Raw genomic sequence first — 43,910 nt, forward strand, 5'->3', positions numbered from 1 at the left:
CAAGCGGTTTGCCGACCTGCGCGATCCGGCCTTTCTCCATCACCACGATTTCGTCGGCCATCGTCATCGCTTCGCGTTGATCGTGCGTGACCATGATCGTCGTGATGCCCAGGCGCTGTTGCAGCAGCCGGATTTCGACCTGCATCGCTTCGCGCAGTTTGGCGTCGAGCGCGGAAAGCGGTTCGTCGAGCAGCAGCAGTTTCGGTTGTGACGCGATCGCGCGGGCAATCGCCACGCGTTGCCGCTGGCCGCCGGAGAGTTGCGTGACCGGCCGGTTCGCCATATGCGGCAACTGGATCAGCTCCAGCAATTCGGTGACGCGGCGCGCTTGCGCGTCTTTCGCGGTCTTGCGCAACCTGAGCGGATAGGCGATGTTTTGCGCGACCGTCATATGCGGAAACAGCGCGAGCGACTGAAACACCATGCCGAAGTCGCGCTGATTGGCGGGCAGATGCGTGATGTCGCGGCCGGCGAAATCGATGCTGCCCGAACTCGGCGTTTCCAGCCCGGCGATCATCCGCAGCAGCGTGGTCTTGCCGCAGCCGGACGGCCCGAGAAAGCACACCAGCTTGCCGTCGGGCACGCTCAGATCGACGCTGTCGACGGCATACGCCGCGTTGAAGCGCTTGGTCACGGCCTGCAAGGTCAGATGGGTCATCGAATGCTCCAGCAAGAAGGCGTCAGCGCAGCGCGAATTGAAACGTGGTCCAGGGTGGTCAAAGGGCCACGCCTTCGTCGCCGATCAGCTTTTCAAGCAGCCAGATCAGCGCGAAATCGATCGCGACGATGAATACGGCAAAACAGAACACGGTCGGATCGAGCGACGACACCGTGCGGCTGTAGAGCCACACCGGCAACGTCATCGTGTCGATGCCGTACAGAAAGAACGTCACCGTGAATTCGTTGAACGAGACGATGAACGCGAACAACATGCCGGCGAGAATGCCGGGGCGCATCAACGGCAGGATCACGTCGATCAGCGCGCGGGTCGGACTCGCGCCCATCACACAGGCGGCTTCCTCGAACTCGGGACCGATCGAGGCCACCGACGCCGCGCAATTTTTCACGGTGAACGGCAGCGCCAGGATCACATGCGCGATGATCAGGCGGAATACACCGAGTTCGACCGGCAGCACGTTGAACACCAGCAGCAGCGACAAGCCGAGCATCACCAGCGGATAGACGAGCGGCAACGCCACCAGCTGTTCGACCGCGGGTTTGCCGCGAAAACGGTAGCGGCTCAGTGCGTAGGCGGCCGGCACCGAGACGAGTGTGGCGATCACCATCGTCGAAAGCGCGACGATCAGGCTCGTGCTGAGCGCGGCGCCCATCGAGAGCGAGTCGCTCGCGTCCGGCGAGACGAAGCTGTGCCACGCCGCGCGATACCAATGCAGGCCGTAGGCGTGCGGTGGGAATTCAAGCGTGTCGGCGGCGCTGAATGACATGGTGATCATCGTCAGGATCGGCAGCGCGGCGAGGAACAGCACGATCGCGGCGAGCAGCGCGGTGGCCTTGCCGAGCTGACCAGGCATGGTCATCGGCAAGCGTGGTGAACGTGGTGAACCCGGTGGACGTGTCAGACGCGGCGTCTGGATTGGCGTGCTCATGCGTGAGGCTCCTCGGCGAGACGTTGCGTGCGGCGCACGAGCCGCTGCGACAGCGCCATCACAGTCAGCGTCGCGATCATCAAGACGACGCCCGATGCGGAAGCGGCGGGCCAGTTGAGCAAGGGCGCGACCTGGTCGTGGACCAGCACGGCGAGCATCGGCACGCGGCGTCCGCCCAGTAACAGGGGCACGGCGAAGGCGCTGGCGTTGTACGCGAACACCAGCAGGGCGCCGGACACGAGCCCCGGCATGGCGAGCGGCAGCAACACGTGACGCAGCGTTTGCCAACGCGTCGCGCCGAGCGTAGCCGCGGCTTCTTCATACGAGCTCGAGACCGCGCGCATGGCACTCGACAACGGCAGCACGGCGAGCGGGAACGCCGTCTGAATCAAACCGAGCAACACGCCGTGTTCGCGGTACAGCCACATCACCGGACGATCGACGAGGCCGCTGCCGAGCAGTGCGTGATTGAGCAGGCCGGCCGGACCGAGAATGATCAGCCAGCCATAACCTTGCAACAGTAGATTGACGAGCAAGGGCAGCAGCACGCCGGCCAGCAACAGCCGTCGCGCGAGCCGCGATTGGGTGCGCGCCATCGCCAGAGCGACGGGAATCGCCAGCAGCACGGCGCAGACCATGCTCTGGAAGGCGAGCTTCAACGTGAGCCACAACGACTTCAGAAAATAGCCGTCGAGGAGATCGGCGTAGTTCTGCAGCGTGAAGCCATGCCATTCGTTGCCTTGCGTGCCGAAGCTCATGCGCAGTACGACGAGCGCTGCCGCGCCGAGGATGGCGAGAAACAGCAGGATCGGCGAGAGCAGCAGCCAGGGACGCGCTTTCGTCATCATGGTGCCGGTGGGATCGGGCCATGCGTCGGCAGAGACGCCGCGCACGGCGGGGGCTGTGTCGGACACCGTTTCCAACGCCACCTCGGGCGCCGCGTCGGACGACGTTTTAGAAGCGGTGACCCGAGCAGCTTCCGCGGTCACTTCCGACGCCGCCGAGGCACGCCGCGAAAAGCGCGCGAGCATCGCGGTCACGCCGCGAAAATTTCGGTGTAGCGCTTGATCCACGCCGGCTGCACGACGGCAAGCGCCTTGTCGTCATGCAGGATCGCTTTCTCGGCGATCTGCTGCGGGCTCGGCACGAACGCGCGGCTCTCTGCCGGAATCACAGCTTTCGAATTGACCGGACCGTTCAACACATCGGCAGCCATGCGGCCTTGCACGCCGGCATCGAGCGAATGGTTGATGAAGGCATGGATCAGATCGCTGTCGGCCGGGTGCGATTTCGGAATCACCGTGAACATCAGTTGTGTGGCGAAGCCTTCCTTCATGCCGTAGGTCACGCCCATTTTGTATTCGGGCTTGCGGATCTGGTCCGGGAAAAAGGCCGGCGAATAGATGCCGCCTATATCGAGCGAACCCGTGCGGAACAGATCCGCGACCTGGTTCGGATTCTCGCCGAGCGTCATCACGTGGTCTTTCAGCTGCATCAGCTTCTTGAAACCTGGCTCGATGTTCTGTTGCGAGCCGCCGTTCATTTTCGCGGCAATGATCGCGAGGTCCACCGCTTCGGCCCATTCGGGCGGCGGCAGGAACAGGCGTCCGGCGTACTTCGGGTCCCATAGCGCTTCGTACGAAGACGGCGCCGACTTGACCGTCGAGGTGTTGTAGATCAACCCGTCCGACCACAGCAGATAGCCGACGCCGAAGCCATTCGCACCGGTGCGGTATTGCGGCGCGACGTCCTTCAGGTTCGGCAGCTTGTCGAGATCGGGCTTCATCAGCAGGCCCGCGTCGCCGAGACCCGCGGCGCCCACGCCGGCTAGCGTGATGACGTCGTAGGTCGGCCGATCGCCCGCGGCCTTGACCTTGGCGACCATGCCGGACGTGCCGTCGGCGCGATCGGCGATCACCTTGGCGCCGGTCTTCGCCGTGAAGGTGGCGGCGATGTTGCGCAACGCGGCAGCGCCGGTGTCGTCGGACCAGGTCAGCAGGCGCAGCGTCTTGCCGGAGAAGTTGTGCTCCTGTGCGCGCAGATTGATGAACGGCATCGGCAACGTGGACGCCGCGAGTGCCGCGCCGATCGTCTTGATGGCCTGCCTTCTACCCCGTTTGATTTCTTGCATGGCGCTCTCCAGTGTTGAACCCAACCTCGCGCTACGCCCGAAGCGTTGCGTGTTGATGCACTCTAGGGTTGTCAAAATCCTCCGCCAAACGAAATATGCGCATGGAGCGCATGAAGGAATCTCATGGGCTGACCGTCGCGGGATGCCAGCGGCGACTTTGCTGCAATCCGTGGGAACGCCGGGGTGGCGGCGTATCGGGGTTAACGTCCATGATTATTCAGCGCGGGCTTGCGTGACGGAGGTATGAGGAAAGCTCGGTTCTGGTGCGGTGCCCGGCGGCATCTGCCCTGAGTCGGTGCAAACAGGCGCTCTCAGCTGCAATTGACGGCGAGCGCATGAGCGAAATGCATGCAAATGGGTTCGCACACAACGCGTGCTGGAATTTCGGATCGCGTATGCTGTGGGCTCAGTGGGCGTTATCGCGCGCAACAGCGCACCCAACAGCGCACGCCCACGCAATGACTTTTCCTGATCCCGGACCGGACTCTTCATGCGACGTCTCCCGCCGCTCAATGCGCTGCAGATTTTCGAAACCGTCGCGCGGCATCGCAGCTTCACGCGCGCGGCCGACCACTTATGCCTGACGCAAGGCGCGGTAAGCCGGCAAATCATCGCGCTCGAGGACTACTACAAGTTTCCGCTCTTTAAACGCCACGCGAAAGGTCTGACGCTGACCGCCGAAGGCGAATTGCTGCTGCCGGCCGTGAAGGAGAGTTTCGCGCGCATCGAAGAGATATCGCTGCGCCTCACGCGTCAACGCACCGATCTCGCACTGAAAGTGCCGACCTGCGTGATGCGCTGGATGTTGCCGAAGATCATGCGCTTCCAGGCGGAGTATCCCGATCTGCACGTGCAGATCACCACGACCTGGCAGCACGACGTCGATTTCCAGCTCGAGCCGTTCGATGCGGCGATCATCTACGCCTCGTCACCGGGCGTGGACGTGCAGGCGGTGCCGTTATTCGAGGAGCGTCTGACGCCGGTGTGCGCGCCCGATCTGCTGAAAGACAAACCGCTGGACGAAATTGCGGATCTGGCGCGTCACACGCTGCTGCATCCCACCCGCGATCATCGCGACTGGAAGATGTGGCTCGCCAAGGTGACCGAAGTGGATGCCGCGAATGCGCAGATGATCGACGCCGAACACGGACCGAGCTTCGACACACTCGACATGGCCACCAACGCCGCGTTGCAGGGCTTCGGTGTTGCCATCAGCGACCTTGCCCTGATCGACGAAGATGTCACCGCCAAGCGCCTCGTGCGGCCGTTCGATACGGTGCTCAAGACCGGTTGGCGCTATTACTTCGTGTATCCGGATTCAGTCGCGCATCAGCAGAAGTTGAATCTGTTTCGCGACTGGATCGCGGAGCATTGGGAAGAGTAGGCGAGGCGCGCGTTATTCCTGCCTCGCTTTAAGGGCGACTCACCCTGACCGATGAACGTCGCATAGAAAAACCTTGGGCTCGCGGCGAGGGCCTTGTCCCCATCCTGTCTGGATAGCGCGCGGGCCTCGCGCCGATCGTCAAGGCGCGAAAGACAGAAACAGATACGCCGCGAACAGCGACAGATGCACGGCGCCTTGCAGGATTGTGGTCCGCCCGGTGCTGAGCGTGAGCGTTGCGACCACCAGCGTGAGCATGAGCAGCACGGTTTCCTTGCCGTCGATACCGAGCACCAGCGGCTGGCCCGTCCACAAGAACACCCCGGCGACGGTTGGAATCGTCAGCCCGATACTGGCGAGCGCCGAGCCGAGTGCGAGATTCATACTGTTTTGCAAGCGATCGGCGCGCGCCGCGCGCACGGCGGCGAGTCCTTCGGGCAGCAGCACCAGCGCGGCGATGATAATGCCGACCACGGCCGGCGGCGCGCCCGCGTTCTTGACGGCAGTTTCCACCACCGGCGACAGCACCTTCGCCAGCAATACTACGGCGACCAGGCACACCAGCAGCAAGGCGCCGGCCGCCAGCGCGAGGCCGTTGGTGGGCGGTGCGGCATGCACGTCTTCGTCAGGCACGTCGGCGAGAAAATAATCGCGATGCCGCACGGTCTGCACGAACACAAACACGCCATACAGCACCAGCGACGAAACCCCCGCGAACGCCAATTGCGACGACGACAGAATCGGGCCGGCTCTCGTGGTGGTGTAGTTCGGCATGACGAGCGTCAGCACGGATAAGGACGCGAGCACCGCCAGCGCGGCGGCCGCGCCTCGGCTCTGAAAGTCCTGCTCGCGATGCCGGATGCCGCCGACCAGCAGGCAGATGCCCACGATGCCGTTGCAGACGATCATCACCGCGGCGAATACCGTGTCGCGCGCGAGACCGGCTTTCTCGGGACCGGACGTCAACATCACCGACACGATCAGCGCGACCTCGATCACGGTGACGGCAATGGCCAGCACCAGCGTGCCGAACGGTTCGCCGACGCGATGCGCGACCACTTCCGCATGGTGCACCGCCGTGAACACCGCCGCGCACAGTGCGACGCCGATCAGTGCGAGTAGCAGCCCGTTGCCCGGCAGGGCATACGCCACCCCTAGCACGATCCAGGCGATGAAGGGCGCGGCGATGGTCCAGCGGGGCAAGACGGTCGCGGGTGAGGTCATTCAGGGCTTCCTTTTATCGCTTGTTCGGGTTGCTTGCATGAGACGGGCGCGGCCCGCGAGGACGGACGCAGACGAGGCTTCGAGCGAGTGCGAATGCTAATCCATCCTGTCAACAATGCGATCTAACACATTAAATTATAAAGGATAGTTCACTGCGAACCAGGTTTGGCCGGTATGCGGTGCAGCGTGTGCCGGATGCCGTGACCAAGCCGATCAGGCAACCGCCTGCTGTTCTGCGTCAGAGGGATCGACCGCGCAGATTGGCGTAGACGATGCGGCGCGTCCAGGCGTGAGTCAATGGCGACTTACGCGTGACTCAAGCGCGACTCAAGCGCGACTTACCATCGGTCGAGAATGCTGGAGCCGGTCGCTTTACGGAAACCAACCGGGGGTTCCAGTCCGGACACACCGCCTGATGGCGAGGCGATGCGTCCGGGGTCAGCTCTACTGGCTAATGCGGTTTACTGTCCGACCGGACGGATCGACAGTGCGTTCTTCACCGATGTCACACCCGCCACACCTTGCGCGGTCTGGGTTGCGAGGTCGATTTGCGGCTGCTCGGGCACCGTGCCGGCCAGCGTCACTGCGCCGCTACGCGCACGCACGGTGATGTTGGCGACGCTCAGGCCCTTGGTCTTCGACAGTGCAGTGCGCACCTTGCGTCCTAACGCACTGTCGGCTTTCTTGGTCGTCGCGGATCTAGGCCCCGCCGAAGTTGCCGTGGGAGCCGTTGCCGGCGCCGCATCGCTGCTCTGCGCGTACGCATTGACGGACGCCAGAACGATTAGCGCGCCGCCGATCATCTTGATTGCCTGGAATGCTTTCATTCAACTCTCTCCTATTGTCATGAATACACCAGTCCCCGGATGGGACCGCTGTACTGCACCAGCGGGTACTTCGGGATCAAATCTGAATGGAACGTTGCTGCGATTTCCTGCAATCTGGCGCTGATCAGGCGGGCCTAAGCACACGCATGCCGGCAAAGGCTGTCCTGCAGGCCGGAAACACACGATACTCCAATTAGTGCCATGGTGAATGCAGAGCTGACCGCAAATGAGGTTTTGGTACAACGCATGGGCCGATGAAAGCAGGCCGAGGGCGCTCCACCGCTTGATGACCAATCCAGACCGCATGCCGAATCAGCCGTTGCCCATCCTCCCATTGCTTCGTGACGATTTACCGCTCGACACAGTCGCGCTCGCGCGTTTCATGGTCGGCAAATACCTCGTGCACGATTTGCCCGAAGGCCGCGTCAACGGCCGAATTGTCGAAACCGAGGCCTATCCGGTCGGCGATTCGACCAGCCACGCATTTCAAGGCCGCCGCCCGTACAACGGTTCGATGTTTCTCGCGCCCGGCTACGCTTATGTGCGCCTCACGTACGGGCTGTCGTACATGCTGAATATGTCCGCGGAAGCGGAGGGGACGGGCGCCGGCATTCTGCTGCGTGCCATCGAGCCGCTGGAAGGCTTGCCCCTGATGGAAGCGCGGCGCCCCGGCGTGCCGCTGCGCGACCTCGCCCGCGGTCCCGGCCGGCTGACCATGGCATTGGGCATCGATCAGTCGTTCGACGGCCGCGATCTGTGCACCGGGCGTGATCTGTGGATCGGCGTGATCGAGACGGGGAACGTTCCGCTGGGCGTGACGACGCGGATTGGCTTGTCGCGCGAGATGCACGGGCCGTTGCGGTTTTTCGAACCCGGCAGCGCATTCGTCAGCGGGCCGCGGAAGCTGTTGCTGGCGCCGCCTTCCGGCAGGTCGTCAAATACGCAAAGTTGACTATCAGCGGTGGGCGCTTTCGGCAAAATCCACGCGAGGCGGGCGTATTTTCGAAACATCAGACACAAACGGTTACGATCCCGACAATTATTACGGTAAAGCTAGCACATCACTATATGCAAGCAGCAACTTTCGCCGCATTTTTGCGATTTGAACAATTATGTATCTCTAAATTAAGGGTTTTCCCTTGGTGATTGGGTGACTACACTGAAATCACTCGCTTCTCACATGGTGTGGCAAGCGAAGCAAAAAAACCAAGTCTGGAGGTTAGTCATGAAATCACTCATCAAGGCAATCGCTATTGCAGCCGTTCTCGCCGCTCCGGTCGCTTCGTTCGCTCAATCGAACGATCAGCCCGTGACCCGCGCCGAAGTCCGCAATCAATTGATTCAGCTGGAACAAGCCGGCTACAACCCGGGTGCGAGCAACGATCCGACCTATCCGGCTGACATTCAAGCCGCCGAAGCCCGTGTGCAGGCGCAAAACCCGGCCGTCGCGCAGACCCAGGAACCGGTCGCGAACACCAGTGGGTACGGTGGCGTGACGAGCGGTTCGTCGCAGTCGGGTGGCGTGGTCCAGCCGATGTCCGGCCCGAAGTCGGTTTATTTCGGTAACTAATTTGCTGGCTGCCGGCTGGTTCGCCGGCAGTCGGTCGAAACGGGGCGTGCGCAATCGCTAGAGCGCATGCCCCACGGCCATCGCGCGTCTAGCATTTGACGTGACGAGTGCGATGCGCGTTTATGCTGCGCGCATCAACAAAATTTGCGCTCTTCCGTCAGCGGTATGCGCAGCGGCATACGCCGTCAGCTAAGCCGGTCCGCTGCGCCGCGCATCGCGGCGGTCCACAATTCAGAACCTCCGCTGCCGCAAGGTAGCTTCGCCCAACCTTTTCAAGGATTGGGCTTTTTTTGCTCCATGTGTTTCGGTCGGCGGCGTGTGATGCGTGGCGTCGTGCTGATTCGGCTGCGACCTCAGGGCCGTTCGCCGTGGATGTAGAACTCCAGCTGCTGAATCGTGAATTGCTGCTCGGCGATGATGTTCTTCACCAGGTCGCCGATCGATACCATGCCCACCAGCCGGTCGTTTTCGATCACCGGCAAGTGACGCATGCGCCGCTCCGTCATCAAGGCCATGCAGTCGTCGGTGGTTTGGTCGGGACGCACGAAGCGCACGGCCTTGCTCATGATGTCGCGCACCGGCGTAGCCTTCGACGAACGGTCCATCAGCACGACTTTGCGCGCATAGTCGCGCTCCGTAATGATCCCGGCGATGCTGTCGCCGTCCGTCACGACCAGTGCGCCGATGCCTTTTTCAGCCATTAGCTTGATCGCTTCGTAGACGGAATCGTCGGCCCTCACTGTAAAGACCGTGGTGTTGTTCGGTTTCGTTTTAAGAAGTTGTGCAACGCTTGTCATGGAGCGGCTCCGTTTCGCAGTGCAGCACGCCGATGCGGCGCGCTGTCGTGAGGGACAGGCCATTCCAGTATAGGCGCGACGCGCGGCTGAAGTACTTCGGGAATACCTGTGGCGCGCCGCACGTTTAGTTTGGGTTAGTTCTGGAACGGGTACGCCGCCGCCATGCTTCCCGGGGTGCTGCGTGGACATCCGGGTGCTTTGCGCCGATTAGCGGTAAACTCGCAGTCCGTACCTCATCCCCGGTTTGATCGGGTTCATGTCAGCACCATTGTCCAACGCCATGCTCACGTCTCACGATCCGTCGCCTTGTGCGGACGGCGCAATCAACGGTGAATGCGTCGTCCTCGACGCTACCGCCACGCTTCCCACGCGCTACGGCACGTTCACTTCTTATGTGTTTCGCGTGGTCGAAAGCGGCGCCGAACATCTCGCGCTCGTGATGGGCGATGTCGCAAACCAGTCGTCCGTGTTGACGCGCCTGCACTCCGAGTGCCTGACCGGTGACGTGCTCGGCTCGTATCGCTGTGATTGCGGCGAACAACTGGATCTGGCGCTGCGCTATATCGCGGCCGAAGGCTGCGGCGTGCTGCTCTATCTGCGCGGCCATGAAGGGCGCGGCATTGGCCTGTCGAACAAGATTCGCGCGTATGCGCTGCAGGAGCAGGGCCGCGACACGGTTGAGGCCAATCTCGACCTTGGCTTGCCTGACGACTCGCGCGAATATGATTCGGCTGCGGGTATTCTGCGTACGCTGAAGGTCACGTCGGTGCGACTGATGAGCAACAATCCGGAGAAGTTCGATACGCTTTCCAAGCACGGCATTCCGGTATGCGAGCGTGTCGCGCTGGCGATTCCGATGCGCGAGGAAAATGAGCGTTATATCCGCACGAAACAATCGAAGTTTGGGCATTACTTCGATGAGAACGAATAATTGATGTGTGCGTGCGTGCCGGCTGCCGTTTGCGAAACGGTGGCTGGCGTTGGAGCGCTGATTTCAACGTTGCATTGGGTGTTGCGCCGCCGACTCGAGCCAACCCGAGCCAGCTTCCAGTGAGTCAGAACAAGCCAAAGTCGTCATTGCTGTCGGGGATCGCATTGAGCAGGTCCCGAAGCGTTCGCCACCCTGTCAGTCCCACAAGACTTGCCAGGATTGCTGCTATCCGGTAGCGGGCGTTCGTCGTCGCGCGCGTTCGCGCGGTGCGATGCGCCGCGATTTGCCGTGCTTCCATCGACGTGCGCAGTAATGGGCAGGTAGACATGCCGTTTCTCCTTTCACGAGTGCCGTTCGGCGCGAAGTTGCAGGCGAAGCTGTGGACGCCGCGGCCGTCGCCATAGCAGTTGCAATTCAACTTGCGGTCGCAGTCGAAGCGACGCTCGCCAGCATTACCGCAAATACATCCGCCAACGCGGTCGCACCGAAGCGCCGCTCGCTAATTTCCGTTTCGACGTCAATGCGGCCCGCGTTGTGCGCGTCGTACAGATCGGTGATGAGACGCGCGTGGTTCTCGCCGAGTCCCGCGCCCTGGAGCATGGCGGCCCACTCGCTACGCGGCACTTCGTGGGCCGTGATCGGTCGGTGCGTCAAGTCACCGAGCGTGCGTGCGACATCTAATGCGCTAACACGCTCTTCACCTTCGATGCTCACTACCCGCGGCGAAACCTTTGCCGGTCTGTCGTCGAGTAATAGTTCGGCGGCCAGCAGGCCGACATCCTGTGCGGCGACCGTCGGAAACAGCTTGCTCAACGGATGATGCAGACTCGGCAACACGCCTCTCGCGAGCGCGAGCGGCAGCACGCGCGCCCAGTTATGCATGTGTTCCGCGGCGCGCAGAAACGTCAACTGCGAGGCGATTGTCGCGAGTTGCGTTTCGAGGGCGTGAAACAGCGTGGTGATGCCGGTGCCGCTTGCGTGTTCCGCGCCGTAATCGGAGAGCGCGAGCAGGCGCTGCGGCGGGTTGGCGCGCAACGCGTTCGAGCTCACGTCGATCATGCGCCGCATCGTGGTTGCGGGGTCGGCATCGGCATGCAGCACCGGGCACAGTATCTGTACCGCGTACGCTCCCTCGATCGCGCGCGCGACCAGGACCGGGTCGAGCAGATTGGCAATGGCGATTTCGCAGCCGAGTTCCGCTAACGCTTCGCCTTGCTTCGCGTCGCGCACGACCGCGCGCACGTGACGACCTGCCCGGCGCAATGCCGCGGCGCTCACTCTGCCTACGTTACCTGCTGCTCCAAAGATGACGAACACGTTGGGCTCCTTGCCGTATCGGTGTGTCATCATCATAGGGACGCCGGGCGCGGGAAACGCGCGGGCACGGATCGTCGTGCGCAGATCTGGATGATTGTTTTCGTGTGCAATGCCTCGGCATGCATGTCGAGGCGGGGCGAACCAGGCAAAGTCACAAAAAACGCAGCACAATGCACCCACATTGGCCGCGATCCAGAGGAGAAAGCGATGAATGCCGTGACACCGATACCGCAACCGCACAGTGGTTCCCGCATCGCGTTGCGCTCCAGCAAGGCACTCGGCTGGCAGGGCTTTGGCGCGGAGCTGGTCACGGTGTCAGCCGGCCTGCACCGGATTCCGGCACTCGAGCATCATCGCGTGGGTGTGCATGTGGGGGCGCCGGTCAAGGCGCGTTGCATGTGCAACGAGCGTCGCTACTCGCGGATTCAGGCACATGGCGACGCCGATGTGATTCCGGCGGGTGTCGATGGGCAGTGGACCGATGAATCCGCCTGCACGATCTTCAGCGTGTGGATCGGCAAAGACTTCGCGCAAAGGACCATCGAACAGTTGGAGCTGAAGACGAGCGAAGCGCAGCTTCGTCCGCAGTTCCAGATGCGCGACCCGCGCTTTCAGCATCTGGCCTGGGCGTTACGCGCCGAACTCGAAGCAGATGATGCGTCGGATCCGCTCTACGCCGAGAGCCTATGTACGGCTATGATGGTGCGCCTGATCGGCAGCGCGCCAATGCTCGACAAACTCGAGAATAAACGCCGCATGCTTGCGCCGAAGGCCGCCGCTCGCGTGATCGAGTTTATCGAAGCGCACCTGGATCAGCGCCTCACGCTTGACGAACTTGCCGCGCATGCCGGATTGAGCGTGCCGCATTTCAAGGTGCTGTTTCGCGAGACGCTCGGTATGCCGGTACATCAGTATGTCGTGCAGCGGCGAGTGGAGCGGGCGAGAACACTTTTGCTTCAAGGCAGGTTGAGCGCGAGTCAGATCGCGCTGGAGACGGGCTTTGCGCATCAGAGTCATATGGCGCATTGGATGGCGCGCTTGCTTGGCGTTACGCCGCGGGAGTTAGTCAAGTCCGGCGCGAATCCCGGCCGCATTGTCGAACTCGATACCTTCAACGCGCGCCGCATTGCCCCACCGCGATAAACCTCAATAACGGGCCGTACTCGACTTCACCCATTCAAACGACGCGATGCGCGCCGCCTCGCGCGATCGCGGCAGCGGTTCGGCAAACTGAATCATCCCTCGCGGTGCGGCCTGGCGTGGCCTCTCAACCCGGAGCCGCGCCCGTCAACTGCGAATACACGTCATGCGACAGTTGCAGCAGCACCTTGCGATCGATCCCACCCGACACCGCATAGCCAAAGTCGCCGTCGACCCAGTAGAACACGTTCACCGGCCCGTCCTGATACAGCTTGAACGCGGTGGTATTCGAGTTCACCTTACGACGCGAAATGCACAGCGTCACACGTTCCCCATTCGGTCCGCGATACATGAACTGCGCGGTCGGTCCATCGGCGCCTGGCAACAGACGGCCGCCCGAAAGGTTAAAGCCGCTCTTCGAGAGCATCGGCGGATGCACATTGGTGCCGAGCCGGTCGGACAGCCATTGCACGAAATCCTGTTCGTGATCCGCGGTCATTGCAGCCGGACGGTCGACGGCGGGCATGTAGACGACATGCGCCACCGCAGCCTGCCGCGCAAACATTTCCGAACTGTCCGCACTGACCGGGCGCGTGTCCGAGTGACCGGCGACCGGCGCCACGACGTCCTGCCCCATGTGCGTGCCCACGCCGATGCCCACGCCCAGCACCAGCGCCGCCGCCATCCCGGCGAACTGCGGCCAGTTGGCGGCAACGCGCCAGCGGGGCTTACTCGCCAGAGGCGTCTGCAGACGTTTGGGCACAGGCTCGCTCAGCACGCGGTCATAGCGGTCATGGAACATGTTGTTCAGCGAGAAATAATCGCTGACACGGGTGGCCAACTCGGGGTTCTGTTCGAGCGCACGCTCCACCTCGACGCGTCGTTCGTCGGACAGCGTGCCGTCCACGTATGCGTGCAGATCTTCTTCGCCGATCGGCGTGTGTTGGTCGCTCATCGCACCACCTGTAATTTTGCACCGGGCTGCGTGCCCGCCATCAATGCCCGAAGCCGCTCGCGTCCGCGCGAAAGGCGCGACATCACGGTGCCGATCGGAATGTTCAGCGCGAGGGCGACGTCGGCGTAACTCATTTCCTCGAGGCCCACCAGCAGCACGACTTCGCGCTGCTCCATCGGCAGGCGTTGCAACGCGTAGTCGAGGTCGCGCATTTCCAGCGAACGGACCTGGTCGGACGGCACGGCAAATTCGCTTTCGTGGACGCTGTCGTCGTCGACCGCCACGTGGACGGCGCGCGCCGAAGCCTTGCGCGCCTGATTGGCGAATACGTTATGCATGATCGTGAACAGCCACGCTCGCAGGTCGGTGCCTGGCTGGAACAGGCCGGTGCGGCCCAGCGCGCGTTCGAGCGTGTCCTGCACCAGATCGTCGGCGAGATCGCGATTGTTGATCAGCGCTCGCGCATAGCGCCGCAAGCGCGGCACATGCTCCATCAACTCGTCACGGACATCCATTTTGTATCCCAATCGTGGGGCTTCTCGTGAGGCGCCGCGTGGGCGGTCGTCGATTGAACCACCACGCGCATTCGATATGCAAACACGCGTGGGCGCATTTTATTCCGTTGTTTTTTGGCGTGTTGCGAAAACCGGAACAAGGCTTACCGCATGGTCATGACGTCGGCGGCACGCATCAGACCGTGGGTGCGGGCGTCGCCGGCGACCACGAAGCGCTGCCGCTGCGCCGTCCACGTGAGCAGGCGAATCTCGCCGATGCGGCGGGCGGCCCACTGCGGCTGGGACGGCGCGAGCAATGCCAGGGTGGAAATCAGCACGACGGGCCGATTGTCCCCGTTCAGATAAACGAACTCGCTCGCGCGTTGGAACGGGCCGAGCGATAGAACCCTTTGATCGACGAGCCGTAGCCCAATCGCCGCGAGCTTGGGCGCGGATAGGTCGGTTCGCGTCGGCGACGCAGCGGAATACTGCGCGGTGTTGGTTTCTGCCAGGGCCATCACGGCGGCATTGTTGAGTGCCTGACGGGATACCTGGGTGGCGGCGAGCCAGCCACTCGCCGCGGCCAGCGCCATAACGAATATCGCCACGGTATTCAGTACCTTGCGCGGACGCCTCGCGGTCTTCAGCCGATTGAGCGCGCCGCGCCATCCTTGGGCACGGCTCGAAACGGGTTCGTCGGTGGTCTGAAACGCCTGCTGCATCTGCGTGTTCAACCTGCCGTAAAAGGCCACGCGACGCGCTTCCGCCGGATCCTTGCCGAGGTAGTCACGCAGGAATGTGGCGCGTTCCGGCGTCAGCGTGCCGTCCGCATAGGCCTGGATGTCGGCTTCGGAAAGTGGCGAGTCGGAGGGGGCGTCGGTTGAGGTCATGGTGTGAGCGTTTGTCGGATTTCAGCTATCGAGTGGCGAACACGTGCAGGTGCGGTTTATTCCGCGTCGAAATATGTTTTTTCGCACGCAGGAAAGCAGGAATAAAAGCCGCAAACCCCTGGTTTTGCCTCATGCGAACCCGCACAAAACTCACTGGAGTTCATCATGAAGAAGACCGCTTTTGCCGCATTGTCCGCTGTTGCTTTCGTCGCTTTAGCCGCTTCGTCGAGCGCTTTTTCTGAAGGCAAGACACGTGCTCAGGTGTACCAGGAATTGATCGAGGCGCAACAGAACGGCCTTAACTATGTGACCGATACGTCATACCCGGAGGTGAATCCGATCTTCGCACGCCAGGTCGAGCAGCACAAGGAAGCGCTTGCCGTTCAGGCGGCCGCCGCGAGCCGTGTCGCGAGTGGCAGCACGACAGGCAGCAGCAATTGAAGGGTTCGATAGCCGGCGCGCACGCGGAACGGACGCGCCGGATCTAGCATGGAATAGATCGCTGAATGGGGTGTTCGCGCAGCGGTGTTTCAGTCCGTTCGCGCGCATCCAGCATTGGACGATGGCGCCGCTGATCATCGTGATGCTGTTCATCGGCGTGGGCATGGTCGCAACGGTATCGCACGCGCATGACGCGCTGATCGCGATTCACAAGCCGCTCGGCATTGCGTTGCTGCTGTTGGTCCTCGTGCGGGCGAGCGTGCGCATCAAACGCGGCAGTCCGCCGTTACCCGGCGATATGCCAGCGTCGCAGCGCATCGCCGCCAAGGTCTCGCATTGGGTCCTTTATGCGTTGATGGCGGCGATGCCTTTGATCGGTTGGGCGATGCTGCCCGCAGCGGGATATCCGATCACGCTCTATGGGCCCCTGCATTTGCGGCCGATCGTCCCGCATGACAACGAACTCTTCGCGGTGCTGCGCGCACTGCACAGCTGGCTCGCGTTTGCGCTATTCGCCACGGTGCTGCTGCATCTCGCGGCGGCGCTGTTTCATGGCCTGATCCGCCGCGACGGCGTGTTTTCGAATATGGCGCGTGGCGGCCGTTAGCTCTTGACCCGTTCCGAACGCGGGTCATAAGGCGCCTTCAGATGCACGGTCGCCGGCAGCAGCTCGCCGGCGACGTCGATCATGTATTGACCGCTGGTCAGATACGCCACATCGGCAACGCCGTCCGGGTTGTTGATATAGCCCATCGCCACCGGACACCCTAGCGTGTGTCCGAACGCCGCCGAACTCACGAAGCCGACCGGTTTGCCGTCGCGCAGAATCGCTTCGCCGCCCCACAGCATGCGATCGGCGGCGCCGTCGGCGGTGAGCACGACCATCCGGCGGCGCGGCGGTTGGGCGCGCAGCTTCAGCAACGCATCACGGCCGCGGAACGGGATGTCCTTGTCGAGCTTGCAGGCAAATGACAGACCCGCTTCGAACGGATTCGTGTCCGGCGTCAGTTCGCGGCCCCATGCGCGATAGCCTTTCTCGATGCGCAGGGAGTCGATCGCGTAGTAGCCCGCGTTGACGAGGCCAAACGCCGTGCCCGCGGCGTGCAGCGTTTCGTATACGCCCACCGCGAATTCCACCGGCACGTACAGTTCCCAGCCGAGTTCGCCGACGTAGGTCAGGCGGGTGGCGCGCACCGTCGCGTAGCCGAGATCGACCTCGCGGCTTTGGCCGAACGCAAACGCCGCATTGCTCCAGTCCGCTTTCGACACGCTTTGCAGCAGCTCGCGTGAACGGGGGCCCATCACGGCGAGTACCGCGTATTGGCCGGTGACGTCGACCAGCGTGCAGTGTTTGTCGTGCGGAATCGCTTTTTCTATCGTGTCGAAATCGCGCGTGGTTTGTGCGGTGCCGGTGACGATCAGGTATTGATCGTCAGCGAGGCGCGTGAGCGTGAAATCCGATTCGTAGGTGCCGCGCTCGTTGAGCATGCCCGTATATACCGTAGTACCTGGCGGCACGGCTACGTCATTGGCGACGATGTCTTGCAGCACGCTTTGCGCATCGCGTCCCTTGACGAGGAATTTGGAGAACGACGTCATGTCGAATAGCGCGACGCCTTCGCGGCACGCGCGATGTTCAGCGCCGCTCCACGGCAGCCAGTTCTGCTGTCCGAACGCGTAGTCGATCTGAGCCTGTGCAGGCGTCGGCGCGAAAAAGTTGGCGCGCTCCCAGCCCATTTTGCTGCCGAAACACGCACCCTCGTCACGCAGCAGCGCATACAGCGGCGAGCGGCGAAACGGCCGTGCGCTGTCGAGTTCGCGATTCGGCCAGGGCATCGCATAGTGCAGCCCGAGCGTTTCCTTGACGCGATCGTGCAGCCACGTGTCGTTGCCGTTGAAGCGTGCAAAGCGGCGGATGTCGACCGGCCACAGGTCCATCGTGGGTTCGCCCGCGACGATCCACTCGGCGAGGGCCATGCCCGCGCCGCCCGCCGACGCGATCCCCATCGAATTGAAACCCGCGCCGATAAAAAAGCGCCGCAGCTCCGGCGCTTCGCCGAGCATGAAGTTGTTGTCCGGTGTGAACGATTCCGGCCCGTTATAGAACTGCTTGACCTGCGCTGTCTCGAGCGCGGGCACGCGTTGCAGTGCATTTTCCATCAGGATTTCGAACTGATCCCAATCGTCGGGCAGCAACTGGAATTCGAAATTGTCCGGGATGCCGTTCATGCCCCACGGCTTCGCGTTCGGCTCGAAGCCGCCCATCACGAGGCCGCCCACTTCTTCCTTGAAGTAAATGAAGCCGTCCGGATCGCGCATCACCGGCAGGTCCGGATGCACGCCGGCGATCCGCTCGGTGACGATGTAGTAGTGCTCGGCCGAGTGCAAGGGCACGGTCACGCCGCACAGGCGGCCGACCGCTTTGGCCCACTGACCCGCACAGTTGACGACGATCTCCGCGCCGATCGTGCCTTCTTCACCGTCCTTATTGCGCCATGCGAGGCCGCTGACTTCGCGTGCGCCGGTCGTGCCGTTTGTCTTGTCTTCGAGGGCGGTGCGCGTGTGAATCGCCGTGACGCGCGTGTTCTCGACGATACGTGCGCCGCGCGTGCGTGCGCCGCGAGCGAGGGCCTGGGTCAGATCGGTGGGATTTGCCTTGCCGTCGCCGGGCAGCCATACGGCGCCGAGCAGGTCGTCGGTGCGCATGACCGGCCATAGATCGCCGGCTTCCCGCGAACTGACCACGTCGCACGCCACGCCGTAGGCGCGCGCGACGGCGGCGGTGCGCTTGAGTTGCGTCATCCGCTCGGCCGTGCGAGCCACCGAGAGCGAACCGCATTGCTTCCAGCCGGTCGCGAGGCCGGTGTCGGCTTCGAGTTCGGCATAAAGCGCGGTGGAGTAGCGGATCAGCCTGGTCATGCTTTCCTGCGCGCGCAGTTGGCCGACGAGGCCGGCCGCGTGCCACGTCGTGCCGCAGGACAGTTGGCCCTGTTCGAGGAGCACCACATCGGTCCAACCCAGTTTGGTGAGGTGGTAGGCGACCGAACAGCCAATGATGCCGCCCCCAATGATGACGACGCGGGCGTGGGTGGGGATGTGTGTGGACATGTGTGGAAATTGGTTGAATTGGCGTCAGTAGATTGCAACAAAATTTGTCAAAAAGCAACGGTCGGGATTTCTTGGGACAAGTCGAAAGACGTGGTAGCCACGTGGCCAGTAAAGATGTGTGGATATGTGGGTTTGTATGGAAATGCGTTGAGATTTCTTGGCGAACTATGAGGGGTTTGCTAAACTGGGCGCCACCACCCCGGTTCCCGCCCTATGTTCTCCACTCAACGCCAAGCCGAAATCCTGCGGCTCGTGCGCAAGCAGCGCACCTGCACGATCACTGATCTGGCCGGTCGCTTCGAGGTTTCCGACGAGACCATCCGCCGCAACATCAAGCCGTTGATCGCCGATGGTCTGCTCATCAAGGTCCACGGCGGCATCATGCTGCCCGAGCGCCTCGACGAGCCGCCGTTCCAGCGGCGCATGGTGGCAAGCCGCGCGGGCAAGCAGGCGATCGGCGCGCGCATCGGCGAACTCGTGCGGGACGGCGATTCGCTGATCCTCGAGGGCGGCACAACCTGTCTGCATATCGCGCAGGCGCTTACGGCGCGTTCGCGGCTCACGGTGGTGACCAATTCCATCGAAGTGGCTCGCGTGCTGGCGCCGCGCAACGGCAATCGGGTGTTTATCGCCGGCGGCGAACTACGTGCCGACGACTCCGCCGCCTTCGGCGACAGCGTGCAGGCCTTTCTGCGCCAGTTCCACGTGCGCTACGCGATCGTCTCGGTCACCGCCGTCGACATGCAGGGCCGCTTCATGGACGCGTTGCCGGCCGACGTGGCGTTTTCGCTCGCCGCCTTCGCGCAGGCTGAGCGGCGAGTGGTCGCGGCGGATCATGCGAAATTCGGTCATAGCGCGCTGGTACACGCTTTCGGCCCAGACGCAGTCGATCTGCTGGTGACCGACGAGGCGCCGGCTCCCGCGCTGGCTCAAGTGTTTGCGGCGGCGGGGTTGGAAGTCAGTGTTGGAGCGCCTGTACGTGGCGATGCTGAAGCGGTTGACGCAAACGGTGCCGCCGACAATTCAGCGACTGGCTCTTCGCGGTAGGCTGTCCGGCCTCGGATAGCGTGTGGGGCTATCGGGCTTTGGGCCGGCCAAACCCAGCCAAACCCAGCCAAACCGAGCCAAACCAATCCAGCCATCAACTCCCCACCACCTCCAAACCCATCTCCACAGCCAATTGCGTCCAACGCGTAAAATGGCGGGTTACCACGGCAATCCACGTTGGACCGGAACTGCGCGGACAGGCGTCATTCGTCGCCCGGCGCGCTGCCTCTGGGTCCTCGGATAGCAGCCTCGCCGGCTTGAAAAGGAATGGACCCTGATGTCGTCAGTTTTCTTCGATCGGGAACGGATTACGGAATGGCTGGGTGAGCACACCCTCGCCAAGGCGCGCTCGGTTGGCGCAGTCACGAAGGTGGAGTGGCGCGGCGACACGCTCAGCGGCGATGTACAAGGTACGCAACGCCAACCCTACCGCACGCGAGTGCGATTTCGTACCGATGGCGGTTCACCTTGGGCGCAGGGCGACTGCAGTTGCCCTGTCGGCCGCAACTGCAAGCATGTTGCCGCGTTGCTGCTCGCCGAGCTCGCCTATCACGACGAGATGGACCACATCACCAACGTCGACATCGAGTCCGATGGGCATCCGTCTGTCAGTTACCCACAGACACGGTCGGCAAACACAGTGCAGTCGCCGTCCAGCGTGCGCCCCGAACTGGTCAGCTGGCTCGAGCGGTTTCGCGCGCGCGCCGAGGCCGCCGATGCGCTCGCCCAGAAGGCAGCCGCCGCGCGTACCCAAACGTTGGCCTACCTGCTGAACTGGTCCAACTTCCACATGCGTCATGAGGTCGTGTTGTACCGGGCGCGTTGCAAGCCGGACAGTACGATTGTCGAAGTCGACGAGCCGTGGGGCAATGTGGAAGCGGCCCTGCTCAAGCAACCCAAATTCGTCTCCGACGAAGACCTGTCGATCCTGCGCGGCCTGTGGCTGGGCCGTTCCCGCGAGGACTTCGGTCAGTTCATTCTGCGCGGGACGGGCGGCGCGGAAATGCTGCAAAAGCTGATCGCCACGGGACGCCTGTTCTTCGAGCTCAAACCGGCGCCCGGTCACGAGGGGCCGACTCCGCTATCGCGCGGCGCCGACCGGCCAGGGCGGATCGAATGGGAGCCGCTGGCGGACGAGCGCCTGCGGCCCGTGCTGTGCACCGAGCCGCGCGCCACCATGGTGCTGCCCACCGAGCCGATCTGGTACGTGGATGGCGTCGCGAATGAAGCGGGCATCGTCGAGTCGTCGTTGCCGTTCCAGCAGTTGCCCGATTACCTCGCCATGCCGCCGATCTCGCTCGCCGAAGCGCCGCTGGTCGCCTCGGTGCTGCGCGAGATCGCGCCCGATCTGCCCCTGCCGCCCACCCACGACACCTCCTCGATCCGCGTGATCGATGTCGATCCCGTGCCGGTGCTCACGCTCAACAGCCATGCGCTGCCGTCCGCCGTCAAGGCGGGGCAGCGCAAATCGGAGGCGGTTGAACTGGCCGGCGTCAGCTTCGACTACGACGGCGTCAGCATCAATGTCGACAGCAGCGTCACACTCGTGCCCGTGCCCGGCGGCGACGTCATCCATATCCGCCGACGCTACGAAGCCGAAAAGAAGCGCTTGCTCGAACTGCGCAAGACCGGGCTGCAGAAAGTCCCGACTAGCCGTGTGTACGCGTCGCGTCTTCTGCCTGACACGATGCTCGGCCTGCCCGATGCCGAATCCTGGTCCGCCTTCGTCAACGACGCCGTGCCTGAGCTCGTCAGCAAGGGCTGGCGCGTGACGATGGCGCCGGAGTTCCGCTACAACGTCATCGAGATCGACGCGATCGACGGCACCGCGCAGCAGGCGAGCGACGGCTGGTTCGATCTGGAGATGGGCATCCGCATCGGCGAACGCAATGTGCGGCTCGAGCCGCTGCTCGCCGACCTGTTCCGGCGCGACCGGCGCTGGCTTGGCGGCGCGCTCGAAGCCATCGCCGATCACGAGCCGATCGAACTGAAGACCGAGGAAAACAAGCGTCTGCGTCTGCGCGCCGACCGCCTGAAGCCGGTGGTGCGCGTGCTGGTCGACCTGTTCGACGCACTCGGCGGGGCGTTGGCCGACGGCGCGCCGCTGCGCGTGCCTTCCGTCGACGCGGGCCGGCTCGAAGCATTGAACAGCACGGGTCGCTGGCAATTCCAGGGCGACGATTCGATCCGCCAGTTGGCGCGACGTCTGCAGGCCGGTCCCGGTTTGCATGAGGTGCCGGTGCCGCGCGGCCTGAAGGCGGAGCTGCGCGCGTATCAGCAGCAGGGTCTGAACTGGATGCAGTTTCTGCGCGAGCACGATCTGGCCGGCGTGCTCGCCGACGACATGGGTCTCGGCAAGACCGTGCAGACGCTCGCGCACATTCTCGCGGAGAAAGAAGCCGGACGGCTCGACCGTCCTGCGCTGATCGTCGTGCCGACCACGCTCGTGCACAACTGGCGCGAGGAAGCACGGCGCTTCGCGCCCGAGCTGAAAGTCCTGGTATTGAACGGCCCGCAGCGCAAGGAGCGGTTCGAGCAGATCCGCGAGCACGAACTGATTCTCACGACTTATGCGCTGTTGTGGCGCGATCAGAAGGTGCTCGCCGAGCACGACTATCACCTGCTGATCCTCGACGAGGCGCAGTACGTCAAGAACGCCACCACCAAAGCCGCGCAGGCGATTCGCGGCTTGCGCGCACGGCATCGGCTGTGTTTGACGGGGACGCCGCTCGAGAATCACCTCGGCGAACTGTGGTCGCAGTTCGACTTTCTGTTGCCGGGCTTTCTCGGCAGCCAGAAAGATTTCACCAAACGCTGGCGTAATCCTATCGAGAAGAACGGCGACGGCGTGCGCCGCGCGCTGCTGGCGCGCCGCATCCGGCCGTTCATGCTGCGCCGTCGGAAGGACGAGGTGGCGAAGGAGTTGCCGGCCAAGACCACGATCGTCTGTTCGGTCGATCTGGAAGGCGCGCAACGCGATCTCTACGAAACGGTGCGTACGGCAATGCAGGAGCGGGTGCGTGCGGCGGTCAGTGCGCAGGGCCTCGCGCGCAGCCACATTATCGTGCTCGATGCGTTGCTGAAGCTGCGTCAGGTTTGCTGCGATCCGCGTCTCGTGCGGAAAATCAAGGTCGACGAGAACCCGGACGAGCCGGGCGAGAAACCAGCCGAAAAACGCGGCAAAGCGGGAAAAGCGGAGAAAGCGGAGAAAGCCGACAAAGCCGACAAAGCAGAGAAGAGCGTGCGCATCACACGTTCGGCCAAGCTCGATTTGCTGCTGTCCATGCTGCCGGAACTGATCGAGGAAGGACGGCGCGTGCTGCTGTTCTCGCAGTTCACCGGCATGTTGGCGCTGATTGCAGAGGCACTCGAAGAAGCCGCGATTCCCTATGTGATCCTGACCGGCGACACGGCGGACCGCGTCACGCCGGTCGAACGCTTCCAGCAAGGCGAGGTGCCATTGTTCCTGATCAGCCTGAAGGCTGGCGGCGTGGGCTTGAACCTGACCGCCGCCGACACGGTGATTCACTACGACCCGTGGTGGAATCCGGCCGCCGAGAATCAGGCGACCGACCGCGCGCATCGGCTGGGGCAGGACAAGCCGGTGTTCGTCTACAAGCTGATTGCCGCGGGCAGCATCGAGGAAAAGATTGTGGCGTTGCAGGAGCAGAAGGCGGGACTCGCCGACAGCATTCTCTCCGAAGACGCCGCCGGCGCCACCAAGTTCTCGGACGACGATCTCGACGCACTATTCGCGCCGATGCCCGAGATTGAAAGCGGGCGATAAGGGGCGAGGGCGACAGCTTCTCTGGAGCGTGGGTGACGCATCGTTGACGTCCCACGTCCCACGTGACGAATATACGGCGTGGATGTATGACGCTGTTTCAGGCGTGCGCTGCACGCGCCAGCACTTCGTCGACCCATTGGTTGATGCTCTTGCCGGCAGCGGCCGCTGCGATCCCGACCGCCGCGTGCACTTCGGGCCGAATGCGCAGCATTAACTTGCCGGATGCGGGCTTTTGCGGATCGCGTCCGGTTTTCGCGCAGTCTTCCAGGTAGTGATCGACCGCCTGATGAAAATCATCGGTTAGTTCAGTCACAGTTTCACCGTGGAAGCTGATCCGTTCTGAAACGCCGAGCACACGCCCGACAAAAATGTTCTCGCGCGCATCGAATTCAACTCGCGCGAAATAGCCTTTGTACGTCATCGAATTCATCACGGTTCGACTCCAAGTTCGGTCAACCACGCACGCAACTCTTCCACCTGATATTTCCGGGCCTTTTTGCCCGGATGCGGGCGATGCAGATATCTGCGGGTGCCGTGCAACTCGAACACCACCCGCGATCCGGCACCTTCTCGCACCTCTCCCTCGAGCGCCAGGACCAACGCTTCTATGTCCACGAATACGATGTCACCCAGAGTGGGCTTCTTAAATAAGGCGTGTAGCGTGCCAAGGTGTTTTGATTTCGTTGTTATGATAGCAAAAATTGATAGCATTGGTGGGGCACGTTGCGATCCGAACCTGTCGTGGGCTGCTCAAGCCTTCGCCGCGTTACGGGCGGTGGATCACTTCGCTCATCGTCAGCCCCCTCCGACACGCCCCCAAAAGCGCCGAGTTCCCTGATACCCCCGCTAATCTTCTGATTTCACCCAAACGATCTAACAATCCTTAAAGGATTTATTTTGAGACAGTTCCTATACTGACTCGCAAATTGTCAAATCGCCGTTACCCAAATGCGGGGCACGGCCACCTATGACAAAGGCAGACGGGGCCAATCACCGTGCGGGCGAGACCAACCGACCCGAATAGCGACCCACGAAGGTCGATTTCAATAGCCGGCGGAGTCAAAGAGAGTGGGGAAGTCCCATGAAATGACTCACAAAAGCCGAGCTGAACCGGAGAGCGGCATAATCGCGTCCGGGAAAAAGCAGGGCCGTTTTCGATTATGATGTTCTGCCCCCTCTGTAATCAGCGCGCTAAAGCAAAAAATACGCGCCAATTTAGAGACAGTGTGGCGGCAGGGCTGAACGGGGCGCGAGGCGAAGGACCATTAATCGAAAAAGAGTGCAGCCGAAGTTGAAAGCAGGAAGCTGGATCGCCGGTGCTAATGCCGTCATCCCAGCCATCCGCCGGCTCGCCGGCCTCCAGTTACGTAGAATGATGTCGCGTTGCGGGGTTTTATGAGAATTGCAGTCCTGGATGACGATTCGGCTCAAGCCGATCTTGTTTGCCAAACGCTGTCGGCGGCGGGTCACGTCTGCCATGCTTACGGCGCGGGCCGCGAACTGGTGCGGCAATTGCGTCGCCAGACCTTTGACCTGCTCGTGCTCGACTGGAACGTCCCCGACATGTCGGGTGAAGAGGTGCTGCGCTGGGTGCGCGAAAGCCTTTCCGAGCGCCTGCCGGTCCTGTTCATGACGAGCCGCGGCCGCGAAACCGATATCACCTCGATCCTCAACACCGGCGCGGACGATTATGTCGTCAAGCCGGTTTCCGCGGCGGTTCTGCTGGCGCGCGTCGGCTCGTTGCTGCGCCGGGCGTATCACCTGAAGCCGCCCGCGGCGAAAGAAGTGTTCGGCGAATTCGAATTCGATCTGGGTGCGAAGCACGTGGTGGTGCGTGGCGCGACCGTCGCCGTGACGCAGAAAGAGTTCGAGCTTGCGTTGCTGCTGTTCCAGCACCTGAGCCGGCCGTTATCGCGCGCGCATATTCTCGATGTGATCTGGAAGCAGGCGACCGATATCCCATCGCGCACGATGGACACGCACGTGTCGATGCTGCGCAGCAAGCTCGGCTTGCGTCCGGAGCAGGGTTATCGTCTGACGCCGATCTACGGCTATGGGTACCGGCTCGAGCGGATCGAGTCCGGCACGCCGCAGGTCGAGGCCCAAGAGCGCCCCGAAGCGGGGGATGCGTGACGGTTTTTTTCGATGCAGTAGCGCCTGACCGCGCAGGTTCGCCAGCTCGTCGCGCCGGTGCCGTGCTGGCGGCAGCCGGTCTGCTTGCGATGACGTGCTTCGCGCCGGTATCGGCGGAAGCGCAATCGTCCCGCGCGCCGAAGCCGCGCACCAGAACGTCGGCGCCCGCTTACGTTTCCTATGTGACCCACGAAGGCGACACGTTGTACGAAATCGCCGGTCGCTATCTGCGCGATGCCGGCGATTGGGCCGTGCTGAGCCGCCTGAATCATGTGCCCGCGCCGCGGCGCATGCCGGCTGGAATCGCGCTGCGTCTGCCGGCCGACAAACTCAGACAGGATCCCGAGTCGGCCCGCGTGATCGCGACCAGCGGTCCGGCCGAGCAGGCTTTTGGCGCGAATCCTTATACGCCCCTCGCGGCGGGCACGACGCTCGGCGAGGGCGACCGCATCCGCACCGGTCATAACGGCTTCGTCACGCTGGAGTTGCCCGACGGCTCGCATGTCACGATGTCGCAGGACGGCATGCTCGACATCGGCAAGCTGCGGCGCACCGCGCTGACCGGCGCGGGCGATCGCGTGCTCGATCTGCAGCATGGCGAAGTCGAGAGCCAGGTCACGCATGCCACCAGAAGGGACGACCGCTTCCAGATCCACTCGCCGTCGGTGGTAGCGGGGGTGCGCGGGACGCGCTTCAAGGTCGCCTACGACGGCGACGCGCGCACCACGGCCGTGGAAGTGCTGGACGGCGCGGTCGGCGTCGACCCGGCCGCGGCCGACGGCCACGCCGCTGCGCCGCCGCCGGGCGTGCCGCTGCAGGCGTCCGCGCAACTCGTCAAGGCACGCTTTGGTAATGTCACGCGGGCGGGCGGTGAAATTGGCGGCCCGGTGGCGTTGCTGGCCGCGCCGTCGCTCACTGAGCCGGCAAAAGTCCAGGACGGCAAGACGGTCGCTTTCGACCTCGTCCCCGCCGGGCGCGCCGTGGCCTACCGCGTGCAAATTGCGCGCGATGCCGATCAGCTCGACCTGATCCGCGATCTGCGGGTGAGTGCGCCGCATGCGGATTTCGGCGATCTGGCCGACGGCACGTACTTCGTGCGTATCGCCGCGATCGACGCGAACGGACTCGAAGGCCTGCCTCAGGTGTACGGTTTCGAGCGGCGCCAAGTTGGACTGACAGCGTCGGCGGGGCCGCGTGCCGGCAGCCGCGACTACGAGTTCCGCTGGTTCGTCAGCCGCTCCACGGTCGAGACGCGCTTTCGCTTCGTGCTGGCCACGACCGCCGACCTGCGCCATCCGCTGGTCGACCGGACCGATCTGACGGGCGGCCAACTCGTGGTGAGCGAGCTGCCGGCCGGCGTCTACTATTGGACGATCGTCGCCGAACAGTTCGAAAACGGCCGTTTCTATGCGACGAGCAGCGCGATCCGCTCGTTTACGTTGGCCCGCTGACGCTGGTAGGCTTGCCCGCGAACGCTGCCAGATTCACGGGCCGCACCAGCCAGCCGCCCGCTCCTTAGCTCTCAACCACGCCACGCTTTGCCGAACCCACACACGCGCCTGAGCCTCGATCCGCGCGCCCGCCTTGGACGGCGCGCCGGCCATCGCTTTCTGCTCGAATGGGTGGGCATCGGCTGCCTCGGCATCGTGGTGATTCTGCTCAGTTCGCTCGGCCGCCTGAGCGCAGGCGTCGACCATCTGGTCTACGACCGTTTTCTGAGTCTGCGCGCGCAACCGTTGCTGCACGACATCGTCGTGCTCGAAATCGACAACGCCAGCGTTGCGCAGCTAGGCCGCTGGCCGTGGCCGCGCAGCGTGCACGCGAAGTTGCTCGAGCAGATCGCGAAGGCGAAACCCGCCGCGGTGATCTACGACGTGCTGTTTACCGAGGCCAATCCGGAAGACGCGCAGCTCGCCCGCGCGATCGCGCTGAGTCCCACCTATCTGCCGCTGCTGCTGAGCGCACCGGACAGCACCGGCCAGCGTGCCGTGGTCGAACCCGTGGCGCTGCTCGCGCAGGCCGCGGCCGGGCTTGGGCATATCAACCTTGAAGTCGACAGCGACGGCATCGTGCGCAGCGTCGCGCGCTTCGAGGGCGACGCCGATTCGCGCTGGCCGCAGTTGATGGTGCCGGTCGCACAGGCCGTCGAGCGTGGCGCGTTGCAATTGAATGAGCGGCCGCACCGGCAGTCCTCCGGCGAGGCGGCGACGCAAGCCAGCACCGATGGCGAAGGCCGCTTCCTGATCCCCTTCGGGCTGAATGCGCAGGACTACACGAAGCTGAGTTTCGCCAGCGTGCTCGCGGGCGATGTCCCGGCCGACAAGCTGCGCGGACGCATCGTGCTGATCGGCGTGACCGCGTCCGGCTTGTACGACCGCTTTGCAACGCCGGTGTCCGGTGAGCTGGGGCCGCTGCCCGGCATCTATATTCACGCGAACGTGCTGGATACGCTGCTGACCGGTCGCGAGCTCGAGCCCGCCGAGCCATGGGTGCTGTTCGCGGCGTCCCTGTCGCCGCTCGCCGCGCTGCTCGCCGGCTTTCTGGTGCTGTCGCCGCGCCGCTCGCTGCTCCTGACCGTCGCGCTGGGCGTGCTCGCCGCGCTCGGCAGCGCGGTCTTGCTGTACGGCGCGCGACTATGGATGTCGCCGGTGCCGGCGATCTTCGGTCTGATCGTGGTGTATCCGATCTGGAACTGGCGGCGCCTCGAAATGACGATGGCCTATCTGCGCGAAGAGTTGCAGCGCCTCGCCGACGAACCGCATCTCCTGCCGGAGACACCGCAACGCCGCCGCGAGTTCGGCGGCGACGTGCTGGAGCAGCATATGGCGCTGATGGCGCAGGCCGCGCAGCGTGTGCAGGACATGAAGCGTTTCGTGTGGGACAGCCTCGACAGCATGCCCGAGCCGATCCTGGTCAGCGATGTCGAAGGTATCGTGCTGATCGCGAACCATGCCGCCAAGGCGCATTTCGCGCGCCTCGGGGCGTCGCTGCCGGAAGGCCGGCCGATGCGGGAGGTGCTGGGCGGACTGACGCTGGTGAAGACCATCGACAGCGGCACGGCGTCGGACGCTGAAAACAATCTGCTCGCGCATGCCCAGTGGCCGGCGCTGCTCGATCCCGCGCGCCGCGAGTTTGCCGCGCTGATGGCACAAGGCGTCGAGGTGCGCGACGCCCGCGCGCGCGATCATCTGCTGCGCTATGCGAATTGCACGAATGAGCAAGGCGAGACGACGGGCTGGATCGCGGGCCTCGTCGACGTATCCGCGTTGCACGCGGCCGAGCGTCAACGGGAAGATGCGTTGCGGCTGCTGTCGCACGACATGCGCTCGCCGCAGGCTTCGATTCTGGCGCTGGTGGAGATCGAGCGGGCGCGCAGCGAGCCGGTGCTCGCGCGTGGTTTGCTGGAGCGCATCGAGCGCTATGCGCAACGTGCGCTGACGCTCGCCGACGATTTCGTGCAACTCGCGCGCGCCGAATCGCAAACCTATGTGCTCGAACCGGTGAGCATGACCGAGCTGATGATCGATGCAAGCGACGAGGTCTGGCCGCAGGCCCACGCCAAGCGCATCACGCTGCAAACCGGGACGCACGCCACGGCCGCACCCGACGAGGGTCATTGGATCTGCGCCGACCGCTCGCTGATGACGCGCGCGCTCGTCAACATTCTGAACAACGCGGTCAAGTACAGCCCGCCGGACACGCGGATCACGTGCAGCCTGAAGAGTTCCGGCACGCCAGGCGGCGTTGTGCCGGCGGCCACGTCCGGCGCGGCGAAACGCGTATCGTGCACGATTCGCGATGAAGGCTACGGTATTCCCAAGGAGCAACAGGCGGGCCTGTTCGAACGCTTCCGGCGCTTTCACGAGACGGAGCGGCCCGAAGTGGGCGGCGCGGGATTGGGCATGGCATTCGTCAAGACTGTCGTGACGCGCCATGGCGGCGATGTCGAGGTGGTCAGCGCGCCGGGCGAGGGGACGGCTTTTACGATTTCCCTGCCGGCGCTCGACGAAGCGCAATCCGATGCCGCCACAACGGCCCGCTCATGATGGATGAACACACACCTTATCGAAGCGAGAAGCTGGTGAAAACAATCTTGATCTGTGCCGCGCTGGCTGCGGCGAGTCTGAGCGGATGCGCGGGCTTGAGCGCCGACGTGCACACGGCGAATCCTTCGGCCGCGCTGGGCGGGGAGCACACCTATGCGATTGCGCGCATGCCGTCGCAGGATGCCAGCGCGGATCATCCACAATTCGAGACCTTGTTGCGTGATGAGCTGGCGAGGGACGGCTTCATCGATAGCGCGGACAAGCCCACGCACTATTTACTTTCGGTTGCGTACGACACGCGGCCGGGCGGGGTTGGCGTCAACGTGAAGGACTGCGTGCCGGGTACGTGTGAACGCTCGCCCGAAGCGCCGTTTTCGCTGTTCGGCGGCCGCGTTTATCAGCACACACTGACGCTGCGATTTTTCGAGCGGTCGAGCGGACAGGAAGTCTACAAAGTGAGCGCGGCCAGCAGCGATCGCGATGCCGATCCGCTGCACGCGATGCCGGCGCTCGTGAAAAGCGCGCTGGCAAAGTTTCCGTTCGATGCACCACCCGACTGGCGCGTGAAACTGCGCAACGAGAAGACGGGCGGCTTGCCGGAAGTGGTGTCGATCAAGCCTCTGCAGCAATAAGCGCCCGCGTTATTCCGGCTATTCCGGCGCTTTGCCGTCTTCCGGCCAGCGGTTTTCGAACACGCACTCGGCGAGCGGCATGCGGCTTGCCCAGCGCTCGGTTTCCAGCATCGGCTCGCTGTAGAACTGATCGACATGGCCGAGACACAGAATCGCCACCGGCCGCGCGCCCTCGGGCATATGCAGTAGTGTACGAACCGCCTCGACGCCGAATAGCGACACCCAGCCCATTCCCAAACCCTCCGCGCGCGCGGCCAGCCACATGTTCTGGATCGCGCATGCCACCGAAGCCAGGTCCATCTCGGGCAAGGTGCGGCGCCCGAAGATATGCCGCTCGCGGCCGTCCATCAGCGCGATCACCAGCAGTTCGCCGCATTCCAGCATGCCTTCCACTTTCAGCTTCATGAATTCTTCGCGACGTTTGCCGAGTGCGTCGGCGGTCGCGAGGCGTTCGCTTTCGACGCTCGCATGCAAGGCCGTGCGCAAAGCCGGGTCGGTGATACGCGCGATGCGCCACGGTTGCATGAAGCCGACGCTCGGTGCGTGATGCGCCGCGTCGAGCAGGCGTTGCAACACGGCGGGATCGACCGGCTCGCGCACGAAATGGCGCATGTCGCGCCGTTCGTAAATCGCGCGGTAGACGGCTTCGCGCTCGGAATCGTTAAAAGGCTTCGCCATGGAACAGGGCGGCCGTGAAGGCCGGGTTGGAGGGCCAATAAGCATGCATATAGGTTGCCACGATCGAGCCGGCGCGGAATACGGCCTCGCCGGGGGCATCGCTATGTGGCCGGGTGGCTGAACGCAGCGGCGTGAGCGGCGTTGTCAGCTTCGAATAATGGAAGGTGTGGCCAGTCATGGGACCGTGCAGACTGTCGATCTGTTGCATGCCGAGCGAGGTAAAGCGCGGTTGCATCGTCGCATGGCCGGGTAGTAGGCCGAGCATCGGCGTGGTGGTGCCGTGCGTGTCGGTGAGCTGGTCGAGCAGGTAGAGCATGCCGCCGCATTCGGCAACGAGCGGTTTGCCCGCTGCGGCGTGCGCACGGATTGTCGCGGCACTGCGGGTGCTGGTTGCCAGCGCTGCCGCGTGTAGTTCGGGGTAGCCGCCCGGGAGATACAGCGCGTCCGCGTGCTCCGGCAGTGCTTCATCGGCGAGCGGTGAGAAATAGTCGACGTGCGCGCCAAGTGCCTCTAACAACGTGACATTGGCCGGATAGATGAACGAGAACGCGGCATCGCGTGCAACGGCGATGCGCTTGCCCTCCAGAAGATGCGGCAGCGCTTCGGGCATCGGCGCGCCGAATTCGACCGGCGGCGGCAATTCAGCCAGCGCGGTTTGCGCGAGCGCATCGGCGGCGCGCTCGAGGCGCGTGTCCAGATCGTCAATCTCGTCGGCCTGATGCAAGCCTAGATGGCGATCGGGCAACTCGATCTCGTCGGTGCCGGTGATGTAGCCGCACCAGCGAAGGTCCGGCGGCAACGCTTCTTCGAGCATTTGCGCGTGCCTTGACGAGCCGACGCGATTGGCGAGCACGCCGTAAAACGGCACTTGCGGCTTGAATTGCGCAAGGCCAAAGGCGACCGCGCCGAAGGTCTGCGCCATCGCTTTCGCCGAAATCACCGCGAGGACCGGCACCCCGAACGTGGTTGCCAGGTCGGCGCTGCTCGGCGTGCCGTCGAACAGACCCATCACGCCTTCGATCAGGATCAGGTCCGCTTCGGCCGCCGCTTGTGCGAGCAGGTTCCGGCAGGCCGACTCGCCCACCATCCACAGATCGAGCGACAGGACCGGCGCGCCGCTGGCACGCGCCAGAATCATCGGGTCGAGAAAGTCGGGGCCGGTCTTGAATACGCGCACGCGTCGCCCCAGCCGCCGGTGATAGCGCGCGAGACCCGCGGTGATCGTGGTCTTGCCTTGACCCGACGCCGGCGCGCTAATGAACAGGGCGGGGCACGTTCCGGCGGAAGTGCCTTGGGCAGGAGCCCCGCAGGCAGTTCCCTGGGGCGACTTCCCGTCGGACGTACGCTGGGGGGACGTGGACATCGCTCAGAACTCCACGCCGCGTTGCGCTTTCACGCCTTGCTCGCGATACGGGTGTTTGACGATGCGCATTTCGGTGACGAGGTCGGCGGCTTCGATCAGCGCGTCCGGCGCATGGCGGCCGGTCACCACCACGTGCAGCATCCGCGCCCGCGCATTCAGGACCGACAGTACTTCATCGAGCGGCAGGTATTCGTATTTCAACACCGTGTTCAGTTCGTCGAGAATCACCATCTGATAGTCGCCGCTTTCGATCATGCGGCGCGCCTCGTTCCAGCCTTTGCGCGCGGTGGCGATGTCGGCGTCGCGATTCTGCGTGTTCCAGGTGTAGCCGTCGCCCATCGTGACGAAGTCGCAATTGGCGATCGCCCCGAGGAAGTCGCGCTCTGAAGTATGCAGTGCGCCTTTGATGAATTGCACGACGCCTAGGCGCATGCCGTGCCCCAGCACGCGCACGGCCATGCCGAACGCGGCCGTGGTCTTGCCTTTACCGGTGCCGGTGTTGACGATCAGCAGACCTTTTTCGACGGTGGCGCTGGCCTGCTTTTTCTCGTGGCCTTCGCGCCGGCGCTCGGTCATGCGCTGATGCGATTCGGGATCGGTCTTCATGGAAGGTCCTGTGCGTGAGTGTCGGGGTTTGTCTGTTCGCGGGCGGGGTGGGCGGTGGTTGATGCTATCGCCATGGTGACGCCGTTGTGCGTGGTTTTGCGCGTGAGAAGGCGCGCCTGGACGGTGTTGGATGTAATCGGTGCATGGGGTGCGCCAGAGGTGCCGGCTGTACTGGACGCGTTGGCTGCATCAAATTCGGCCGCTGCAGCGAGTAACGCGCACGGCTCGCAGACGCCGTCCACGCCGAGATGCTCGCGTGCGGCCGCCGACGGATTGTCCACGGACATCGCCGCAATCTGCTCGCGGCTAAACAATTTCAGCGGCAACGTATGACGTGCGCAGAATTCGAGCAAACCGGCTTCGTGAGCTTTGATGTCGACCGAAGCGATTGCGCTGATTTCATCGAACGCATGCAAGCCGAGGGCGGCACGCACGGCCGCTTCGATCTGCTCAGCGGAGCTGTGCAAGCGACAACCGATGCCGACGGTGAGCGTTTTCATTGCGCGTCCGAAGGGTCCGAAGGGTCCGAAGCGTCCGTCGCTCCGGCAGCGTTCGCCATGTTTGCAGCGCCCGCCGCTTTCACCGCGTCCGCTTTCACAGCACCTGCATCCACAGCATCCGAATCCACCGCGTCCGCTTTCGCCGCACCCGCGTCCACCGCGTCCGCGTCCACCGCACCCGCATTCCCAGCATCCCGCGCCAAAGCCAGCGACGCCACCCCACCAATCACCACGACCGCCGGCGACCCTATCCCGGCGCGCGACACCGTCTCCGCGAACTCGCCGAGCCGTGCGAGCACGTGCCGTTGCTCGGGACGCGTGGCCGACTCGATCGCCGCACACGCCATATCGGCGCTCATGCCGGCCGCGAGCAACGCGCCGACGATCTCGTTCAGCCGCCGCATGCCCATGTAAATCACCAGCGTCATCCGTGTGGCGGCGAGCGCCGCCCAGTCCGGCTCACCGCTGCCGGCGCCGTGCCCGGTGACGAACACCACGCCTTGCGCGTGGTCGCGATGCGTGACCGGAATCCCGATCGCCGCGGGCGCCGCAATCCCGGCAGTGATGCCGTTGATCACGTCCACTTCGATACCCGCCGCATGCAACGCCTGCTGCTCCTCGCCGCCACGGCCGAACACAAACGGGTCGCCGCCTTTCAAACGCGCGACGCTGCGCCCGGCCTGCAGGTGCTCGAGCATCTGCGCGACGATGTCGGCCTGCGGCGTCGACGGATGCCCGCCACGTTTGCCGACATACACGACCAGCGCGTCGGCGCGCGCGAATTGCAGCACGTCGGGATTCACCAGATCGTCGACCAGGATCACATCGGCTTGCGCGAGAGCGCGGGTTGCCTTGAGCGTCATCAGTTCGACGTCGCCGGGCCCAGCGCCGATCAGCCAGGCGCGGCTCATCGCCGCGCGCATGGCGTACGCCACGTCGTGACAGGCGGGAACGGTCGAGGCTCGATGAGGCCGCAGGCGGCGGAAATTGAGGTCATGCGGTGCTACGGATTACGCGCGACGAAAAACGCCACTCGCCGCGTTTCCCGCAGGAAACGCCGACGACCGCGCCACATCGTGCTTCTGCGCCTTCACGTCCGTCCCTCGCGGATTCCGGCGGCCGGCAGCGTGAGATTCACTGCCTCCGCGTCTGGCCGGTATCCGGGCTGACGGCCTCATGCGTTTTGCCTTCCCGTCCGGATTCGTCAGACAGTGGCATCAAAAACGCATGCGCGATGCGAACGCACCGCAGGTCGCTTACCGTTGCGGGGACAGCACAGGTTGAGCGCGGCAAGCGCGGCCTGTTTCCCGTTTAACTGCACATGCGAACGCATGTGCGGGCACCAAACGCGCGCATACGATAGCACACGGCAGGCCGCGCCGGCACTGCGCAAAGGCCCTGCCAGCGCCCGCGTTTCCTTGACTGCACGGAGCTGCGCGCCTAAACTCGCACGCACTTTGGTGCTCGCATGCGCGCTCACGCGCATGCAGTTAAACGGGAAACAGGGTGCCCACCTGCAACGGATCGGGTCAACCTGTGCTGCCCCCGCAACGGTAAGCGAAAAGCGGTTCCAGGTTGTTGCCTGGCGCCGCGGAGCCGGCTTCAATGTCCACGCGCAAGGCCGCGTCGGCAGATGACCACTGGGCGAGAAACCACTCGCCCGGGAAGGTGAAGCGGCGCTTTCGCCAGCCCGGATACCGGCCAGACTACGAAGAACGTTCACCGCGGGGATGCGGTGGCGCGTTCATGACCTCTGCAGACAAAAACGCGTAGACGCGCCGGCGTGCACGTGCAACTCCTACGGATAGACCTCACGATGCAAACTCAAATGCGCAAGATCCCCGTTACGATCGTCACGGGCTTTCTCGGCAGCGGCAAAACCACGCTGCTGCGGCACATTCTTCAGCATGCGGGCGGCAAGCGCATCGCGGTGATCGTCAACGAGTTCGGCGAACTCGGCATCGACGGGGAAATCCTCAAGGGATGCGGGATCGGTTGCGATGAAAACGGCGTCGAGACCGAAGGGCAACTGTATGAACTCGCGAATGGCTGCCTGTGCTGCACCGTGCAGGAAGAGTTTTTCCCGGTGATGGAAAAGCTGGTGGAGCGCCGCGAGCAGATCGATCACGTGCTGATCGAAACCTCCGGTCTCGCGTTGCCGAAGCCACTGGTGCAGGCGTTCAACTGGCCGCAGATCAAGAATAGCTTTACTGTCGACGCGGTCGTCACCGTGGTTGACGGCCCGGCCGCGGCGAGCGGCCAGTTCGCCGACAATCCGGTCGCGGTGGATGCACAACGCAAGGCCGATCCAAATCTCGATCACGAATCGCCGCTGCACGAACTGTTCGAAGATCAATTGTCGGCGGCTGATCTGGTGATTCTGAACAAAACCGATCTGCTCGACGAATCGCATCAAGCTTCGGTCGAAGCGATCATCCGCGAAGAAATTCCGCCGCAAGTGAAGATCGTGCGCGCACAGATGGGCCAGCTCGATCTGCATACGTTGCTGGGCCTCGAAGCGGCCTCGGAGCAGACGATCCACCTGCGCCACGATCACCATGGTTCGGCGGATGACGCCGATCATCACCATGACGAATTCGATTCGGTGGTCGTCCACGCGAATGTTTCATCGCGCGAGGCAGTGATCGCGGCGTTGCAGGGTCTCGTCGAAAGCAACACGATCTACCGCGTGAAAGGATTCGCGGCATTGCCGGGGGCGGCAATGCGTCTGGTGATCCAAGGCGTGGGCCGTCGTTTCGATAGTTACTTCGACCGGCGCTGGCAGGCCGGAGAAGCGGGCGAGGGCCAGCAAAGCCGCTTCGTGCTGATTGGTGAAGACCTCGACCAGGCCGCGCTGCAACAGGCGTTCGACGCCGCCCTGGGCGCCGTGGCGAGCACCCAGCCGCAACAGGCGTAACTGCTCATGCATCTGCTGCGCACCACGCCGGGCGGTTTTGTCGACGATACGCAAGGCGTGATCCGTATCGATCAACAGCCCGCCGAGATCGTGGTGCTCAGTTCCGCCGATACCACGCTGTCGTTGCTCGCCAGCGTGGTGCCTCGTCTGGGCGAGGGCTTTCCGAGCATAAGGCTCGCGAACGTCACCTATTTGCGCCAGCCGGCTTCAGTCGATTTCTATGTCGAAGACGTGCTTCAGCACGCGCGTGTCGTGGTGGTCGATCATCTCGGCGGTGAGGCCTATTGGCCGTATGGCATCGAACAGGTGGTCGCGCTCGCCGAACGCAACCAGCAGACACTCGCGATGTTCTCCGGCGATTTGCAGGAAGATCCGAACCTGCTCGCGCGCAGCACTGCCGACGCCGAACTGTGTCATCAGCTATGGCGCTATCTGCGTGAAGGCGGCCCGCAGAATGCCGAGGCGTTCCTGCGTTTTATCGCCTACCGCTCGTTTGGTTGGGGGCGCGAACCTGCGCCGCCGCGCGCGTTGCCTGCCGCGACGCTCTACCATCCCGAACGCGATACGCCGACGACCTCCGACTGGCAGGCGCGCTGGCGTGAGAACGCGCCCGTTGCTGCGATTCTGTTCTACAAGGCGCATCTACAGGCGGCCAATACAGCAGTGTTCGACGCGCTGATCGAGGCGCTCGAAGCACAAGGCCTGAATCCGCTGCCAATCGCGATTACTTCGCTGAAAGATGCGATGAGCCGCGACGTCGTGCAGCAGTTGTGCGCGCAACATGATGTCGCACTGGTTTTGAATACGACGGCGTTCGCCGCCTCGGCCATCGACGATCCCGAGCCGCTTGCGCTCGCCGGCGACGCGCCGGTGCTGCAGGTGATCCTAAGCGGCGGCAATCGCGAGGATTGGGTCAAGGACAATCAGGGCCTCAACTCGCGCGATATCGCCATGCATATCGCGCTGCCGGAAATGGACGGCCGCATCATCACGCGGGCGATCAGCTTCAAGGGGCTCGCCTATCGTTGTCCGCACACCGAGGTCGATGTGGTCCGCTATCAACCGGACCTCGAGCGCGTCGGCTTTCTGGCCGAACTGAGCCGCCGCTGGTGCCGTCTGCGCAGGCTCGACAACGCGGACAAGAAGCTCGCGCTGATTCTCGCCAACTATCCGATGAGCGAAGGGCGCATCGGCAACGGAGTGGGGCTCGATACGCCGGCATCGGTCGTCGGCATTCTGTCGAGGTTGCGCGACGAAGGATATCGCCTGGCGGAGTTGCCCGCCGACGGCGACGCACTGTTGAAAAAGCTGACCGAAGGTGTGACCAACGATCCGGTCGTGCGTGATTTACGGCCCGCGTTGCAAAGCCTCGCGCTCGACGATTATCTCGTGTACTTCAACGCGTTGCCCGCTGAAGCGCGCCATGCGCTGACCGCACGCTGGGGTCCGCCTGAACAGGATCCCACGTTGCGGCGTGGCCGTTTCATGATTGCGGGCTGGCGCTGCGGGCATGCATTCGTTGGGATTCAACCGTCGCGTTCACGGCAGCAGGGCGATTACGCGAGCTATCACGATGCCGAACTCGTGCCGCCGCACGCGTATCTGGCTTTCTACTTCTGGCTGCGTCATCAGTTCTGTATCGACGCGGTCGTGCATGTGGGCAAGCACGGCAATCTCGAGTGGTTGCCGGGCAAGAGCGTTGCGTTGAGCGATGCCTGCTGGCCCGATCTGATCCTCGGGCCGATGCCGCATCTGTATCCGTTCATCGTCAACGATCCGGGCGAGGGTAGTCAGGCGAAGCGTCGAACGCAGGCCGTCATCATCGATCATCTGATGCCGCCGCTCACGCGCGCCGAAAGCTATGGGCCATTGCAGGACCTCGAACGCCAGGTCGACGAATACTATGAAGCGCTGATGGTCGATCCACGCCGTTCGAAGCTGTTGAGGCGCACGATTCTCGCGACCATCGTCGAGCATAAGCTGCATGAAGAACTGAGTCTCGCTGAACCGACCGGTCAGGACGATGAGGACGTGCTGCTGACGCGCGTCGATGCCTGGCTGTGCGAGTTGAAGGAGGCGCAGATTCGCGATGGTTTGCACACGTTCGGACAATCGCCGGAGGGTGTGCAGCGGCGCGATACGTTGCTTGCGCTGGGCCGCTTTCCGGTCGGCGATGGCCAGGGCGGCAAGGCCGGTTTGATCGATGCATTGGCGCGCGATCTGCGGATGGATCATCTGTTCGATCCGCTATCGGTGGATTGGTCGGCTGTGTGGGACGGTCCTCGTCCGGCGGTATTGCAGCGTGTGAGCGATGCGCCCTGGCGGCACTGTGGCGATGCGCGCGAGCGTCTGGAACTATTGGCGGCCTCGATGTTGCGCGATGTATGCGGCGATGAAACGCACAGCGCAGCGCTTCCTCCTGCCGGAGCCCTACCCCAGGCCGAACGTGTTATCGAACGCCTGCGCAATGATGTGCTGCCGCGGCTCGACGCCTGCGGTCCGCAGGAAATGTTGCATCTGAAGCGCGGTCTCGAAGGGCGTTTCGTGCCGCCGGGGCCGAGCGGTTCGCCGTCGCGTGGACGTCCCGACGTGCTGCCTACCGGCCGCAACTTCTATTCGGTCGATACGCGCGCAGTGCCGACTCAAGCGGCGTGGTCGCTCGGTTTGAAATCCGCGCAGCAGTTGATCGAACGGCATTTGCAGGAAAAAGGCGACTATCCGCGAGCAATTGGCCTCTCGGTATGGGGCACGGCGACCATGCGCACTGGCGGCGACGACATCGCTCAGGCACTCGCCTTACTCGGCGTGCGGCCGAAGTGGGCGCCGGGCAGTCACCGTGTGACCGACTTCGAAATCATGCCGATCGAAGCGTTCGACCGGCCACGTATCGACGTCACCTTGCGGGTGTCCGGCTTTTTCCGCGATGCCTTCGCCAACGTGATGCATTTGTTCGATGCCGCCGTGCAGGCCGTGGCCGAACTCGACGAGCCTGAAGATCTGAACCCGATCCGCGCGCGCGTGCTGCGTGAACGCGACGCACTGATAGCACGCGGCATGGACGCCTCCGAAGCGCGCAAGCGCGCCGGCTGGCGCGTATTCAGCGCGCGGCCCGGCGCTTATGGCGCGGGTCTGCAGGACATGATCGACTCGCAACAATGGGATACCGACGCCGATCTCGCGAATGCCTATCAGGCGTGGGGCGGTTATGCCTACACGCAGAAAAGCGCCGGCGAAGAAGCGCGCCACGCATTCGGCACGCGTCTCGCCGCGATGGATGTGGTGCTGCAGAACCAGGATAACCGCGAGCACGACCTGCTCGATTCGAACGACTACTATCAGTTCCAGGGCGGTATGGTCGCGGCGGTGCGGCATCTGGCGGGCCATCAGCCGCAGGTCTATCACGCGGACCACAGTAATCCGGCGGCACCGCGCGTGCGCACGTTGCATGAAGAAATCGCACGTGTGATCCGGTCTCGCGTGGTCAATCCGAAATGGATCGATGGCGTCAAGCGGCACGGCTATAAAGGCGCCGCTGAAATCGCCGCGACGGTCGACTATCTGTATGGCTACGATGCGACCGCGCGCGTGATCGCCGATCATCAGTACGCGCTCGTCACCGACGCCTATCTGAACGACGCCGATACGCGCGAATTCTTGCAGCGGCACAATCCGCACGCCATGCATTCGATCTGCGAGCGCCTGCTCGAGGCGATGCAGCGCGGTTTGTGGCAAGCGCCCGGCGATTATCGCGCGCAGGTCGAACAGCATCTGCTCGCGAGTGAACAGCAGATCGAAGGAAGGCAAACATGAACGCAGCGATTCAAACTCAGCGGCCGGCTTTTCCCTTTGCTGCGCTGATCGGGCAAGCGCCTTTGCAGCAGGCACTATTGCTGGCCGCGATCGATCCGGGGCTGGGTGGCGTACTGGTGAGTGGGCCGCGTGGCACCGCGAAATCGACCGCGGCGCGCGCGCTCGCCGAGTTGTTGCCGGAAGGGCAATTGGTGAATTTGCCGCTCGGCGCGAGTGAAGACCGCTTGATCGGCACGCTCGATATCGAAACCGTGTTGCGCGATGGCGCCGTGCGTTTTTCGCCGGGCCTGCTCGCGAAAGCGCATCGTGGCGTGCTGTATGTCGATGAAGTGAATCTGCTGCCCGATGCGCTCGTCGATGCGTTACTCGATGCGGCTGCCAGTGGCGTGAATACAGTCGAGCGCGATGGGGTCTCGCACAGTCACGACGCGAGCTTCGTGCTGATCGGCACGATGAATCCGGAAGAGGGTGAATTGCGGCCGCAACTGATCGACCGTTTTGGTTTGATGGTCGAGTTGCAGAACTGTTTCGAGCCGCGGGTGCGTCAGCAGATCGTCAAGGGACGTCTTGCGTTCGATCTTGATCCGCAGGGTTTTCGGGCGGGATATGCGCAGCAACAGGAAGCGTATGTCCAGCGGATTCGTGCTGCGCGTGAAGCGCTACCGCAACTCGACTTCGACGATGCCGTGCATGCGCATGTCAGTGCACTGTGCATCGATGCAGCGGTCGATGGGTTGCGCGCCGATCTCGTGATGTTGCGTGCAGCGCGGGCATTGGCGGCGCTGGAGCAGGCGGCTGTGGTGACGACCGGGCACGTCGAGCGAGTCGCTGAGGCGGCGCTGATGCATCGGCGCCACGATCGCGAGATGCGTGCAGAGGATGACGCACGTGAGCGCGAAGTGCCGCGGCAGACACCTGACGACGCGGATGCAAGCGCTTCGCAAGCTTCTCAGGATGCAGCGCCAGGCGCCGCTGCCGACGACAGCGATTGGGGTTATTTGCCACCGCAGCCCGCGGGCGTCGCGCAGGTCAAAGGCGTCATTGCGCTCAACGCAAAAAAACGCTGAGCCATCGGAAGGGTGCCGCCGCTGACTCGCGCAGCGGTTTTCGATGGCGGCAAGGTGCCGCGCCAGGTTCGCGCAGCCGTTTGCAAGGCGCCCGTGGCAGGCGCATTGCATGGCTGCCGACGCTCACGGCGATGCGTCAGGACACGCTGCGCGCCGAGCATTTGCGCTTCGTGCGCGAGGCGCCGCAAGGCGGTGTACTGCATTGCTTCGTGCTCGATTGTTCCGGTTCCATGCTTGGCGGGCAGCGGCTCGCACTTGCCAAGGGTTTGCTGATTGCGCTGTTCGATCGCGCAAGCGCCGCGCGTGCCGAGGCGGCGCTGGTGTGTTTTGGCGGCGCTGGCGCCGATCTGCGTTTCGGTCCCGCCGTGCCGCGCTGGTGGAACGAGCGGTGGCTCAGGCCGGTGGGTGGGGGCGGTGGGACGCCGCTAGCGTCCGGCGTGCGTCACGCCGCGCAGGTGCTGGAGCGCAGCGCCCGGCGCAAGCCCGCGCAGCAGCGTTGGCTGTGGATCTTGACGGACGGCCGCAGTGGCGATCAACCGGTGCGGCCGCTCCACGCGGACGAGGTGGTATTTGTCGACTTCGAGCGGGAGACGGTGCGGCTGGGCCGTTGCAGGACGCTTGCCGATGCATGGGGCGCGACGCTTTTGACGCCGGAAGAACTGATCGCCTGAGCGGCACGCGCGCCATGCGGCGCGGTGTCGTGCGCGTTTTTTGTGCGTGTATTTTTCGTGCGCTTATTTCAAACCGTTGGACCAGTACTGCACGTCGTCCTGGCGGTCGAATACGAAGACTTTCATCGCCATCTGTTGCGAAGCATCGAGTTGATCGAGTTCGAGGCCATGGATCGACGGCTCGTCGGGCCCACTGCCTTTTTGCACATTGCGGATGACCGCGGTGGTTTGGACCTCGGTTTGCAAGTTCGCCGATTTGACGCAGAAAGCGATGCGCAATCGTTCGCCGACTGCGCCCAGCGTCCACGAGGCGGTCAGCGACATGCCGAGTGCGCTGATGCTTTTGGCGAGACCCAGACCTTCATATGAATCGCCGGTTTCGCCGATGCCGAAGCGTACCGCAAGGTGTGCATGCACGCGAATCGACTTGCGTTCGCGCAGGCGGCGGATTGCGCCGGGTTTCGATAGCACGATGTAGTCGAGTGGGGCGCGGCAAACCGCTTCGACCGTGCAGACGAAGCGAAACACGGCATGGCTCGCGATGGCGACGATCTCGATGTTTTCGCCGAGGCGTAGCGGGAGGATGCGGCCGTCTTCCAGTGGCGGCGTCACGAAGAGCGCGTGGTTGGGCGCGAAGCCGATGATGCGGCATGGATGCATCGGGGCGCCGCTGCCTAGCTGGGAACGGATGCCTATTAGTGCACCTATTGTGAGGTGCATGTCCTTTAGGGTGAGTTTGCCGGAGGTGTCGGCGCGGTGGTCGGGTTCTGGCTGCGTGGCCGTGTCTAGCAAGTCGCCGCGGTGCGGGTGGAAATGGTCGAACAGGAATTGGCGCTCGGCCGGAGTCGCCAGGATAGCGCCGCGGGCGAAGAGAAGCGTGCCGTCGGCGTCTGCGATTGGCCACGGGAGGGGCGTGGCGACGGGGACTGCGCCCAGAGTCAGGGAGGATGATGGAGGGGGAGACGCCGCGGTTTGGGCGTCTGCTTTGGTTTCTGCTTTGGCTTCGGCTCGGTTTTCCATGGTCGACGGCTTAAATATGTGGCGGGATTACTTGTTTACGGCTGCGGGGGGAGGGGCTTTAGCGGTTTTTGGTTTTCTGTCTGTCTGTCTGTCTGTCTGTCTGTTTGTCTGTTTGTCTGTTTGTCTGTTTGTCTGTTTGTCTGTTTGTTTGGTGGTCTGTTGGTCTGTTGGTCTGCGGTGGTGGGTTGGCCATCGTTTTTTTTGTCTGCCCGATCGGCGCTTGTTCTCTAGGTCCGCCTACGGCGTTGGCCTTTCCTTGATCTGGATTTTTGGCCTCTCCTTGAATTGATATTGGTCTATTAGCGTCGCCCCTGTGCGGGGCAGCACTTACTTTCTTTGCCGCCGCAAAGAAAGATAAGCAAAGAAAGCGGCTCAACCCGCCAGCTCATAAGCGGGTCCCCCGCACAGTTACGGTAGTGGTGCATCTGGAATCAGTGCCCTCGCACATTCGACGTGAGTGACAAGGCCGTCATTCTTCCGGCGGCGCTTCGCGCGCCGAAAAGTACTTCATAAAACCCACGCCCTCGCGCACGCTTCTTCTCTGTCTCTGTCTCTGTCTCTATCCCCGTTCCCGTTCGCGTGACTTGCGGGCAGTTTTTACTATTCGCCTTCTATTCTTTCGTTTCATGCTTCCTTTGTCCTTTCCTGGCCTTCTGTGTATCGCCGCGTGAGATCGCTCGATCGTGGCTCTCGCTTGCAAAAAATTGCAATCGCTGTTATTGGCCGAAATTAACTCGGATGCCTAAGTATTTTTTCGATGCCATGAGCAAGCGCCGTTTCGGTGCCTCTCAACTTTTTGAAAATAATTGCACATGGGGGA

The 43,910-nt window shown here is 63.3% G+C and carries 37 protein-coding genes, 1 pseudogene and 2 riboswitches (1 of these 40 running past the window's edge); of the genes and pseudogenes, 17 read left to right on the forward strand and 21 right to left on the reverse strand.

Going from position 1 to position 43,910, the window contains the following annotated elements; translation table 11 throughout:
* The 4 genes in view from PQR53_RS20115 to PQR53_RS20130 are tightly spaced (at most 58 nt apart) and all read right to left on the reverse strand, a layout consistent with a single transcriptional unit that may run on beyond the window.
* Positions 1-658: the 5' portion of an ABC transporter ATP-binding protein gene (locus tag PQR53_RS20115; protein ID WP_408457426.1), read on the reverse strand. Its footprint begins 416 nt before the window's first position; only the first 658 of its 1,074 coding nucleotides appear in the window; its start codon is at positions 656-658; its stop codon lies beyond the left edge, outside the window.
* A gap of 58 nt (positions 659-716) precedes the next feature.
* Positions 717-1,607 carry an ABC transporter permease gene (locus PQR53_RS20120; RefSeq protein WP_408457428.1) on the reverse strand — a complete coding sequence of 297 codons (891 nt, stop codon included), beginning with the start codon at positions 1,605-1,607 and terminating at the stop codon, positions 717-719.
* Entirely contained in the window at positions 1,604-2,638 is a 1,035-nt protein-coding gene (locus PQR53_RS20125; RefSeq protein ID WP_408457528.1) for an ABC transporter permease, read from the reverse strand. The genes PQR53_RS20120 and PQR53_RS20125 overlap by 4 nt, the downstream gene beginning before the upstream one ends.
* A gap of 5 nt (positions 2,639-2,643) precedes the next feature.
* Positions 2,644-3,738, reverse strand: a complete 1,095-nt coding sequence (locus PQR53_RS20130) for an ABC transporter substrate-binding protein (protein ID WP_408457431.1) — start codon at positions 3,736-3,738, stop codon at positions 2,644-2,646.
* 490 nt (positions 3,739-4,228) lie between these two features.
* Here PQR53_RS20130 and PQR53_RS20135 point away from each other — a divergent pair, with 490 nt between their 5' ends.
* A complete protein-coding gene (locus PQR53_RS20135; protein ID WP_408457433.1) occupies positions 4,229-5,122 on the forward strand; it encodes a LysR substrate-binding domain-containing protein in 894 nt (297 codons plus the stop codon).
* 138 nt (positions 5,123-5,260) lie between these two features.
* Here the strand turns inward: PQR53_RS20135 and PQR53_RS20140 are convergent, their stop codons facing one another.
* Together PQR53_RS20140 and PQR53_RS20145 are read right to left on the reverse strand one after the other, a co-directional pair.
* Positions 5,261-6,343: a calcium:cation antiporter gene (locus tag PQR53_RS20140; protein WP_408457435.1), complete on the reverse strand. Its 1,083-nt coding sequence runs from the start codon at positions 6,341-6,343 to the stop codon at positions 5,261-5,263.
* A gap of 461 nt (positions 6,344-6,804) precedes the next feature.
* Positions 6,805-7,170, reverse strand: a complete 366-nt coding sequence (locus PQR53_RS20145; RefSeq protein ID WP_408457438.1) for a BON domain-containing protein — start codon at positions 7,168-7,170, stop codon at positions 6,805-6,807.
* Between the two features lie 304 nt (positions 7,171-7,474).
* Here PQR53_RS20145 and PQR53_RS20150 point away from each other — a divergent pair, with 304 nt between their 5' ends.
* On the forward strand, positions 7,475-8,122 hold the full coding sequence (locus PQR53_RS20150) for a DNA-3-methyladenine glycosylase (RefSeq protein WP_408457531.1): 648 nt from the start codon (positions 7,475-7,477) through the stop codon (positions 8,120-8,122).
* A gap of 273 nt (positions 8,123-8,395) precedes the next feature.
* Positions 8,396-8,740, forward strand: coding sequence for a DUF4148 domain-containing protein (locus PQR53_RS20155; protein ID WP_408457441.1), 345 nt, complete (start codon positions 8,396-8,398; stop codon positions 8,738-8,740).
* A gap of 353 nt (positions 8,741-9,093) precedes the next feature.
* On the opposite strand, the gene PQR53_RS20160 is transcribed toward PQR53_RS20155, so the two are convergent.
* A complete protein-coding gene (locus tag PQR53_RS20160) occupies positions 9,094-9,537 on the reverse strand; it encodes a CBS domain-containing protein (RefSeq protein WP_408457444.1) in 444 nt (147 codons plus the stop codon).
* A gap of 280 nt (positions 9,538-9,817) precedes the next feature.
* Between PQR53_RS20160 and ribA the strand changes: the two genes are divergently transcribed.
* Positions 9,818-10,468 carry a GTP cyclohydrolase II gene (gene ribA / locus PQR53_RS20165; RefSeq protein ID WP_179741434.1) on the forward strand — a complete coding sequence of 217 codons (651 nt, stop codon included), beginning with the start codon at positions 9,818-9,820 and terminating at the stop codon, positions 10,466-10,468.
* Positions 10,469-10,592: 124 nt separating this feature from the next.
* Here the strand turns inward: ribA and PQR53_RS20170 are convergent, their stop codons facing one another.
* Positions 10,593-10,796 carry a hypothetical protein gene (locus PQR53_RS20170; RefSeq protein WP_408457447.1) on the reverse strand — a complete coding sequence of 68 codons (204 nt, stop codon included), beginning with the start codon at positions 10,794-10,796 and terminating at the stop codon, positions 10,593-10,595.
* An 86-nt stretch (positions 10,797-10,882) separates the two neighbouring features.
* On the reverse strand, positions 10,883-11,785 hold the full coding sequence (locus PQR53_RS20175) for an NmrA family NAD(P)-binding protein (RefSeq protein ID WP_408457450.1): 903 nt from the start codon (positions 11,783-11,785) through the stop codon (positions 10,883-10,885).
* Between the two features lie 207 nt (positions 11,786-11,992).
* Here PQR53_RS20175 and PQR53_RS20180 point away from each other — a divergent pair, with 207 nt between their 5' ends.
* Positions 11,993-12,928 (forward strand): AraC family transcriptional regulator, encoded by a 936-nt coding sequence (locus tag PQR53_RS20180; protein WP_408457453.1) that lies wholly within the window; start codon positions 11,993-11,995, stop codon positions 12,926-12,928.
* A 124-nt stretch (positions 12,929-13,052) separates the two neighbouring features.
* On the opposite strand, the gene PQR53_RS20185 is transcribed toward PQR53_RS20180, so the two are convergent.
* From PQR53_RS20185 to PQR53_RS20195, 3 genes are all read right to left on the reverse strand, one after another.
* Entirely contained in the window at positions 13,053-13,880 is an 828-nt protein-coding gene (locus PQR53_RS20185; protein ID WP_408457456.1) for an anti-sigma factor family protein, read from the reverse strand.
* Positions 13,877-14,395: a sigma-70 family RNA polymerase sigma factor gene (locus PQR53_RS20190; RefSeq protein WP_179737589.1), complete on the reverse strand. Its 519-nt coding sequence runs from the start codon at positions 14,393-14,395 to the stop codon at positions 13,877-13,879. The genes PQR53_RS20185 and PQR53_RS20190 overlap by 4 nt, the downstream gene beginning before the upstream one ends.
* A 143-nt stretch (positions 14,396-14,538) precedes the next feature.
* Positions 14,539-15,264 carry an anti-sigma factor family protein gene (locus tag PQR53_RS20195; RefSeq protein ID WP_408457459.1) on the reverse strand — a complete coding sequence of 242 codons (726 nt, stop codon included), beginning with the start codon at positions 15,262-15,264 and terminating at the stop codon, positions 14,539-14,541.
* A gap of 165 nt (positions 15,265-15,429) precedes the next feature.
* Between PQR53_RS20195 and PQR53_RS20200 the strand changes: the two genes are divergently transcribed.
* Both PQR53_RS20200 and PQR53_RS20205 read left to right on the forward strand, forming a co-directional pair.
* Entirely contained in the window at positions 15,430-15,705 is a 276-nt protein-coding gene (locus tag PQR53_RS20200) for a DUF4148 domain-containing protein (protein ID WP_408457462.1), read from the forward strand.
* A gap of 70 nt (positions 15,706-15,775) precedes the next feature.
* Positions 15,776-16,312, forward strand: coding sequence for a cytochrome b (locus tag PQR53_RS20205; RefSeq protein ID WP_408457534.1), 537 nt, complete (start codon positions 15,776-15,778; stop codon positions 16,310-16,312).
* Here the strand turns inward: PQR53_RS20205 and PQR53_RS20210 are convergent.
* Complete coding sequence (locus PQR53_RS20210; RefSeq protein ID WP_408457464.1) at positions 16,309-18,813, reverse strand: GcvT family protein; 2,505 nt, start codon at positions 18,811-18,813, stop codon at positions 16,309-16,311. The two genes, PQR53_RS20205 and PQR53_RS20210, sit on opposite strands and share 4 nt — an antisense overlap.
* Before the next feature lie 213 nt (positions 18,814-19,026).
* On the opposite strand from PQR53_RS20210, the gene PQR53_RS20215 reads away from it, so the two are divergent.
* Both PQR53_RS20215 and PQR53_RS20220 read left to right on the forward strand, forming a co-directional pair.
* On the forward strand, positions 19,027-19,860 hold the full coding sequence (locus tag PQR53_RS20215) for a DeoR/GlpR family DNA-binding transcription regulator (protein WP_408457466.1): 834 nt from the start codon (positions 19,027-19,029) through the stop codon (positions 19,858-19,860).
* A 277-nt stretch (positions 19,861-20,137) separates the two neighbouring features.
* Positions 20,138-23,647, forward strand: coding sequence for a DEAD/DEAH box helicase (locus tag PQR53_RS20220; RefSeq protein ID WP_408457469.1), 3,510 nt, complete (start codon positions 20,138-20,140; stop codon positions 23,645-23,647).
* A gap of 97 nt (positions 23,648-23,744) precedes the next feature.
* Here the strand turns inward: PQR53_RS20220 and PQR53_RS20225 are convergent, their stop codons facing one another.
* Both PQR53_RS20225 and PQR53_RS20230 read right to left on the reverse strand, forming a co-directional pair.
* A complete protein-coding gene (locus PQR53_RS20225) occupies positions 23,745-24,080 on the reverse strand; it encodes a type II toxin-antitoxin system HicB family antitoxin (protein WP_408342927.1) in 336 nt (111 codons plus the stop codon).
* A complete protein-coding gene (locus tag PQR53_RS20230) occupies positions 24,077-24,358 on the reverse strand; it encodes a type II toxin-antitoxin system HicA family toxin (protein ID WP_408457473.1) in 282 nt (93 codons plus the stop codon). Before PQR53_RS20230 ends, PQR53_RS20225 begins: the two co-directional genes overlap by 4 nt.
* Positions 24,359-25,042: 684 nt before the next feature.
* Between PQR53_RS20230 and PQR53_RS20235 the strand changes: the two genes are divergently transcribed.
* From PQR53_RS20235 to PQR53_RS20250, 4 genes are all read left to right on the forward strand, one after another.
* Positions 25,043-25,780: a response regulator transcription factor gene (locus PQR53_RS20235; RefSeq protein WP_179737571.1), complete on the forward strand. Its 738-nt coding sequence runs from the start codon at positions 25,043-25,045 to the stop codon at positions 25,778-25,780.
* The gene (locus tag PQR53_RS20240; protein ID WP_408457476.1) at positions 25,777-27,231 is read left to right on the forward strand and encodes a FecR domain-containing protein; all 1,455 of its coding nucleotides are present in this window, start codon (positions 25,777-25,779) and stop codon (positions 27,229-27,231) included. The genes PQR53_RS20235 and PQR53_RS20240 overlap by 4 nt, the downstream gene beginning before the upstream one ends.
* Before the next feature lie 87 nt (positions 27,232-27,318).
* Positions 27,319-29,826, forward strand: a complete 2,508-nt coding sequence (locus PQR53_RS20245) for a CHASE2 domain-containing protein (protein ID WP_408457479.1) — start codon at positions 27,319-27,321, stop codon at positions 29,824-29,826.
* Positions 29,823-30,458, forward strand: a complete 636-nt coding sequence (locus PQR53_RS20250) for a DUF4136 domain-containing protein (protein WP_408457481.1) — start codon at positions 29,823-29,825, stop codon at positions 30,456-30,458. The genes PQR53_RS20245 and PQR53_RS20250 overlap by 4 nt, the downstream gene beginning before the upstream one ends.
* Positions 30,459-30,476: 18 nt before the next feature.
* Here PQR53_RS20250 and bluB read toward each other — a convergent pair whose 3' ends face one another.
* From bluB to cobA, 5 genes and pseudogenes are all read right to left on the reverse strand, one after another.
* Positions 30,477-31,136 (reverse strand): 5,6-dimethylbenzimidazole synthase, encoded by a 660-nt coding sequence (gene bluB / locus PQR53_RS20255; protein ID WP_408457484.1) that lies wholly within the window; start codon positions 31,134-31,136, stop codon positions 30,477-30,479.
* Positions 31,120-32,499: a cobyrinic acid a,c-diamide synthase CobB gene (locus PQR53_RS20260; RefSeq protein ID WP_408457487.1), complete on the reverse strand. Its 1,380-nt coding sequence runs from the start codon at positions 32,497-32,499 to the stop codon at positions 31,120-31,122. The genes bluB and PQR53_RS20260 overlap by 17 nt, the downstream gene beginning before the upstream one ends.
* Positions 32,500-32,502: 3 nt before the next feature.
* Positions 32,503-33,105 carry a cob(I)yrinic acid a,c-diamide adenosyltransferase gene (gene cobO / locus PQR53_RS20265; RefSeq protein WP_408457489.1) on the reverse strand — a complete coding sequence of 201 codons (603 nt, stop codon included), beginning with the start codon at positions 33,103-33,105 and terminating at the stop codon, positions 32,503-32,505.
* Entirely contained in the window at positions 33,102-33,605 is a 504-nt protein-coding gene (locus tag PQR53_RS20270) for a cobalamin biosynthesis protein (RefSeq protein WP_408457492.1), read from the reverse strand. The genes cobO and PQR53_RS20270 overlap by 4 nt, the downstream gene beginning before the upstream one ends.
* 179 nt (positions 33,606-33,784) lie before the next feature.
* Positions 33,785-34,516 (reverse strand): annotated as a pseudogene (gene cobA, locus PQR53_RS20275) (uroporphyrinogen-III C-methyltransferase); the annotation flags it as partial.
* A 223-nt stretch (positions 34,517-34,739) separates the two neighbouring features.
* Positions 34,740-34,967, reverse strand: a riboswitch (cobalamin riboswitch).
* A gap of 79 nt (positions 34,968-35,046) precedes the next feature.
* Positions 35,047-35,325: riboswitch (cobalamin riboswitch) on the forward strand.
* A gap of 96 nt (positions 35,326-35,421) precedes the next feature.
* Between cobA and cobW the strand changes: the two are divergent.
* The 4 genes from cobW (at position 35,422) to PQR53_RS20295 (ending at position 42,070) form a co-directional block, all read left to right on the forward strand.
* Entirely contained in the window at positions 35,422-36,522 is a 1,101-nt protein-coding gene (gene cobW / locus PQR53_RS20280) for a cobalamin biosynthesis protein CobW (protein WP_408457494.1), read from the forward strand.
* Positions 36,523-36,528: 6 nt separating this feature from the next.
* Entirely contained in the window at positions 36,529-40,332 is a 3,804-nt protein-coding gene (gene cobN / locus PQR53_RS20285; RefSeq protein WP_408457497.1) for a cobaltochelatase subunit CobN, read from the forward strand.
* Positions 40,329-41,399 carry a magnesium chelatase ATPase subunit I gene (locus PQR53_RS20290; RefSeq protein ID WP_408457500.1) on the forward strand — a complete coding sequence of 357 codons (1,071 nt, stop codon included), beginning with the start codon at positions 40,329-40,331 and terminating at the stop codon, positions 41,397-41,399. The genes cobN and PQR53_RS20290 overlap by 4 nt, the downstream gene beginning before the upstream one ends.
* 80 nt (positions 41,400-41,479) lie before the next feature.
* On the forward strand, positions 41,480-42,070 hold the full coding sequence (locus PQR53_RS20295) for a vWA domain-containing protein (RefSeq protein ID WP_408457503.1): 591 nt from the start codon (positions 41,480-41,482) through the stop codon (positions 42,068-42,070).
* Between the two features lie 63 nt (positions 42,071-42,133).
* On the opposite strand, the gene PQR53_RS20300 is transcribed toward PQR53_RS20295, so the two are convergent.
* Positions 42,134-43,090, reverse strand: a complete 957-nt coding sequence (locus PQR53_RS20300) for a flagellar brake protein (RefSeq protein WP_408457506.1) — start codon at positions 43,088-43,090, stop codon at positions 42,134-42,136.
* Between the last annotated feature and the right edge of the window lie 820 nt (positions 43,091-43,910).

The sequence above is a fragment of the Paraburkholderia fungorum genome, assembly GCF_046027605.1.
In the GTDB taxonomy this organism is placed as follows: Bacteria; Pseudomonadota; Gammaproteobacteria; order Burkholderiales; family Burkholderiaceae; genus Paraburkholderia; species Paraburkholderia fungorum_F.

Bases quoted from the DNA above. Each gene is read 5' to 3' on its own strand.
- PQR53_RS20120 (WP_408457428.1), bottom strand. From the start codon at position 1,607: ATGAGCACGCCAATCCAGACGCCGCGTCTGACACGTCCACCGGGTTCA.
- PQR53_RS20125 (WP_408457528.1), bottom strand. From the start codon at position 2,638: ATGCTCGCGCGCTTTTCGCGGCGTGCCTCGGCGGCGTCGGAAGTGACC.
- PQR53_RS20130 (WP_408457431.1), bottom strand. From the start codon at position 3,738: ATGCAAGAAATCAAACGGGGTAGAAGGCAGGCCATCAAGACGATCGGC.
- PQR53_RS20135 (WP_408457433.1), top strand. From the start codon at position 4,229: ATGCGACGTCTCCCGCCGCTCAATGCGCTGCAGATTTTCGAAACCGTC.
- PQR53_RS20140 (WP_408457435.1), bottom strand. From the start codon at position 6,343: ATGACCTCACCCGCGACCGTCTTGCCCCGCTGGACCATCGCCGCGCCC.
- PQR53_RS20145 (WP_408457438.1), bottom strand. From the start codon at position 7,170: ATGAAAGCATTCCAGGCAATCAAGATGATCGGCGGCGCGCTAATCGTT.
- PQR53_RS20150 (WP_408457531.1), top strand. From the start codon at position 7,475: ATGCCGAATCAGCCGTTGCCCATCCTCCCATTGCTTCGTGACGATTTA.
- PQR53_RS20155 (WP_408457441.1), top strand. From the start codon at position 8,396: ATGAAATCACTCATCAAGGCAATCGCTATTGCAGCCGTTCTCGCCGCT.
- PQR53_RS20160 (WP_408457444.1), bottom strand. From the start codon at position 9,537: ATGACAAGCGTTGCACAACTTCTTAAAACGAAACCGAACAACACCACG.
- ribA (WP_179741434.1), top strand. From the start codon at position 9,818: ATGCTCACGTCTCACGATCCGTCGCCTTGTGCGGACGGCGCAATCAAC.
- PQR53_RS20170 (WP_408457447.1), bottom strand. From the start codon at position 10,796: ATGTCTACCTGCCCATTACTGCGCACGTCGATGGAAGCACGGCAAATC.
- PQR53_RS20180 (WP_408457453.1), top strand. From the start codon at position 11,993: ATGAATGCCGTGACACCGATACCGCAACCGCACAGTGGTTCCCGCATC.
- PQR53_RS20185 (WP_408457456.1), bottom strand. From the start codon at position 13,880: ATGAGCGACCAACACACGCCGATCGGCGAAGAAGATCTGCACGCATAC.
- PQR53_RS20190 (WP_179737589.1), bottom strand. From the start codon at position 14,395: ATGGATGTCCGTGACGAGTTGATGGAGCATGTGCCGCGCTTGCGGCGC.
- PQR53_RS20195 (WP_408457459.1), bottom strand. From the start codon at position 15,264: ATGACCTCAACCGACGCCCCCTCCGACTCGCCACTTTCCGAAGCCGAC.
- PQR53_RS20200 (WP_408457462.1), top strand. From the start codon at position 15,430: ATGAAGAAGACCGCTTTTGCCGCATTGTCCGCTGTTGCTTTCGTCGCT.
- PQR53_RS20210 (WP_408457464.1), bottom strand. From the start codon at position 18,813: ATGTCCACACACATCCCCACCCACGCCCGCGTCGTCATCATTGGGGGC.
- PQR53_RS20215 (WP_408457466.1), top strand. From the start codon at position 19,027: ATGTTCTCCACTCAACGCCAAGCCGAAATCCTGCGGCTCGTGCGCAAG.
- PQR53_RS20220 (WP_408457469.1), top strand. From the start codon at position 20,138: ATGTCGTCAGTTTTCTTCGATCGGGAACGGATTACGGAATGGCTGGGT.
- PQR53_RS20230 (WP_408457473.1), bottom strand. From the start codon at position 24,358: ATGCTATCAATTTTTGCTATCATAACAACGAAATCAAAACACCTTGGC.
- PQR53_RS20235 (WP_179737571.1), top strand. From the start codon at position 25,043: ATGAGAATTGCAGTCCTGGATGACGATTCGGCTCAAGCCGATCTTGTT.
- PQR53_RS20250 (WP_408457481.1), top strand. From the start codon at position 29,823: ATGATGGATGAACACACACCTTATCGAAGCGAGAAGCTGGTGAAAACA.
- bluB (WP_408457484.1), bottom strand. From the start codon at position 31,136: ATGGCGAAGCCTTTTAACGATTCCGAGCGCGAAGCCGTCTACCGCGCG.
- PQR53_RS20260 (WP_408457487.1), bottom strand. From the start codon at position 32,499: ATGTCCACGTCCCCCCAGCGTACGTCCGACGGGAAGTCGCCCCAGGGA.
- cobO (WP_408457489.1), bottom strand. From the start codon at position 33,105: ATGAAGACCGATCCCGAATCGCATCAGCGCATGACCGAGCGCCGGCGC.
- PQR53_RS20270 (WP_408457492.1), bottom strand. From the start codon at position 33,605: ATGAAAACGCTCACCGTCGGCATCGGTTGTCGCTTGCACAGCTCCGCT.
- cobW (WP_408457494.1), top strand. From the start codon at position 35,422: ATGCAAACTCAAATGCGCAAGATCCCCGTTACGATCGTCACGGGCTTT.
- cobN (WP_408457497.1), top strand. From the start codon at position 36,529: ATGCATCTGCTGCGCACCACGCCGGGCGGTTTTGTCGACGATACGCAA.
- PQR53_RS20290 (WP_408457500.1), top strand. From the start codon at position 40,329: ATGAACGCAGCGATTCAAACTCAGCGGCCGGCTTTTCCCTTTGCTGCG.
- PQR53_RS20300 (WP_408457506.1), bottom strand. From the start codon at position 43,090: ATGGAAAACCGAGCCGAAGCCAAAGCAGAAACCAAAGCAGACGCCCAA.